This window comes from Streptomyces sp. P5F9, assembly GCF_057961495.1.
Window position 1 is genome coordinate 1 of record NZ_JBXVPZ010000031.1, and the last position, 41,064, is coordinate 41,064.

39 protein-coding genes and 1 pseudogene are annotated in these 41,064 nt (G+C 69.8%); 6 read left to right on the forward strand and 34 right to left on the reverse strand.

Features of this window, described 5'->3' with window-relative positions; all coding sequences use genetic code 11:
• From AC31A1_RS08450 to AC31A1_RS08465, 4 genes and pseudogenes are all read left to right on the forward strand, one after another.
• Window positions 1-613, forward strand: a pseudogene (locus AC31A1_RS08450) (hypothetical protein); the annotation flags it as partial.
• Between the two features lie 64 nt (window positions 614-677).
• Window positions 678-1,085, forward strand: a complete 408-nt coding sequence (locus AC31A1_RS08455) for a VOC family protein (RefSeq protein ID WP_489652639.1) — start codon at window positions 678-680, stop codon at window positions 1,083-1,085.
• Window positions 1,086-1,110: 25 nt separating this feature from the next.
• On the forward strand, window positions 1,111-2,232 hold the full coding sequence (locus tag AC31A1_RS08460; protein WP_489652640.1) for an LOG family protein: 1,122 nt from the start codon (window positions 1,111-1,113) through the stop codon (window positions 2,230-2,232).
• Window positions 2,233-2,392: 160 nt separating this feature from the next.
• Window positions 2,393-3,073, forward strand: coding sequence for an LAETG motif-containing sortase-dependent surface protein (locus AC31A1_RS08465; RefSeq protein WP_489652641.1), 681 nt, complete (start codon window positions 2,393-2,395; stop codon window positions 3,071-3,073).
• A 71-nt stretch (window positions 3,074-3,144) separates the two neighbouring features.
• On the opposite strand, the gene AC31A1_RS08470 is transcribed toward AC31A1_RS08465, so the two are convergent.
• The 10 genes from AC31A1_RS08470 to rpsB all read right to left on the reverse strand — a co-directional run bounded on the left by AC31A1_RS08470 (window position 3,145) and on the right by rpsB (window position 13,911).
• Window positions 3,145-3,945, reverse strand: a complete 801-nt coding sequence (locus AC31A1_RS08470) for a maleylpyruvate isomerase family mycothiol-dependent enzyme (RefSeq protein WP_489652642.1) — start codon at window positions 3,943-3,945, stop codon at window positions 3,145-3,147.
• 10 nt (window positions 3,946-3,955) lie between these two features.
• A complete protein-coding gene (locus AC31A1_RS08475; RefSeq protein ID WP_489652666.1) occupies window positions 3,956-4,993 on the reverse strand; it encodes an ABC transporter ATP-binding protein in 1,038 nt (345 codons plus the stop codon).
• Window positions 4,994-5,041: 48 nt separating this feature from the next.
• Entirely contained in the window at window positions 5,042-6,643 is a 1,602-nt protein-coding gene (locus AC31A1_RS08480; RefSeq protein ID WP_489652643.1) for an ABC transporter permease, read from the reverse strand.
• A 62-nt stretch (window positions 6,644-6,705) separates the two neighbouring features.
• A complete protein-coding gene (locus AC31A1_RS08485) occupies window positions 6,706-7,782 on the reverse strand; it encodes a thiamine ABC transporter substrate-binding protein (protein ID WP_489652644.1) in 1,077 nt (358 codons plus the stop codon).
• Window positions 7,783-7,907: 125 nt separating this feature from the next.
• Window positions 7,908-9,014, reverse strand: a complete 1,107-nt coding sequence (gene rlmN, locus AC31A1_RS08490; protein ID WP_489652645.1) for a dual-specificity RNA methyltransferase RlmN — start codon at window positions 9,012-9,014, stop codon at window positions 7,908-7,910.
• 92 nt (window positions 9,015-9,106) lie between these two features.
• Window positions 9,107-10,297 carry a phosphatidate cytidylyltransferase gene (locus AC31A1_RS08495; RefSeq protein WP_489652646.1) on the reverse strand — a complete coding sequence of 397 codons (1,191 nt, stop codon included), beginning with the start codon at window positions 10,295-10,297 and terminating at the stop codon, window positions 9,107-9,109.
• On the reverse strand, window positions 10,297-10,854 hold the full coding sequence (gene frr, locus AC31A1_RS08500; RefSeq protein ID WP_327401013.1) for a ribosome recycling factor: 558 nt from the start codon (window positions 10,852-10,854) through the stop codon (window positions 10,297-10,299). The genes AC31A1_RS08495 and frr overlap by 1 nt, the downstream gene beginning before the upstream one ends.
• A 130-nt stretch (window positions 10,855-10,984) precedes the next feature.
• Window positions 10,985-11,743, reverse strand: a complete 759-nt coding sequence (gene pyrH / locus AC31A1_RS08505; RefSeq protein ID WP_355919272.1) for a UMP kinase — start codon at window positions 11,741-11,743, stop codon at window positions 10,985-10,987.
• 204 nt (window positions 11,744-11,947) lie between these two features.
• The gene (gene tsf, locus AC31A1_RS08510; RefSeq protein WP_393759453.1) at window positions 11,948-12,784 is read right to left on the reverse strand and encodes a translation elongation factor Ts; all 837 of its coding nucleotides are present in this window, start codon (window positions 12,782-12,784) and stop codon (window positions 11,948-11,950) included.
• Window positions 12,785-12,957: 173 nt separating this feature from the next.
• On the reverse strand, window positions 12,958-13,911 hold the full coding sequence (rpsB, locus tag AC31A1_RS08515; RefSeq protein ID WP_489652647.1) for a 30S ribosomal protein S2: 954 nt from the start codon (window positions 13,909-13,911) through the stop codon (window positions 12,958-12,960).
• Window positions 13,912-14,196: 285 nt separating this feature from the next.
• Between rpsB and AC31A1_RS08520 the strand changes: the two genes are divergently transcribed.
• Window positions 14,197-14,775, forward strand: coding sequence for a murein hydrolase activator EnvC family protein (locus tag AC31A1_RS08520; RefSeq protein WP_489652667.1), 579 nt, complete (start codon window positions 14,197-14,199; stop codon window positions 14,773-14,775).
• A gap of 55 nt (window positions 14,776-14,830) precedes the next feature.
• On the opposite strand, the gene AC31A1_RS08525 is transcribed toward AC31A1_RS08520, so the two are convergent.
• The 18 genes from AC31A1_RS08525 to proS form a co-directional block, all read right to left on the reverse strand.
• Window positions 14,831-15,388, reverse strand: a complete 558-nt coding sequence (locus tag AC31A1_RS08525) for a TetR/AcrR family transcriptional regulator (RefSeq protein WP_489652648.1) — start codon at window positions 15,386-15,388, stop codon at window positions 14,831-14,833.
• Between the two features lie 118 nt (window positions 15,389-15,506).
• Entirely contained in the window at window positions 15,507-16,349 is an 843-nt protein-coding gene (whiG, locus tag AC31A1_RS08530) for an RNA polymerase sigma factor WhiG (protein ID WP_019058710.1), read from the reverse strand.
• Between the two features lie 271 nt (window positions 16,350-16,620).
• On the reverse strand, window positions 16,621-17,817 hold the full coding sequence (gene dprA, locus AC31A1_RS08535) for a DNA-processing protein DprA (RefSeq protein ID WP_489652649.1): 1,197 nt from the start codon (window positions 17,815-17,817) through the stop codon (window positions 16,621-16,623).
• Window positions 17,814-19,439, reverse strand: a complete 1,626-nt coding sequence (locus tag AC31A1_RS08540; RefSeq protein WP_489652650.1) for a YifB family Mg chelatase-like AAA ATPase — start codon at window positions 19,437-19,439, stop codon at window positions 17,814-17,816. Before AC31A1_RS08540 ends, dprA begins: the two co-directional genes overlap by 4 nt.
• A 1-nt stretch (window position 19,440) precedes the next feature.
• Entirely contained in the window at window positions 19,441-19,803 is a 363-nt protein-coding gene (locus tag AC31A1_RS08545; protein ID WP_489652651.1) for a YraN family protein, read from the reverse strand.
• Between the two features lie 128 nt (window positions 19,804-19,931).
• Window positions 19,932-20,240, reverse strand: a complete 309-nt coding sequence (locus tag AC31A1_RS08550) for a DUF2469 domain-containing protein (RefSeq protein WP_003965949.1) — start codon at window positions 20,238-20,240, stop codon at window positions 19,932-19,934.
• Between the two features lie 56 nt (window positions 20,241-20,296).
• The gene (locus AC31A1_RS08555; protein ID WP_489652652.1) at window positions 20,297-20,836 is read right to left on the reverse strand and encodes an NUDIX hydrolase; all 540 of its coding nucleotides are present in this window, start codon (window positions 20,834-20,836) and stop codon (window positions 20,297-20,299) included.
• Window positions 20,826-21,605, reverse strand: coding sequence for a signal peptidase I (gene lepB, locus AC31A1_RS08560; RefSeq protein ID WP_489652653.1), 780 nt, complete (start codon window positions 21,603-21,605; stop codon window positions 20,826-20,828). Before lepB (AC31A1_RS08560) ends, AC31A1_RS08555 begins: the two co-directional genes overlap by 11 nt.
• A gap of 78 nt (window positions 21,606-21,683) precedes the next feature.
• Entirely contained in the window at window positions 21,684-22,658 is a 975-nt protein-coding gene (lepB, locus tag AC31A1_RS08565) for a signal peptidase I (protein ID WP_489652654.1), read from the reverse strand.
• Window positions 22,546-23,661 carry a signal peptidase I gene (gene lepB, locus AC31A1_RS08570; RefSeq protein ID WP_489652655.1) on the reverse strand — a complete coding sequence of 372 codons (1,116 nt, stop codon included), beginning with the start codon at window positions 23,659-23,661 and terminating at the stop codon, window positions 22,546-22,548. The genes lepB (AC31A1_RS08565) and lepB (AC31A1_RS08570) overlap by 113 nt, the downstream gene beginning before the upstream one ends.
• On the reverse strand, window positions 23,654-24,370 hold the full coding sequence (gene lepB / locus AC31A1_RS08575) for a signal peptidase I (RefSeq protein ID WP_489652656.1): 717 nt from the start codon (window positions 24,368-24,370) through the stop codon (window positions 23,654-23,656). Before lepB (AC31A1_RS08575) ends, lepB (AC31A1_RS08570) begins: the two co-directional genes overlap by 8 nt.
• Window positions 24,371-24,415: 45 nt before the next feature.
• A complete protein-coding gene (gene rplS / locus AC31A1_RS08580; RefSeq protein ID WP_019058701.1) occupies window positions 24,416-24,766 on the reverse strand; it encodes a 50S ribosomal protein L19 in 351 nt (116 codons plus the stop codon).
• 133 nt (window positions 24,767-24,899) lie between these two features.
• A complete protein-coding gene (gene trmD / locus AC31A1_RS08585) occupies window positions 24,900-25,733 on the reverse strand; it encodes a tRNA (guanosine(37)-N1)-methyltransferase TrmD (RefSeq protein ID WP_489652657.1) in 834 nt (277 codons plus the stop codon).
• On the reverse strand, window positions 25,730-26,290 hold the full coding sequence (rimM, locus tag AC31A1_RS08590; protein ID WP_489652658.1) for a ribosome maturation factor RimM: 561 nt from the start codon (window positions 26,288-26,290) through the stop codon (window positions 25,730-25,732). Before rimM ends, trmD begins: the two co-directional genes overlap by 4 nt.
• Before the next feature lie 82 nt (window positions 26,291-26,372).
• On the reverse strand, window positions 26,373-26,612 hold the full coding sequence (locus tag AC31A1_RS08595; RefSeq protein ID WP_005479813.1) for an RNA-binding protein: 240 nt from the start codon (window positions 26,610-26,612) through the stop codon (window positions 26,373-26,375).
• 2 nt (window positions 26,613-26,614) lie between these two features.
• The gene (rpsP, locus tag AC31A1_RS08600; protein ID WP_393759428.1) at window positions 26,615-27,034 is read right to left on the reverse strand and encodes a 30S ribosomal protein S16; all 420 of its coding nucleotides are present in this window, start codon (window positions 27,032-27,034) and stop codon (window positions 26,615-26,617) included.
• 289 nt (window positions 27,035-27,323) lie between these two features.
• The gene (locus AC31A1_RS08605) at window positions 27,324-27,920 is read right to left on the reverse strand and encodes a hypothetical protein (RefSeq protein WP_019058697.1); all 597 of its coding nucleotides are present in this window, start codon (window positions 27,918-27,920) and stop codon (window positions 27,324-27,326) included.
• A gap of 260 nt (window positions 27,921-28,180) precedes the next feature.
• Entirely contained in the window at window positions 28,181-29,596 is a 1,416-nt protein-coding gene (proS, locus tag AC31A1_RS08610) for a proline--tRNA ligase (RefSeq protein WP_489652659.1), read from the reverse strand.
• A gap of 201 nt (window positions 29,597-29,797) precedes the next feature.
• On the opposite strand from proS, the gene AC31A1_RS08615 reads away from it, so the two are divergent.
• Complete coding sequence (locus AC31A1_RS08615) at window positions 29,798-30,655, forward strand: class I SAM-dependent methyltransferase (protein ID WP_489652660.1); 858 nt, start codon at window positions 29,798-29,800, stop codon at window positions 30,653-30,655.
• A gap of 33 nt (window positions 30,656-30,688) precedes the next feature.
• On the opposite strand, the gene ftsH is transcribed toward AC31A1_RS08615, so the two are convergent.
• The 6 genes from ftsH to nsdA form a co-directional block, all read right to left on the reverse strand.
• Window positions 30,689-32,626, reverse strand: a complete 1,938-nt coding sequence (gene ftsH / locus AC31A1_RS08620; RefSeq protein WP_489652661.1) for an ATP-dependent zinc metalloprotease FtsH — start codon at window positions 32,624-32,626, stop codon at window positions 30,689-30,691.
• A 99-nt stretch (window positions 32,627-32,725) separates the two neighbouring features.
• Window positions 32,726-34,279, reverse strand: coding sequence for a signal recognition particle protein (gene ffh / locus AC31A1_RS08625; RefSeq protein WP_489652662.1), 1,554 nt, complete (start codon window positions 34,277-34,279; stop codon window positions 32,726-32,728).
• Window positions 34,280-34,384: 105 nt separating this feature from the next.
• Window positions 34,385-36,835, reverse strand: coding sequence for a [protein-PII] uridylyltransferase (locus AC31A1_RS08630; RefSeq protein WP_489652663.1), 2,451 nt, complete (start codon window positions 36,833-36,835; stop codon window positions 34,385-34,387).
• Between the two features lie 24 nt (window positions 36,836-36,859).
• Window positions 36,860-37,198, reverse strand: a complete 339-nt coding sequence (locus tag AC31A1_RS08635; RefSeq protein ID WP_003997576.1) for a P-II family nitrogen regulator — start codon at window positions 37,196-37,198, stop codon at window positions 36,860-36,862.
• A complete protein-coding gene (locus AC31A1_RS08640; protein ID WP_489652664.1) occupies window positions 37,195-38,526 on the reverse strand; it encodes an ammonium transporter in 1,332 nt (443 codons plus the stop codon). The genes AC31A1_RS08635 and AC31A1_RS08640 overlap by 4 nt, the downstream gene beginning before the upstream one ends.
• Window positions 38,527-39,066: 540 nt before the next feature.
• Window positions 39,067-40,551, reverse strand: a complete 1,485-nt coding sequence (gene nsdA / locus AC31A1_RS08645) for a transcriptional repressor NsdA (protein ID WP_489652665.1) — start codon at window positions 40,549-40,551, stop codon at window positions 39,067-39,069.
• Window positions 40,552-41,064: the final 513 nt, after the last annotated feature.

Below are 41,064 nucleotides of genomic sequence, written 5' to 3' on the forward strand. Positions count from 1 at the left end.
CCCCCGCGAGGTCCCCAAGGGCCTCCCCTGGGGCGTGGCCGTCCTCGCCGCCGGTCTCGCCGTCGAGGCGTACGCGAACCGGACGGCGGACACCGACGGGCTGTCGATGCCCGGTGGTCACGCGGGCGGCCCCGCGGGGGTGCTGGCCGGCTGGGTCCTGACCGCGCTCGGTCTCGCCCTGGCGGGCCCCGGCCTCACCCACCTGTGCGGACGGCTTCTCCAGGCCGTGCGCCCGGGCGCCCTCCGGCTCCTCGCGGGCCGGGTCCTCATGGAGGAGGCGACCCGCATCGGCCGCCCGCTGGGCGTGGTCTGCGCGGTGGCGTCGGGCGCGTACGCGATGACGGCGCTGTACGACACGGACGCGTCCGTCGGCCCGCTGACCACCCTCGGCACGCTCCTGGTGGCCGGCTGCACGGTGGCGACCCTGCTCACCGCCGCCGTCGAGGCCCGGCAGGCCCGCGCCGACACCACGGCCGCGCTGGTACGGCTCGGCGCCCCGGCCACCGTGCTGCGCAGCGCGGCAGCCCTGCGCGCGGGCGCGCTGCTCGCCCTGTTCGTGCCGCTGACCGTCGTGATCGCCGAACTCGCGGCACTTCCGCTCGCCCACCGATGAGTTTCGCGCGGGGCGCCGGTCTACCCACCGATCAGCACGCACGCCCGATGGGAGAGGCCCCAGCATGTACCAGCAGATGATCTTCGTGAACCTGGCCGTGAACGACGCCGCCGCGTCGAAGAAGTTCTTCACCGAGCTCGGTTTCTCGACCAACCCGCAGTTCAGCACCGACGACACCACCTGTGTCGTGATCAGCGAGACGATCATCGCGATGCTCCTGGAGAAGAAGCGCTACAGCGACTTCACGAAGAAGGAGATCGCCGACTCGGCCAAGACCAGCGAGGTGCTGCTGTGCCTGAGCGCCGAGAGCCGCGAGAAGGTCGACGAGCTGATCAACAAGGCGGTGGCGGCGGGCGGCACCGCCAACGACGACATCAACGACCAGGGATTCATGTACGGCCGCTCCTTCGAGGACCTCGACAGCCACTCCTGGGAGATCGTGTGGATGGACCCGGCGGCCGTCCAGGGCTGACCCATCGGGTGCCTAGCATGGGCGCGTGCAGACGAGCCCGGCCCATGCGGCCCACCACGACGAACGCGAGATCGAGACGGTCGAGGACTTCGACGCGACCGTCTCGTCCCGCGGCACCCTCGCCGGACACCGCGTCCAGGGCGTCGATCTGACGGACCGTACGCGGGAGTTGCTCACCACGGACACCTCGGGCGCCGTCTTCCTCGGATGCCCGATGCGCGACGAGGCGGCCGCGAAGATCCGTGCCGAAGGCGCCCTGGTCTTCCCGCCCGTCCCGCACCTCCCCTTCGACCCCTACCGCGGTCATCTCTACACGCCCGCCGAGCTGTTCGACTCGCTCGACAAGGGGTACGAGCAGACCCCGGACGCGCTCGCGTACGCCTGGTTCCAGCGGACCAAGGCCGACGGCGACATATACGCGTCGATGCTGCGCGCCGTCCACGACGACTCCATCTCCGACGCCCTCGACGAACTCCTGCGCGGCGCACGGGTGGTGGGCGTGATGGGCGGCCACGCGATGGCGCGCGGCACGGAGGCCTACGGCGGTGCCGCGCGCCTGGGCCGTGAGCTGAGCCGCGCCGGCTTCACGGTGGCGACCGGCGGCGGACCCGGTGCGATGGAGGCGGCGAACCTGGGCGCGTACGCGGCGCCGTACGAGGACGCCATGCTGGAGGAGGCGTGCGAACTCCTCGCCGGATCACCGTCGTTCAGCCCCTCGATCACCGACTGGGCCCAGGGCGCCTTCGAGGTCCGCACCCGCTGGCCCAAGGGCAACCACTCGATCGGCATCCCGACGTGGTTCTACGGCCACGAGCCGCCGAACGCCTTCGCCTCGCACATCGCCAAGTACTTCGCCAACGCCACCCGCGAGGACGGCCTGTTGGCCCGCTCGAACGCGGGTGTGGTGTTTCTGCCGGGTGCGGCCGGGACCGTACAGGAGATCTTCGACAACGCGACGCCGAACTACTACGAGTCGCGCGGCGAGCCCACGCCGATGGTCCTGGTGGACCGGGAGCACTGGACGGAGCGGCTGCCGACCTGGCCGCTGCTGCGTGCACTTGCCCGGGAACGGCCAATGGAGGCCCGTATCGCCCTCGTTGACCGGATCGAGGAGGCTCCGGAGGCACTGAAACGTCTCGCTGATTAAAGTACAGGTAAAGGCAACTGCTGTACATCGCATATGCATTGACACTGCTTACGCAGCACTTATAGACCAGTGAGACTCCTGGGGGCAGTGGTGCCTCACCTCGTTGCCGCTCCATCTCCCCCTAAACCCCCCGCAGTTGCACATCCCGTGAAGGGCAAACGTGTCCATATCTCGACGTTCCGTACGCATCCTCGGTGTCGCGTCCGCCTCGGCCGCACTCGCACTCGGATTCGCGGGCAACGCGCTCGCCTGCAACATCAGCGAGTTCTCCGCCGAAGCCACGTGTGACGGCGCCAACGGTGTCATCACCGTCACCGACCAGGACGCCTCGGCCACCGAGGCGACCATCACGGTGTTCCTGGAGAACAACGGTTCCGACGCCAAGCAGATCGGCGAGGCGCAGACCGTCAAGGGCTCGGCCAAGGGCGAAACCGTGTCCTTCGCCGAGGACTGGCTGCCGAACGCCACGTACCGCATCCACGTCAAGGCGGGCAACCAGGTCGACAAGGACATCACGCCGAACCTGACCACCCCGTCCAAGGCCTGCGCCACGGAGTCGCCCAGCCCGACCCCGACGGAGGCTTCCCCGACGCCGTCGGAGACCGCCTCGACCCCGGCCGAGTCCGACACCCCGACCCCGTCGGCCTCGGAGAGCGGCAGCACCGCTCCCGCGACGACGGACAACGTGCCGTCCCCGGCGGCCGGTTCCTCGAACCTCGCCGAGACCGGTGCCAACTCCAACACCGGCATGATCGCCGGTATCGCGGGCGCCCTCGTCGTCGTGGGCGGCGGAGCCGTGTACTTCGGCATGCGCCGTCGCGGTGCGAGCAACGGCAGCTGATCCAACGGCCGACGAACAACCCGCTGTTGTGGCCCGTCCGGTTCGTGGGGACGGGCCACACACATGTCACGTCACCCGAAGGACGCCTTCTCCAGCCAGAACTCCAGCAGCGCCCGGTCGCCGAAGATCTCCAACTCCTCGCTGTCCAGCGGCAGTCGGCGGTAGAAGGCGAGCAGGACGTCGGTGAGCGTGCCGCGCAGGGCGACGGTCGCCTTCTCGTGGCCCCGGCGCCAGGCGAGGCCGCTCTCGGTGAGCTCGATCAGCCACTCGGCGTCCAACTCGGCAGGCGCGTCGGTGGCGTGCAGGTGGATGCTGCGGCGCCCCGGACCGCGCAGTTCCATCGCGTCCTTGTCGCCCTCCACCCGCTGTGCGAAGACGAGGATCTCCAGCCACTCGTCGATCGCGTCGGCGGCCACCTCGGGCGCGACGCCGTAGGACACCCCGGCGGCGAGCGAGGCGTCCGCGCGGTGAACGGTGATCTCGTGGGTCATACGGCGGGCCCAGAAGCCCGAGTTGAGGGTTCCGGCCCACGCCCACACCTTGGTGTCGGGCCCGGCCTCCCGGAGTGTGTCGACGACCATCCGGCCGGTCTCGGCGAGCCAGGCGCCCAGCGCACCCGCGTCCCCCTCGGCCTCGGGACCACCGTGGAGCGGGATCTCCTCGTCCGGGATGTTCTCCTGCGCCCGTGTGCGCACCAGCAGCTCCACCCAGCGCAGGGCGCCACCCGTGTGCCGTACGAGCTGTTCCAGCGTCCAGTCCGGGCAGGTCGGTACGGTGGCCGTCAGATCCGCTCCGGAGGCCATCACGGCCCTCAACTGCCCCACCTGATGGGCGATCTCGTCGCAGTAGCGGTCGTGCGCGAGTGACGTCATGCCCCGCACCCTAGTGAGGGAGCGGTCGGCCGAGCACGACAATTTCGGCCGCGTCCAACGCCACCCCGACCGTGCCCCCGACCTCAGGCGCCTCCCTCAGCGCACACGCCGCCTCCAGCCGTGGCGCGTCCTCCGGCTGGAGCTGTACGGCGACATGCGTGCCCTTGAAGGTGCGGGCGGCGACCGTGCAGCGCAGGCCCTCGTCGGCGGGCAACAGGCGTACGCCCGCGGGGCGTACGAGGAGTGTGCGGGTGCCCTGGGGGGCGTCCTCGGGGACCGGGACCTTCCCCCAGGGGGTGTCGGCGGCTTCCCCTACGACCGTGGCCTCGACGACGTTGTCGAAGCCCAGGAAGCGGGCCACGAACTCGTCGGCGGGGTGCTGCCAGACCTCAAGTGGCGTACCGGACTGGGCGATCCGCCCGTCCCGCATCACCACCACCCGGTCGGCCAGCGCGAACGCCTCGCCCTGGTCGTGCGTGACCGCGAGTACGGTCGTGCCCAACGTGCCGAAGAGTTCCCGGAGTTCGACGACCAGCCGCTCCCGCAGTGACCGGTCGAGCTGGCCGAGCGGTTCGTCGAGCATCAGGAGACGGGGGCGGGGCGCCAACGCCCGGGCGAGCGCCACCCGTTGCTGCTCTCCGCCGGACAGCCCTGCCACGGCACGGCGGGCGGCACCCGGCAGTCCGACGAGGTCGAGCAACTCGCCCACCCGGTCGTCCTGTTGCCTCTTCGACGCCCCGTGCATGCGCAGCCCGAAGGCGACGTTGCCGGCCACGTCCCGCTGCGGGAACAGCTGGTGGTCCTGGAACATCAGACCCACCCCGCGCTTGTGCGCGGGCACGCCCGACTGGTCCCGGCCGTCCAGCAACACCCGCCCGGAGTCCAGAGGTTGGAGCCCGGCGACCGCCCGCAGCAACGTGGACTTACCGCTGCCGCTGGGCCCGAGCACACACACGATCTCGTGCTCGACGACCCCGAGGTCGACGGCGTCCAGCACCGGGCGCCCGCCGAACCGTACGGTCGCGCCCTCAAGGCTCAGGAGCGACATGTTCTGCGGCACGCTCGGCGGCGTGTTCGGCGGCATGTTCGGTGGCATCTAGAACTCCCCCGTCCGGTCGGTGCGCAGCCGCTCAAGGACCAGCAGGGCCACCGCGCACACCACCATCAGAATCGTCGAAAGGGCCATCGCCTGGCCGTAGTTGAGATCGCCGGGCCGGGACAGCAGCCGGGCCACCGCGACCGGCAGCGTCGGGTTGTCGGGCCGCGCGATGAACACGGTCGCCCCGAACTCGCCCAGCGACACCGCGAACGCGAACCCGGCGGCGATCAGCAACGCCCGCCGTACGAGCGGCAGATCGACCTCCCGCCACACCCGCCACGGCGACGCCCCGAGCACGGCCGCCGCCTCCCGCAGCCGCCCGTCCACCGCCCGCAGCACGGGCAGCATCGTCCGTACGACGAAGGGAACGCCGACCAGCGCCTGCGCGAGCGGCACCAGGATCCATGAACTCCGCAGATCCACCGGGGGCTTGTCGAGCGAGATCAGGAACCCGAAGCCGACCGTCACCGCCGACACCCCGAGCGGCAGCATCAGCAGCGCGTCGAAGCCCCGAACCAGCCGCCCGGCATCGCGCCGGGTGAGGGCAGCGGCGGCGAGACCACCGATCACCACGGCTATGGCGGTGGCGGCGACGGCGTACTCCAGCGAGTTGCCGATCGCGGCGATCGGCGCGACGAGGAAGGTGCCGCCGTCGTCGTGGGTCAGCGCGCGGTAGTAGCCGAAGTCCGGTGTGTCGAGGGACCGTTGGACCAGCACCGCGAGCGGCAGCAGAAGCAGCACGGCGATGGACGCGACGACTCCGGCGAGCAGGGTCCACTGACCGGCCCCGCGCGGGCGCCGTGCGGTCACCGACGGGTCCACGAGCCGTAGGGCGCCCTCCCGTCGCCGTACCGTCCAGGCATGGACGGCGAGGATCGCGCCCACCGCCACGAACTGGACGATCGTGAGGACGGCCGCCGTGGACAGGTCGAAGACCTCCGAAGTCTGCCGGTAGATCTCGACTTCGAGGGTCGAGAAGGTCGGGCCGCCGAGGATCTGGACCACGCCGAAGGAGGTGAAGGTGAAGAGGAAGACCATCAGCGCGGCGGCGGCCACGGCGGGCCCGAGCGCGGGCAGCGTCACCGTCCGCCAGGCCCGGAGCTGGGAGGCGCCGAGCATCCGCGCGGCCTCCTCCTGACGCGGGTCGAGCTGGGCCCAGAGGCCGCCCACCGTCCGTACGACGACCGCGTAGTTGAAGAAGACGTGCGCGAGCAGGATGGCCCACACGGTGGTGTCCAGCCGTACGCCCCACAGGTCGTCGAGGAGCCCGCCCCGGCCGACCAGCGCGAGGAACGCCGTACCGACGACGACCGTCGGCAGCACAAAGGGGACCGTCACGACGGCCCGCAGGACGTGCCGGCCCGGGAAGTCGAAGCGCGCGAAGACATACGCGCCGGGGAGCGCGATCAGCAGCGTGAGCGCGGTGGAGGCGAGCGCCTGCCAGGTGGTGAACCACAGGACGTGCCGGATGTCGGACTGCGCGAGCACGTCCCAAATACGGCCCAACTGCCAGGCGCCGTCCACCTTGAGGCCGCGCGCGACGATCGCGGCGACGGGGTAGGCGAAGAACACCGCGAAGAACGCGACGGGCAGGGCCATGAGACCGAGCCGCGTCGCGTTCCCCTTATGGGTCCGCCGCGGGGCTGCTTCGCCTACTTCGGCTACTTCAGTACGAGCGAGGTCCACGACTTGACCCACTGGTCCCGGTCGGCGGCGATCTTCGCGGGCGCCATGGTCTCGGGGTCCGGGGCCTGGCGGCCGTACTTCACGAACTCCTGGGGCACCTGGGCGCCTTGGATCACCGGGTAGACGAACATGTTGAGCGGCATGTCCTGCTGGAACTCCTTGGTGAGCAGGAAGTCGAGGAACGCCTTGCCGCCCTTGGTGTTCCGAGCGTTACTGAGCAGGCCCGCGTACTCGGTCTGCCGGAAGCAGGTGCCGTACGACACCCCGGTGGGCGCGGTGCTCGGCTTCGGGTCGGCGTAGATGACCTCGGCGGGCGGCGAGGAGGCGTACGAGACGACGAGGGGCCGGTCGCCGCCCGCCTTCTTGCCGCCGGCGGACCCGGAGAACTCCTGGTCGTAGGCCTGCTCCCAGCCGTCGACGACCTTGACGCCGTTGGCCTTGAGCTTCTTCCAGTAGCTCTGCCAGCCGTCGTCGCCGTACTGCGCGGCGCTGCCGAGCAGGAAGCCGAGGCCGGGCGAGGAGGTGGCCGCGTTCTCGGTGACGAGGAGGTTCTTGTACTCGGGCTTGATCAGATCCGCGAAGGAGGTCGGCGGGGTCAGCTTGTGCTTGCTGAAGTACGCCTTGTCGTAGTTGACGCAGATGTCGCCGGTGTCGATGGGCGTGACCCGGTGCTTCGTCTGATCGACGCGGTACTCGGGCTCGACGAGGCCGGAGCCCTTCGCGTCGTAGGACTGGAAGAGGCCGTTGTCGAGCGCGCGGGAGAGCAGGGTGTTGTCGACGCCGAAGAAGACGTCGCCCTGGGGGTTGTCCTTGGTCAGGATCGCCTTGTTGACGGCCTGGCCGGCGTCGCCGTCCTTGAGGACCTTGACCGTGTAGCCGGACTGCTTCTCGAAGTCCTTGAGGACGCTCTTCGAGACGGCCCACGAGTCGTGGCTGACGAGGGTGACGGTCTTGGAGTCCGAGCCGCCGCCCTGGTCCGATCCCGACCCGCACGCGGAGAGTGCGAGCAGGCCGAGGCCGACGAGGACAGCACAGTACTTCTTGGTGTTCACGGTGATGACCGAACTTCCTACCCAGAATGACCTGGGCGAGGTTCAGAGGGTCTGCGGCCCGATTGCCGCACTCTCAGCGCTGCGCGCTCCCCTGTCGGATATGAAAATGTACGTACGGGCAGAGATTACCTCTCGGTGGCCGCGAGCTGGCCGCACGCTCCGTCGATCTCCTGGCCCCGGGTGTCCCGGACGGTGACCGGCACCCCGTGGGCCGCGATGGCCTCGACGAACGCCTTCTCGTCCTCGGGGCGGGAGGCGGTCCACTTCGAGCCCGGCGTCGGGTTCAGCGGGATCAGGTTCACGTGCACGAGCTTGCCCTTGAGGAGGCGGCCGAGCCGGTCTCCGCGCCATGCCTGGTCGTTGATGTCACGGATCAGCGCGTACTCGATGGACAGCCGGCGCCCCGACTTCGCCGCGTACTCCCAGCCGGCGTCGAGGACCTCGCGCACCTTCCACCGCGTGTTCACGGGGACCAGGGTGTCGCGCAGGTCGTCGTCGGGCGCGTGCAGCGAGATCGCGAGCCGGCACTTGAAGCCCTCGTCCGCGAAGCGGTGGATCGCCGGGACCAGTCCGACCGTCGAGACGGTGATCCCGCGCTGCGAGAGACCGAGGCCGTCCGGCTCGGGGTCCGTGAGGGCGCGGATCGACTGGACGACCCGCTTGTAGTTGGCGAGGGGCTCGCCCATGCCCATGAAGACGATGTTGGAGAGCCGCGCGGGCCCGCCGGGAATCTCGCCGTCCCTCAACGCCCGCATGCCGTCGACGATCTGGTGCACGATCTCGCCGGTCGACAGATTGCGGTCGAGGCCCGCCTGTCCGGTCGCGCAGAACGGGCAGTTCATGCCGCACCCCGCCTGCGAGCTGATGCACATGGTGACCCGGTCCGGGTACCGCATCAGCACCGACTCGACGAGCGTCCCGTCGAACAGCCGCCACAGGGTCTTGCGGGTGGTGTCCTGGTCGGTCGACAGATGCCGTACGACGGTCATCAGCTCAGGAAGCAGCGCCTCCTGCAGCTTGGCGCGCGAACCGGCGGGGATGTCGGTCCACTCCGCCGGGTCGTGCGCGAACCGCGCGAAGTAGTGCTGCGAGAGCTGCTTGGCGCGAAACGGCTTCTCCCCGATCGCGGCGACGGCTTCCTTGCGCTCGGCGGGCGTGAGATCGGCAAGGTGCCGCGGCGGCTTCTGGGCTCCGCGGGGGGCGACGAATGTGAGTTCTCCGGGCTTAGGCATGGCTGTACCAGTGTCGCAGACATACGAAGAGGGACTCACCGCCCTGTGGACAACGAGCCCCTCACGTACAGAACAGCAGGTCAAGCCGTGTTTCAGCCGGAGCCGACGAACAGCACCAGCAACAGCCACACCACCGGAGCGGTCGGCAGCAGGGAGTCCAGCCGGTCCATGATGCCGCCATGGCCCGGCAGCAGCGTGCCCATGTCCTTGATGCCCAGGTCGCGCTTGATCATGGACTCGCCGAGGTCGCCCAGCGTGGCACTGGCCGCGACCGCGAGGCCCAGGATCAGGCCCTGCCACCAGCTGCCGTCGTCGATCAGGAACTGCATGCACAGCGCGCCCGCCACCATCGCGAAGGAGACCGCCCCGAACAGGCCCTCGCGGGTCTTTCCGGGACTGATGCGCGGAGCGAGCTTGTGCGTGCCGAAGCGCCAGCCGATGGCGTACGCCCCGGTGTCGCTGACCACGGTCAGCAGCAGGAACGTCAGGACCCGCCAGGCGCCGTCGTCGGCGGTGAGCATCATGGCGACGAACGTGGCCAGGAACGGCACGTAGAACGCCGCGAAGACGCCCGCCGTGACGTCCTTGAGGTAGCCCTCCGGCGGCTCCGTCATCCGCCAGACGAGGACGGCGAGCGCCGTGAGCGCCATGGCGATCCAGGCGCCCTCGGCGCCCCGCACGTACCCGGCGACGACCATCGCCGCACCGCCGACCGCGAGGGGCACGAGGGGCGCCTTGATGCCCTTGCGCTCCTGCAGCCGCGAGGTGAGCTCCCACAGGCCGACCACGACGGCGACCGCTATCACTCCGACGAACGCGGCCTTCACCACGAAGAGGGACGCGACGATCACCACGGCGAGCCCGACGCCGACCCCTATGGCCGCACCCAGGTCCCGGCCCGCGCTCTTCTTCTGCGGGGCGGGCGCCGGTGGCGGGACGTCGGGCATGGGCTCCGGATTCTGCGGCACCGCCCCGTAGGGCTGCGCCGGCGGCATGTCGGTCGGCTGCGTCCGCGGCTCGTACGGCTGCGGCTGCCGTACGTCGTACGGCGGTTGCTGCGTCTCGTCGCGGAACAAGGGACCGCTCAGCCGAGCGGCCCCCCGGTCGTCGTCCTGGTGTCCGCCGTATGCGGGCTCGTCGGGCACGATGGGCATGGGGCGAGTCTGCTGCGCCTCAGGCGCATCGTACGTGGGACCCGCCGGGGCAGCCCCCTGGACAGGCCCCTGGTCGGACGGCCCCCAGTACCCGGCTTGTGGCGGCGCCCCCCAGGAAGAGTCGTTCATCAGACCTCTAGCAGCTCCGCTTCCTTGTGCTTGAGGAGTTCGTCCACCTGGGCGACGTACTTCGCCGTGGTGTCGTCGAGCTCCTTCTCCGCACGACGGACCTCGTCCTCGCCGGACTCCTTGTCCTTGACGAGCTTGTCCAGGGCGTCCTTCGCCTTGCGGCGGACGGCGCGGATGGACACCTTCGAGTCCTCGGCCTTGGCCCGGGCGACCTTGATGTAGTCCTTGCGGCGCTCCTCGGTCAGCTCGGGGAACGTCACCCGGATGATGTTGCCGTCGTTGCTGGGATTGACGCCCAGGTCCGAGTCGCGGATCGCCTGCTCGATGTTCCGCATCGCGGTCTTGTCGAACGGGGTCACCACGGCCATCCGCGGCTCCGGTACGGAGAACGAGGCCAGCTGGTTGATCGGCGTCAGCGCGCCGTAGTAGTCGGCCACGATCTTGTTGAACATCGCCGGGTGCGCACGGCCGGTGCGGATCGCGGCGAAGTCCTCCTTGGCGACCACGACGGCCTTCTCCATCTTCTCCTCGGCTTCAAGGAGGGTCTCTTCGATCACCACTTGCTCCTGCGTGTCTTGAGTAGGCCCGGCTGCTGTGCTGTGTCGGCGTCGGCGGCCGGCTGCGTCGCGTCTTCTTCCTGCACGGTTCCCGACCGGCAGGACATTGTCCATCCCCCGGTCAGGGTCATCAGCCCTGGCTGCCTTGGTCACCCACAAGCGTGCCGATCTTCTCACCCTTGACGGCGCGGGCGATATTGCCCTCCGCCAGCAGCTCGAAGACCAGGATCGGAAGCTTGTTGTCGCGGCACAGCGTGATGGCGGTCATGTCGGCGACCTTGAGGTCCTGGGTGATGACCTCGCCGTAGCTGAGCGCATCGAACTTGACGGCCTCGGAGTTCGTCTTCGGGTCGGAGTCGTAGACCCCGTCCACGCCGTTCTTGCCCATCAGCAGCGCCTCGGCGTTGATCTCCAGGGCGCGCTGTGCGGCGGTGGTGTCGGTCGAGAAGTACGGCATGCCCATACCGGCGCCGAAGATGACCACGCGGCCCTTCTCCAGGTGGCGCACGGCGCGCAGCGGGATGTACGGCTCGGCGACCTGGCCCATGGTGATGGCGGTCTGGACGCGGCTGTCGATGCCCTCCTTCTCCAGGAAGTCCTGGAGGGCGAGGCAGTTCATCACCGTGCCGAGCATGCCCATGTAGTCGGAACGGGCCCGGTCCATGCCGCGCTGCTGGAGTTCGGCGCCGCGGAAGAAGTTGCCGCCGCCGATGACGACGGCGACCTCCGCGCCGTCCCGCACGACGGCCGCGATCTCACGGGCGATCTTGTGCACCACGTCGGGATCCACGCCCAGGCCGCCGCCTCCGGAGAAGGCCTCTCCGGACAGCTTCAGCATGAACCGGCCGCGTACCTTGCCGTCGTCGCTCTTCTGGGGCTTGGTGGTCATGGAGTTCTCGCCTCTTCAACGTGGTCGCACATACGAAGAAGGCCACTGCCGGTGGGGTGTCTGTCGCATCCCATGCTCGGCAATGGCCTCCTCGTCAGATCTGCTGTCGTCCGCCACACGCGCGTGCGCGACGGCGTACCGGGCCGACTTGTGACGACCCTAGCGGGATACCGCCGGGCGCCGCGCGTCGATCGCGGTACGGACTCAGATGCCGACCTTGATGCGCGTGAAGCGCTTCAGGGTGACACCCGCCTCGTCCAGAACCTTCTGGACGGACTTCTTGGGGTCGAGCGCGTACGGCTGACCGAGCAGCGTCGCGTCCTTGAAGAAGCCGCCCACGCGACCCTCGACGATCTTGGCGATCGCGGCCTCGGGCTTGCCCTCGGCGCGGGTGGTCTCCTCGGCGATACGGCGCTCGGACTCGACGACCTCGGCCGGCACGTCGTCCTTGGCCAGGTACTTCGGCGCGAAGGCGGCGATGTGCTGGGCGACACCGCGGGCGACCTCGGCGTTCGGCTTGTCCAGCTCGACGAGGACACCGATCTGCGGGGGCAGGTCGGGCATCGTGCGGTGCATGTACGCGGAGACATAGCCGTCGGCGTACTGGGCGAAGCGGTCCAGGACGATCTTCTCGCCCAGGTTCGCGTTGGCCTCGTCCACGAACGCCTGAACCGTCTTGCCGGGCTCGATCTCGGAGGCCAGGAGCGCCTCGATGTCGGCCGGGGCACTCGCGGCGACGTGCTGGGCGATCTGGTTGGCGACGGCCTGGAACTTCTCGCCCTTGGCGACGAAGTCCGTCTCGCACTTCAGCTCGACCAGGACACCGGAGGTGTTGTCGTCGGCGATGACGGAGACCACGGCGCCGTTCTCGGCGGAGCGGCCCTCGCGCTTGGCGACGCCCTTCTGGCCCTTGATACGGAGCGCCTCGACGGCCTTCTCGACGTTGCCGTCGGCCTCGTCCAGCGCCTTCTTGCAGTCCATCATGCCGGCGCCGGTGAGCTCGCGGAGCTTCTTGACGTCGGCGGCGGTGTAGTTCGCCATGATCTGTGAATCTCTTCTCGGAGTTCGAAGTCTCGAAGTCGGCGGCGGCCGCGGATAGCGCGGGCTTCCGCCAAGGATCTACGGGCTACGAAGATCTAGGGGCTGTGGATGAACGGCGGGTGGCGCGGTCCGCACCACCCGCCGTCCTCCTGTCAGCCCTTTGGCCCGGAAGGTCAGGCCTGCTCGGCCTCGGCGGCCGGAGCGGCCTCGACCTCGGCGGCGGGGGCCTCGACGACCTCGGCAGCGGCCTCGGCGGCAACCGGAGCCTCGTCGGCCTGCTCGGCGTCGGCGACCTTCTCCGTCTCGGCGGAGGTCTGCACCTCGGCCTCGGCGGCGGGGGCCTCGTCGGCCTTCTTCTCACCTTCGAGCAGGTCGCGCTCCCACGCGGCGAGCGGCTCGCCGGCGGCCTTGTCACCCTTGGCCTCGGCGGCGACACCGGAGCGGCTGATGAGGCCCTCGGCGACGGCGTCGGCGATCACGCGGGTGAGCAGGGTGACGGAGCGGATCGCGTCGTCGTTGCCCGGGATCTTGTAGTCGACCTCGTCGGGGTCGCAGTTCGTGTCGAGGATGGCGACGACCGGGATGTTGAGCTTCCGGGCCTCACCGACCGCGATGTGCTCCTTCTTGGTGTCCACGATCCAGACGGCGCTGGGAACCTTGGACATCTCGCGGATACCACCGAGGGTCTTCTCCAGCTTGGCCTTCTCGCGCGAGAGCACGAGAAGCTCCTTCTTGGTGAGACCGGACGCGGCGACGTCCTCGAAGTCGATCTGCTCCAGCTCCTTGAGGCGCTGCAGACGCTTGTAGACGGTGGAGAAGTTGGTGAGCATGCCGCCCAGCCAGCGCTGGTTGACGTAGGGCATGCCGACGCGGGTGGCCTGCTCGGCGATGGCCTCCTGCGCCTGCTTCTTCGTACCGACGAACATGACCGTGCCGCCGTGGGCGACGGTCTCCTTGACGAACTCGTAGGCGCGGTCGATGTACGACAGCGACTGGAGCAGGTCGATGATGTAGATGCCGTTGCGCTCCGTGAAGATGAAGCGCTTCATCTTCGGGTTCCAACGACGGGTCTGGTGACCGAAGTGGACGCCGCTTTCCAGCAGCTCCCGCATCGTGACGACGGCCATGGCCGTTCTCCTTGATTTACTCGGTTGTGCCGCGAGCACCGGACGGCACTCGCGCCTGACGCCCACGTGCGCGTGCCCAGAGGACCGAGGAGCGCTGACACCGGTTTCGTCTTGCGACGGAGGACCAGATGCCGGGGCGTGCGAAGTCGACCCGGTGACCCGGATCGCCAAAGGAAGTGTACGGGACCCGCGAGGCACCGGGTGACGCCGTTGTCCACAACCCCGCAGCGGTCCACAGGTCCCGGCCGTGATCGGCACGGGTACGGCACGGTTTGTGCCATGCGGATGCGACGAGATGACCGACCTGTGCGTATTGGCCTCGCCTTACTACTGGCCCTCCTCCTGACCCTGCTGACCTGCACGGCCCGGGCGAACGACAGCCCGCCACCCGTACCCGGAGTCCCGGGCCCCTCGGTACCGGCCATCGCCCGCGCCTGGCCCGTCGGTTCCCACCCGTTGGTCCTACGAGGCTGGGAGCCCCCGGCGACGGTCTACACCCGGGGCCACCGAGGCGTGGACCTGGCAACCCCGGCGGGCGCTCAGGTACGAGCGGTGGCGGCGGGCCGGGTGTCCTTCGCGGGTCGGGTGGCGGGAAGAGGGGTGGTCGCGATCGAACTGACCGGCACGGACTTACGCACGACGTACGAGCCGGTGAGCGCGACCGTGAAGAAAGGCGATGAGGTGGAGGCGGGCGAGGTGGTGGGGACGGTGGAGATCACCGGCTCCCACTGCGCAACGACGTGCATGCACTGGGGCTTGTTGAGAGGGGAAACGTACTTGGACCCGCTGGCGCTACTGCCCCCATGGCTACTGAGCAGGGGCCCATCCCGCTTGCTACCGGTCCTGACGACGCCCTTCTTCTAGGGGCGCGGGGAACTGCGCGACCAGCCCCCACCGGCCTGCAGACGACAAACGACACTCATCCCCGCACACCCCTCAAAGCCATACTCACCGCAGCCTCAGTAATCGCCGAAGGATCTTCCGCCGCCCCAAGCTCAATCCTGCGGACCGCCGCATCGACAACCCCCTGAACCAACATCGCCGCCAGCCGAGGCTCCGCATGCCCCATATCCCCGAGCGCCGAGACGATCATCGCCACCAACCCCCCATGCGCGGCACGGATCTTCTCCCGAGCCCCCGCATCCAACTCACTCGCGGAGATGGCAACAACAGCCCGATGCCGCCGATCCCCGACCAACGCAAGCTGCTGCCGCACATACGCCTCGACCTTGCCCTCGGCGGAGCCGGCCCCCTCCATCGCCGCCGACACATCCGCCGCCCACACGGGAAAGTCGACCTCGCACAGCTCCTCGACGACAGCGGCCCGAGAGCGGAAGTACTCGTACACGGACGACCGCGCGAGCCCCGTCCGCTCGGCCAGGGCCGGGAACGTCAGCGCCTCCGTCCCACCCTCGGACAGCAGGGAACGAGCCGCGTCCAGCAGGGCGGCTCGCTGCATCGACCGGTGCTCGGCCACGGAGGCCGCTCGAATCCTTGGCACGTCAACCACTCTACGGACGGCGCACCCCCGGCGGGAGTGACCCCGGCCATGCAGGCACGATTCTGCGAGGTCAAGAAGGCCGTACGGCTTTCACTCAACGGCCGAAACTCGCCAGCTTGGCGCGCAGCTGCAGCACGGACTTGGTGTGGATCTGGCTGACCCGGCTCTCGGTCACCCCGAGCACGTTGCCGATCTCGGCCAGGGTGAGGCCCTCGTAGTAGTAGAGCGTGACGACGGTCTTCTCTCGCTCGGGCAGCGTGTTGATCGCCCGCGCCAGGAACCGTCGCAGCTCCCGCCCCTCGGCCACCTCCACCGGGTTGTCGGCGGCGGTGTCCTCCAGGGTGTCCATCAGGCTGAGCCGGTCGCCGCCCTCGCCGCCGGCGTGCAGCAGCTCCTCCAGGGCGACCACGTTCGCGAGCGACAACTGACTGAAGACGGCGTGGAGTTCCTCCACCGCGATGCCCATCTCGGCGGCCACCTCGCCCTCGCTGGGCGTGCGCCTCAGCCGCGCCTCCAGCGTGGCGTACGCCCGCTCCACGTTCCGCGCCTTCTGCCGTACCGAGCGCGGGATCCAGTCCAGCGCGCGCAGTTCGTCGATCATCGCGCCCCGGATGCGGGTGATCGCGTACGTCTCGAACTTGATCTCCCGCTCGATGTCGAACTTCTCGATCGCGTCGATCAGTCCGAACACCCCCGACGACACGAAGTCCGCCTGTTCCACATTGGGCGGCAGCCCGACGCTCACCCGTCCCGCGACGTACTTCACGAGCGGCGAGTAGTGCAGGATCAGCTGCTCGCGCAGCCGCTCGTCGCCCGTCGTCTTGTACGACCGCCACAGCTCGTCGAGCGTCGAGGGAGCGGGCGGCCGGACGCTGCCACCGTCGCGGGCGGCTGGGGGGATCGCCGCCCGGTCGGACCCGGAGGTGTGCTGGGGCATTCGTCGCCTTGTGCCGTTCTGCCGTGAAGTGGGGGTGCCTGGGTGAGCTGTCGGAGTGATGGGGAGATGCCGGTCTGTGCCGGAATCCCCGTGAGCGTAGCGTGACTGGAGTGTCGCGGTGTGCGAAGGGCGAGCCTCGGACCGGGCACGGACGCGTTCGACAGGGTGCCGGAACGGGTCGCTCCGATTGCTCTGCGTGATCACCGGACTCCGCCAACTGCGGGAATTCCCAAGGGTGTCGGGGTTCCCCCGGACGGCCGAACACGCTCGGTCAGCGGCGCCCCCGATCGGGCCGGACCGAGATCATCGCCTGGCGTGTCAACTTCCAGCCGTCGCCGTGTCGTTCGACGTAACCAAGTGCTCGGAGTTCGTACAGTCTCGCGATCGCGTCGTCCTCCGTGGTCTGCGCACCGCGCGCGATCTCCCGCGGCGGCGCGGCCCTGTTGCCGGGCAGTGCGGCGAGGATGCGCCGGGCGGCCGGCTCCAACAGGTCGCGCGGGAGCACCGGTCCGCGTCGGTCCGGGGCCAGTTCGCCCATGCCGCCGACCAGTTCGACGATCTCCTCCGCGTCGGTGACCAGCACCGCGTCCCCGCGCAGGAGTTCGTGCACACCGGCGGACAGCGCGCTCGTGGCCGGGCCGGGCACCCCTATCGTGTGGCGTCCCAACCGCTGCGCGGCCCGCGCCGTGACGAGCGACCCGCTCCGGTACGCGGCCTCGACCACCACGGTGCCCCGTGTGAGCGCGGCGATCACCCTGTTCCGGAGGATGAACCTGCTCGGCGTCGGATGCTCGCCGGGCGGCAACTCGCCCACCACGAGCCCCTGTTCGGCGATCCTGCGGATCAACTCGGTGTGCCCGCGCGGGTAGGGCTGGTCGACGCCGCACGCGAGGACGGCGAGGGTGACGCCGGTCGCGCCGAGGGCGCCGCGATGGGCGGCACCGTCGACTCCGTAGGCACCGCCGGACACGACCACCCACCCGCGTTCGGCCAGTCCGGCGGCGAGGGTGGCCGCCATGTGCGCGCCGTACTCGGTGCAGGCGCGGGCGCCGACGACAGCAACCGACTTGAGTGCCCACATCCGCAGGTTGGGCTGCCCGCGCACCCACAGTCCGATGGGCCGCGCGTCCCCGAGGTCGTCGAGCTGGGCCGGCCACTCGACGTCTCCGGGACACACGAACCGGACTCCCGTGTCCTGCGCGACGGCCAAGTCCCGGTCGGGCTCGACCAGTCCGGCCCGTGCGCAGAGCCCGGCCCACCGCTTGTCGGTCACCCCGGTGAGCTGTGGCCCTCCGTTCCGCAGCCGCCGGGCCACTTCCACTGCCCCCAGCTCCCGGATCCACCGGCCGGCGACCTCGTCACCGGGTTCGACGACCCGGGCGAGGAAGACGCGGGCGAGGAACTCGTCGCCCGCGCCATGGGTTCCGGTCAGGTCATGAGCCCCAGTCGTGTCATCGGTCCCGGTCATGTCATCGCCCCGATGGCCATCGGCACGCCTCGCGGTACGCCCGTGCGCAGTTGGAGGGCGAGGGCGACATCGGTCGCCCCGGGTCGGTCGTGGCCGACCAGATCCGCGACCGTCCAGGCGACGCGCAGCACCCGGTCGAGACCGCGTGCGGTGAGCGCACCGCGCTCCAGACTGCGCTCGGCCTCGTCCATCGCCCCGCGCTCGGCGTGCCAGCGGCTGCGCAGTTCGCGGCCGGGCACCTCGCTGTTGGTGCGCCAGGGAGTGTCCGCGAGCCGCGCCGCCGCCCGCTCCCTGGCCGTCCGCACCCGGTCCGCGACCGTCGCCGTGGACTCGCCCCGCGAGCCGCGCCCGGTGAGCTGGTCACGCGTGACCCGGTCCACCTCCACCCGCAGGTCCACCCGGTCGAGCAGCGGCCCGGAGAGCCTGGCCTGGTACCTCCGGATCGACATCGGCGCGCACTCGCACAGGTCGTCGGTCTGCGAGAAGCGCCCGCACGGACAGGGGTTGGCCGCCAGCACCATCAGGAACCTCGCCGGGAACCGGACGACCCCCGCGCTGCGCGCGATCACCACATGCCCGGCCTCCAGCGGCTGCCGTAGCGCGTCGAGGGCCTGACCGCTGAATTCGGGTGTTTCATCGAGAAAGAGAACACCTCGATGGGACAGCGACACCGCCCCGGGCCGTGCGATCCCCTGCCCGCCCCCGACGAGGGCCTGCATCGTCGCCGAGTGGTGCGGGGCGCAGTAGGGGGCGACGTCGATCAGGGGTTTGCCCGGGGGCAGCAGGCCTGCCACCGAGTGGACCGCCGTGACCTCCAGCGACTCCTGCCGGTCGAGCCGGGGCAGGACGGCGGGCAGCCGCTCCGCGAGCATCGTCTTCCCTGCCCCGGGTGGGCCTTCGAGGAACAGGTGATGGCCGCCGGCCGCCGAGACCTCCACCGCCGTCCGCGCCGAGAACTGGCCGACGACATCGGCGAGATCGTGCCCCGGGTCGTGCTGGGACGCGCCCACGCTGTGCATCCCGGTGGCAGCGCCCGTGCCGGGCATGCGCAGTCCGGCGAGCAGCGGGTCCGGGCGTCCCAGCTCGTCGGGATCCTCGTCGGGTACGGGTTCGTCGGCGAGTACGGCGATCAGCTGCCGCAGTGTGCGCACGCCCAGGACGGACACCCCGGGCACGAGGGACGCCTCGGCGGCGGCGCACTCCGGGACGACGACCTGTTCGTATCCGGAGTCCGCTGCGGCCAATACGGCGGGCAGGATGCCCCGGACCGGCCGGACCCGTCCGTCCAGGCCGAGCTCGCCGATCATGACGATGTCGGCGAGCACACGTGGATCGATCCGCTCGGCCGCGCCGAGGACGGCCGCCGCTACGGCGAGGTCGAACCCGCTGCCGCTCTTCGGCACCGACGCCGGACTGAGCCCGACGGTCAGTTTCTTCTGCGGCCAGGGCGCGCCGGAGTTGACGACCGCGGCCCGCACCCGGTCCTTGCTCTCCGTCAGGCTCTTGTCGGGCAGCCCGACCAGCGTGAACGCGGCGACGCCCGGTTCGAGGTCGGCCTGGACCTCGACCACCACACCCTCGACGCCCACCAGCGCCACCGAACACGTTCGAGCGAACCCCATCTCAGGCCACCCCCCGAGCGTGCTCGACCACGGCCGCGCCGCGCTGGGGCACGACGACGCCCACCAGGTCGATGCGGACCCCTCCCGGCGGGGCTCCGCCGTGTGCGTGGATCCAGCGCTCGGCGAGGCCTCGTAGGCGCTCCACCTTCTCGGGTGTGACGGCGGCCATCGGGTGCTCGAAGGCACCGGCCCGCCGTGTCTTGACCTCGCAGACGACGAGGGTGTCCCCGTCCCGTGCCACGATGTCGATCTCGCCGGTCCTGCCACAGCGCCAGTTGCGCTCCAGGACCGTCATGCCGGCCGCGGTCAGCCGTCGTGCGGCCACCGTCTCGCCGAACTTGCCGAGTGCACTGCGTGCGTTCATGTCGGCACCACCTCCGGCACCAACCGTCACGCGGAACGGTCCACCAAGTGGATCTTGGTGGACCGTTCAGTGATTGTGGAGAACTCCGTCACCCGCACGGGTGAAATCCACCCCGCGGGTACCCGCCGTCACCCGCCCGGCAGTTCCAGGTCGCTCTTGTTCAGCTCCTCGATGTTCACGTCCTTGAACGTGAGCACGCGGACCTGTTTGACGAAGCGAGCCGGTCGATACATGTCCCACACCCAGGCATCCGCCATGGACACCTCGAAGAACACCTCGCCCTGGACCGAGTGCACCTGCATCTCGTAGTCGTTGGTGAGGTAGAAGCGCCGTTCGGTCTCGATCACATATTTGAACAGACCGACGACATCTCGGTACTCCCGGTAGAGCTTCAGCTCCATCTCGGTCTCGTACTTTTCGAGGTCCTCGGCGCTCATGGCATGTTCCCCTTCACCCGTGCGATCCCACCATTGTGCGCCAGTCCCGTAAGCCCCTAGACGATTTCGGTGTCGAGGGTCACGGGCCCGGCCGGGGGACCTTCGTCAAGCAGCCTGCGGAGCAGCTCGGCGAGTCTGGTCGGATACACCGTCTCATGCGCCCGGTCCAGTTCCCGGTACGTCCACCAACGCGCTCCGGAGACGCTGCGTCGCTCCAGCTCGGTGAGGGCCGTGGCGCCGGGCACGCCCTCGGCCGTGGCGGACGTCCTGGCCAGGTAGTACCACTCGTCCTGGTCCCAGCGGCGGCCCGCGAACGGGAAGGAACACGTCCGCGTCCACAGCACCGGGCCGAGTTCGACCTGGGTGATGCCGGTCTCCTCCGCGAGTTCCCGTAGGGCGGCCTCCTCGTGGGTCTCGTCGCCCTCCAGGCCGCCGCCCGGTGTGAACCACCAGTCGTCGGCCGGATCGTCCGGCTCATGGCCGTGGAGCAGCAGGATGCGGTCCTGCGGGTCGAGCAGGACGACCCGGGCGACCTTGCGCAGGCCGCCCTCGTACGCGTCGCCGTTCGCGCCCTCCTCGGTGGCCTCAGCGGGCACCGGCGGGCTCCGTCCGGGTACGGGCGCGGCGGCCGGCCGCCAGCTTGGCGACCGGGCCGTAGGCGCCGCCGCCGAGGACGAGGACCGCGCCCGCGACGATGACGGCGAGGATCGTGCCCAGCGGGCCGGGGTGGGAGAGGCTGCCGAGCGGCTCGAAGGCGGTAGGGCGCTCCAGCATGCCCTTCATGGGCCAGACGACGGCGTCCACGCGGGCGCTCACGGCGCTGCTCGCGACGGTGCCGCCGGCGACGTCCGTGAGGTGCGCGCTGGAGTCCAGGGAGCCCTGGCGTTCGTCACCGAGGAGGAAGAGACGGCCCTTGGGGACCTTCACCGCGGGGATCGTCTTGTCCTCGGCCGCGCCGCCCTTGAGATAGTCCTCGGCGATCTGCTTGCCATTGACGACCAGCTTGCCGTTCGTGCAGCAGGAGACGGTGTCCCCGCCGACGGCGACCACACGCTTGACCACGGGCGCGTTCGTCACCCAGGTCTTGTCCGTGAAGACCACGACGTCGCCGCGGTGCACCTCGTCGCCGTCGACCCGCTGGGCCAGCACCCGGTCGCCCGCGTCGATCGTCGGCGTCATCGAACTGGTCGGCACCGTGTACGGCCGGTAGACCACCGCTCCCCAGCCGAATCCTCCGAGGAACAGCACAAGGCCCAACGCGACGGCCAGTCCGGACAACCGCTGTCCGGTCCGGCTGCCCACCGGGCCCTTGCCTGTGCCACCGCCGGTACGCGGGGCCGTACGTGTTGCGCTCTCGCCACCCATGGGTCCGCACCCTACCCGGCGGTACCGAGGGTGGTCAGCCCTTCCTCCGGGACCAAGGTCACAAGCTCTACAAGGCCTTTACTCGTCCTTGCCCGACCGCTTGCGGCGCCACAGGACCAACGGCAGCACACCGACGAGGGCGAGGCCCTCCGGAGCGGCTGTCAGGAGGCGGGAGGCCGAGGCCTGGGTGTTGATGCCCGTCTGGTCGAAGGTGTCCGGGATCGGCAGTGTGCCCCAGCGGTTGATGGGCCAGGCCTTGACGATCGCGCGGCCGACGACCTCCTTCACCGGGACCATGCCGTGGTGCTTGTCGGACTGGTTGTAGCGCGAGTCCCGCGAGTTCTGCCGGTGGTCGCCCATCACCCAGATGTCGCCCTTGGGGACCTTGACGGTGAACTGGCCGCCCTGGTCGTCGTTGGTGCACGGGGTGTTGCCGGGGTAGACGTACGGCTCGTTCAGCGCCTTGCCGTTGACCATCAGCGGGCCGGTGCCGCTGCAGGAGACGGTGTCGCCGCCGACGCCGATGACCCGCTTGATGAGGTCCTTCTCCTGGGCGGACGGCATCAGACCGATCCAACTGAGCACGGTCTGCAGGGCGTTGGGGTTCGCCGCCGGCTCGCCCGCCAGCCAGTCGTCCGGGTCGTGGAAGACGACGACCTCGCCGCGCTCCGGCTCGGAGCCGAACCACGGGGTGAGCTTGTCGACCAGGACGCGGTCACCCTGCTGGAGGGTGTTCTGCATCGAGTCCGAGGGGATGGAGAACGCCTGCACCAGGAACGTCTTGATCAGCAGCGCGAGGACGAGCGCGATGACGACCAGGATCGGCAGCTCCTTCCAGAAGGAGCGCGGCTTCCTCGGCCGGGCGGTCGGATCGCCCGGCCCCTGCTCCTCGGTGCGGGTCGCGTCACCCGGCGCCGTACCGTCCTCGTCCGGGCCGGAGTCACTCCCTGAGGTCACGGCGCTGTCCGCGGCCGGGGCGGGTGCTCCCACGGGACGTCCGTGGTGCTCCTCGCCGTCGTGTCCGGACCGTGCGCCAACCGCCACATCCCCCACGCCAACTCCTTACTCTGTGCCGCCGCCTGCCCCATCCTCGGCGCAGGCCCACCACTCCCATAACGAGCGGGAGTTCCGCAGGGCTCGGGAGTTGGACCGATCCGTTCGGATCGACCGGGGCAACCCTATGCGACAGTTCGGGACCGGCGGTCGTCCCCGACACGGAGTTGGAAACCGATGCGAAGGTTTTAGGTTCGTTCAGGCTGGTCCAGTGGCCCATGGGCCAGGCGATCACCTTCGCCCGCCCCACCACCGAACTGAGCGCGACCGTGCCTCCGTAACTGGTGTTCTGGTGCGCGCGGGAGTCCGCCGAGTTGCCGCGGTGGTCGCCCATCACCCACAACCGCCCCTTGGGGACGGTGATGTCGAACGCCGTTTCGGACGGTGCGTTCCCGGGATACAGGTAGTCGCCCTCGGTCAGGGGGACGCCGTTGACGGTCACCCGCCCCTGCGCGTCACAGCACTTGACGTGGTCGCCGCCGACGCCGATCACCCGCTTGATGAGGTCCTTCTCGTTGTCGGACGGCAGCAGCCCGATGAACTGGAGGCCTTCCTTGAGCTGCTTGACCACGATCGGGTCGTTCTTCTTGGTGGTCTGCTCGTCCGCGAGCCAGCCGCCCGGGTCGTGGAAGACGACGACGTCGCCGCGCTTGGGCTCGGAGCCGAACCACGGGGTGAACTTGTCGACCAGGACACGGTCCCCGATGCGGATCGTCTGCTCCATGGAGCCCGACGGGATCACGAACGCCTGGAGGAGGAAGGTCTTCAGGACGAGGGCTATGAGGACCGCGACACCGACCAGGAGGGGTATCTCCCGGACCGCGGAGCGCCGTCGGCGCCGCTTGACCTTGCGCTGGAGCTTGCGCCGCTCGGCCCGGCTGCGGCCGGCACCCCCGGCCGGCGCCAGCGCGCCCGCGCGCCGGAAACCGGTCGGCAGCAGGTTCTCGTTCCCGAAGGAGCCGCCGGGCGGCGTCGCGCCGCGCGGCCTGCCGCGGTTACCCATGGGCGCCGTCCCCGGCGGGTACGCGCGCGTAGGCGCCGGGTCGGACGAGGTGGGTCCAGTGCCCGGCGGGCCAGACGATCCAGTCGGCTCGCCCGATGACGTCACCAACAGGAATCATGCCTCCGCCCGGGTCGCCCAGGTGGTCCCGGGAGTCACTTGAGTCGCCGCGGTGGTCACCGAGGACGAACAGCGTGCCGTCGGGCACGACCACGTCGAAAGCCACGGTGGACGGAGCGTCCCCGGGGTACAGGAACGCCGTCTCGTCGACCGACCGCCCGTTCACCTGGAGCCTCCCCTTCTCGTCGCAGCAGACCACGCGGTCTCCCCCCACACCCACAACGCGCTTGATGTAGTCGGCGTCCCCGAAATAGCCGGTTCCATCGAACACGACGATGTCGCCGCGCCGCGGATGAGCACCGAAACGGTACGCCAACTTATTTACGAGAACGCGGTCGCCGATCCTCAATCCGGATTCCATGGATCCGCTGGGAATCTGGAAGGGCTGCAGCAAGAAGGTGTTCAGCAGCAGCAGAAACACCAGACAGACCAGGGCAGTCAGGGTGATCCGGCCGCCGGGCAGCCACTCGGCGACCCGCGACACCAACGCGAAGCGCGACCGGTCCTCCGGCCCTCCGGTGTCCGAGGTGTGCTCGGAGTCGGAAGGGCGGGAGGAGCGGTCGCGCTCCGTGTGCTGTGCTTCGGTGTCCATCGGAGCCAGATGTTATCCGGCCCCGATATGAACCCCGTATCAAGCTCAGTTGTCGCGCTTCTCCTTGATCTTCGCGGCCTTGCCGCGCAGGTCACGGAGGTAGTACAGCTTCGCGCGACGGACGTCACCACGGGTCACGAGCTCGATCTTCTCGACGATCGGGGTGTGCACCGGGAAGGTGCGCTCGACGCCGACGGAGAACGAGACCTTGCGGACCGTGAAGGTCTCGCGGACACCGGCGCCCTGGCGACGGATGACTACGCCCTTGAACTGCTGCACACGGGAGCGGTTGCCCTCGATGACGCGGACGTGGACGTTGACGGTGTCACCCGGGCGGAAGGCCGGGATGTCGGTGCGCAACGAGGCGCCGTCGACGATGTCGAGCAGGTGGGACATTTCGTCTGCTTTCTTCATCGATGCCACAGGTCACCGACGGGAGATAGGTGAGGTGAAGGATGCTGTCCGTGTCGGGGCGGGCGTCGTGTCCCCCTGTGGCAGGGGCGCACGCCGGACGACGCACAACAGCGACCTATTCTTCCACGCCGTCCGGCCTGCGCCAAAATCGGCCGTACGGCTCCCCCGCCGGGTCCGGTGACCAGCCCAGGATCGAGAGCATCTCGCGGTCCTTCTTGTCGAAGGTCTTGGGCTCGCAGCGCTCGATCAGATCGGGCCGGTGGGCGGCCGTGCGCTTCAGCGCCTCGTCGCGCCGCCAGCGGGCGATCTTGCCGTGATGGCCGCTGAGCAACACGTCCGGGATCCCCCGGCCGCGCCACTGGGGCGGCTTGGTGTAGATCGGCCCCTCCAGGAGGTTGGCCATGGCGCCGGGCGCGAAGGAGTCGTCGCGGTGGGACTCGGCGTTGCCCAGGACACCCGGCAGCAGCCGTGCCACGGCCTCCGTGACGACCAGGACGGCCGCCTCGCCGCCGGCGAGCACGTAGTCGCCGATGGACACCTCGTAGACGGGCATCCGCGTCGCGTACTCGTCGATCACCCGCCGGTCGATGCCTTCGTAGCGGGCGGGCGTGAAGACCAGCCAGGGCCGCTCGGAGAGTTCTACGGCGAGTTCCTGGGTGAAGGGCCGGCCGCTGGGCGTGGGCACGACGAGCGCGGGGGCACCGGAGCCTGTCTCGTAGCCGTCGGCCAGGACGGAGTCCAGGGCGTCGCCCCAGGGCTCGGTCTTCATGACCATGCCGGGGCCGCCGCCGTAGGGGGTGTCGTCGACCGTGTTGTGGCGGTCGTACGTCCAGGAACGCAGATCATGCACGTGCACATTCAGCTGTCCACGCGCGCGTGCCTTGCCGACGAGGGAGACGTTCAGCGGTTCGAGGTACTCGGGGAAGATCGTGACGACGTCGAGCCTCATGCGTCGGCGTCCTCGGAAGAGTCGTCCTTGGAGGACACGATCTCCGCCCGGTCGTCGATCAGTCCGGGCGGCGGGTCGATGACCGCGCGCTGCTCCTCCAGGTCGATCTCGACGACGATCGACTCGACGAACGGAATCATCACCTCGCTGCCGTCGGAACGCTCCACGATGAAGAGGTCCTGGGAGGGCAGGTGCGAGATCTCGGTGATCCGGCCGACCTCCTCGCCGTCCTTGGTGACGACGTCGAGGTCCATCAGCTGGTGGTCGTAGTACTCGTCCTCCTCCTCGGGCAGCTCCTCGGGATCGATCTCGGCGATCAGGAGGGTGTTGCGCAGGGCCTCGGCGCCGGTGCGGTCGCTGACGCCCTCGAAGCGCAGGAGGAGACGGCCACTGTGGACGCGGCCCGTCTCGATGGTCAGGGGGCCGGTGGAGGCGGGTTCGGTGGCCAGGACGGCGCCGGGCGCGAGCCTGAGCTCCGGCTCGTCGGTGCGTACCTCGACGGTGACCTCGCCCTTGATGCCGTGGGCGCGGCCGATACGAGCGACTACCAGCTGCACTGTGCTTGATCTCCTGTAGTACGACGACGGGCCGGGGACGGCCCGCAGGCCCTCCCCGGCCCGAGCCGGTGTGCGATAAACGTCAGCGGACGTGGTCCACGTCGACAAGGTCGACGCGGACACCTCGGCCGCCGATGGCACCCACGACGGTGCGCAGAGCGCGAGCGGTGCGGCCGTTGCGACCGATCACCTTGCCGAGGTCGTCGGGGTGCACCCGGACCTCCAGCACGCGCCCGCGACGCAGGTCGCGCGAGGCGACCTGCACATCGTCAGGGTTGTCGACGATGCCCTTCACGAGGTGCTCAAGAGCCTCCTCGAGCATGCTCAGGCCTCGGTCGACTCGGACTCGGCCGCAGCCTCGTCCTTCTTCTCAGCCTTCTTCTTCTGGGTGATCGCCTCACCCTTGCTCGCGTCGTCGCCACCGAGGGCGTCGAACACCGGACGCGCGGCCTTCGGCTCGGCCACGAGCAGCGGAGCCGGGGCCGGCAGGCCCTTGAACTTCTGCCAGTCGCCGGTGAGCTTCAGGATGGCGAGCACGGGCTCGGTCGGCTGCGCGCCGACACTCAGCCAGTACTGCGCACGGTCCGTGTCGACCTCGATGCGCGAGGGGTTCTGCACCGGGTGGTACAGACCGATCTCCTCGATGGCCCGGCCATCACGGCGGGTACGGGAGTCGGCGACGACGATGCGGTAGTGAGGCGAACGGATCTTGCCCAGACGCTTCAGCTTGATCTTGACTGCCACGGGAGTGGGTTCTCCTGGTTTTGACGTGGTTGGGCACGGCGAGACGGCCGCGTGGGGTTGCGGTACCCGAGTGCCCGATGGACGCGTCAGCCGGAGGCGAGAGGGTTCCTGTGCGGCTGTCGAGTACAGCTAGCCATTGTGCCACACCCCGGCGGCACGTCCGACCGGGGAGCATGCCCCCGACATGCTCCCGCACATGCGGAAGCGACACCCGGCGCCGGGAGGTGACCGGCGCGGGTGTGCGCAACCCGCGGCCTGCGGGATGCGGCTGCCACGAGCAGCCGCGTCCTCAGGCCGCGCCCACGACCTCCGGGATGCGGAAGGGCTTGCCGCAGCCCCCGCACACGATCGGCGCCTGGGCCAGCACCGACGGGACGACCCGTACGTTACGACCGCAGTCGCACACCGCCTTGACGCGGACGCCGCCACCGGACGAGCCGTGACGGGCGGCCGGGCCGCGGAAGGTACGGGAGGTGTCGGCCGAGGTGGCGACGGTGTGGGCCTTGAGCGCGCGCTGGAGGCGCTCGATCGTCGGCCGGTAGCGCCGCTTCGCCTCGGGGTTGAGCTGGACCAGCGAGAAACCGCTGCTGGGATGCGGCTCGTCGGGGTGGTCCAGGCCCAGCTCCTCGGCGATCGCAAGGAATCTGCGGTTGTGGTAGCGGCCGGCGCGGGACGTGTCACGCACGCCGCGCGAAGCGGCGATGCCATGGACTGCCTCATGGAGCAGTCGCTCGAAGGAGAGCTCGTGTCCGCAGGCGGACGACGACTCTCCGATCAGGGACTCGGGCGCGGCCAGATCGGGCAGTTCGGGGTGGTACCGCTGAATATCGGCCCACGCCTCTGCCAGCTCTGCGGCGAGAACAGGTGGTGTCTGTGTCGTGCTCACGTAATGACAACGAGCCGGAGTGCCCCTGTGTTCCGATTCCGGGGCATCCCAAATAATTTGCACGTACCCGTCAGTTGCCGCTGATGCGTCCGGAGGAGGGCGGGTGCGCTGATCTGCGGAGAAGCCTCACAGCTCATACCAAGCTGGTGCGTAGTCCTCCGTACGACCCGGCGCGTAGACGGTGTCCGCGCGCCGGGTGAGCTGATGTCCGCCGTTGCGCAAGGGGCGTTTCGGTCGCTCTCCCGCCCGAGCCCGCCGCTTCAGTAAGCGCGCGCGACGACCGCGACGTTACCGGGTGCCTTGTCGTCGTCCGGCACCGACCCGTCCTCCGCGACCAGACACCGTACGGTCACCGCGTGCTCGGCCAGTTCGGCCTCGCCTTCTTCGCCGAGCGTGGCCCACGGGATGCGCGCCCAGCCGCCGGCGGTCACGGCTTCGACGGCCTCCGCGATCGTCGACACCTCGGAGGTGCGGGACTCGCGCCGCTCGCGGGACTGCCTCAGCAGCAGCGCCTGATCCTCCTCCAGGACTACGGGAAGCAGCTCTACGAGGGAGTCGATCGCCACCGGCACCTTGCCTCCGGGGATGCGGCGGGCCAGCATCGCCGTGCCGTTCTCCAGGTCACGGGGGCCGACCTCGATCCGTACAGGCACGCCTTTCAGCTCCCAGTCGACGGCCCGGCGGCCGAAGGGGATGTCCGTGCGGTCGTCGACCCGGACGCGGACGCCCGCCGCCTTCAGCCGGGCCCCGATCTCGCGGACCTTGGCCAGAACCGCCTCGTCGCCCTTGATCGCGAGGACGACCACCTGGATCTGCGCCAGCCGCGGCGGTACCCGGAGTCCGTCGTCGTCGCCGTGCATCATCACCAGGGCGCCGATCATGCGCGTGGTGGAGCCCCAGGAGGTCTGCCAGACCAGCTCCTGCCTGCCTTCCTTGGACAGGTACTGCGTGTTGAAGGCCTTGGCGAAGTTCTGGCCCAGTTCGTGACTGGTCGCCATCTGCAGCGCCTTGCCGTCGCCCATCATCCCTTCCAGGGTGAGGGTGTTGATCGCGCCCGCGAACCGTTCCTTGACCGTCTTGCGGCCCGGTACGACGTCCATCGCGAGGACGTTGACCATGAAGTCCTCGTAGACCTGACGGTGGATGTGCGCGGCGAAGTCGCGCGCCTCCTCGTAGGTCGCGTGCGCCGTGTGGCCCTCCTGCCAGAGGAACTCGCTGGTGCGCAGGAACAGGCGGGGGCGCAGCTCCCAACGGACCACGTTCGCCCACTGGTTGATCAGCAGGGGCAGGTCGCGGTAGCTCTGCACCCACTTCGAGAAGTACTCGTTGATGATCATCTCGGAGGTGGGCCGGACGACCGCGGGCTCCTCCAGCTCCTTGCCGCCGCCGTGCGTGACCACCGCCAACTCGGGCGCGAAGCCCTCGACATGGTCCGCCTCGCGGGCGAGGTAGGACTGCGGGATCAGCAGCGGGAAGTAGGCGTTCTCGGTGCCCGTCTCCTTGATGCGGGCGTCCATCTCGGCCTGCATCCGCTCCCAGATGCCGTACCCGTACGGTCGGATGACCATGGAGCCGCGCACCGGGCCGTTGTCGGCCAGCTCGGCCTTGCTGATCAGATCCTGGTACCAGCGGGGGAAATCGTCCGCCCGCGGCGTGAGTACGGGTGCCTTGGCCATGGCGAGATCGTACGGGCGGCCCACATTGCCGTCATGTGAATTCTCGCCACTCCCACAGGCAAGCCACAAGCCGGGGCCCACAACCCCTGGACGCCGTAGCGCGTGCGGAGTTTGCTGGCATACGGGGGAAGTGCGGGCGCACATCACGGGGGCCTCGGAAACGGGCACGGCCACAACTCTCGGCGGATTGGGGCGCTTTCCATGACACCTACGCTCGTGCGGCAGTACCTGCCTCATGCGGGGCCGACGCCCCGCGTGGACCTGGGTGCACGCGCGCGTGACTGGTCCGAGATCCAGGAGCGGATGCTGGTGCCGCTCTACGAAGCGGTCTACGAGCGACTGGAAGTGGGATCCGGCACCCGGCTGCTCGGCCTCGGCTGCGGTTCCGGGCTCGCCCTGCTGATGGCGGCCTCCAGAGGCGCGACGGTCACCGGTGTCGAGCGCTTCTCCCCCGAACGCCTGGCTCTCGCCCGCGAGCGGCTGCTGCCGACCAACTGGTCCCCACGCGCGCGTGCGCACCTCCGGCTGGTCCACGGCTCGCCTCGGGACGCGGCCGGCCCGGAGACGCCCGCGTACACCCTGGTGACCGCCTTCGAGCCCATCGGGTGTCTCGCGGGCGACTCGGAGGGGCTCGGCGACACGCTCGCCGCCGCGACACCGCTCGCCGCGCGCGGGACGCCCGTGGTGCTGGCGGGCTGGGGTCCGCCGGAGCGCTGCGCGACCGCGTCGGTGCTGCGGGTGGCCACCAGGCTCGCGGACCCGCTGCGCGGCACGGGCAGCCCGCGCCCGGTCCTGCGCGACGACCTGGAGGAGGTCGCCCACCGCGCGGGCCTCAGGCCGGACGGCTCGGGGAGGGTGGCCTGCCCCTTCGGGTACGCCGACGTCGAGAGCGCCGTACGGGGGCTGCTGTCGACGGGACTCTTCGACGCGGCGATCGTCGCGACGGATCAGGCGCAGGTCGACAAGGAATTGGCGGAGGCGTTGCATCCGTATCGTCGGCAGGACGGCACGGTGTGGATGCCGAACGTCTTCCGATACCTGATCGCGCGTACGACCTGAGGATGACTCAGCGCGCCTACGACCTGAGGATGACTACGGCTCTTCCTTGAAGAGGCGCGTGACGCCCGCGATCCGATACGCGTCCGTCTCCTCCAGGGTCTCGTTCTCCAGGAGGGCCGTCGCGAGCGCGTCCAACTGGTCGCGGTGATCGCGGAGTTTGCGGCAGGCCTCGTCGTAGCACTCGTCGACGATGCGGCGCATCTCGTGGTCGATCACGTCGAGGGTCCCCGGGGCCGCTGCGAGGCCGTAGGCCTGCTGAGCGTCGTTCGGGAGGGCGGAGAGGCGGCCGACGCGCTCGCTCATGCCCCAGCGGGCAACCATCCCGCGCGCGATGTTGGTGACCTGTTCGAGGTCGTTCTCGGCCCCGGTGGTGATCACCCCGTAGACGACCTGTTCCGCGGCCATGCCGCCGAGGGCGCCGATGATGCGGCCGCGCAGGTACTCCTCGGTGTACGCGTACCTGTCCGCGTCCGGCGTCGAGAGGGTGACGCCGAGGGCCCTCCCGCGCGGGACGATGGTGATCTTGCGGACCGGGTCGGCGCCGGGCTGGAGCATGCCGAGGAGGGCGTGGCCGCTCTCGTGGTAGGCGGTGCGGCGGCGTTCCTCCTCGGGCATCACCAGCGGGCGTTCGGCGCCCAGTTGGACCTTCTCCAGGGCTTCGGAGAGGTCGGACTGGGTGACCTCGCTCTGCTTGCGCTTGACCGCGAGGAGGGCTGCTTCGTTGGCGAGGTTGGCGAGTTCGGCGCCGGTCATGCCCGGGGTCGTGCGGGCGACCTGGGCGAGGTTCACGTCCTTCGCGAGCGGGATCTCGCGGGTGTGGATCTCCAGGATCGCCTCGCGTCCGCCCCGGTCCGGCGGCGAGACCACGACCACCCGGTCGAAGCGGCCGGGGCGGGTCAGCGCCGGGTCCAGGACGTCGGCGCGGTTGGTGGCCGCGATGACGATGACGCCCTCGGAGCCGGAGAAGCCGTCCATCTCGGTGAGGATCTGGTTCAGGGTCTGCTCGCGCTCGTCGTGACCGCCCATGCCGCTGCCGCCGCCGCGGGCCCGGCCGATGGTGTCGATCTCGTCGATGAAGATGATCGAGGGGGCCACCTTGCGGGCCTCCGCGAACAGTTCACGCACGCGTGAGGCACCGACACCGACGATCATCTCGATGAACTCGGAAGCCGAGGCCGAGAAGAACGGCACCCCCGCCTCCCCCGCGACCGCCCGCGCGAGCAGCGTCTTGCCGGTGCCGGGCGGACCCGCGAGGAGCACGCCCCGGGGCATCTTCGCGCCCATCTTCCGGTACTCGTCGGGGTTCTTGAGGAAGTCGACGACGTCGTTCAGCTCGCCCTCGACCTCGTCGATGCCGGCCACGTCCTCGAACGTCGTGCGCTGCTTGCCGGGCTCCAGCTCGACCGGCTTGGGCGGGGCCTTGCGGCCGAGCATGCCGCCCGCGCCGCCGAGCCCCGAGCTCATCCGGCGCGCGATGAAGAGCCACAGGACGACCAGGAGCAGCATCGGGGCGAGCGAGATCAGCAGATTGGCCAGAAAGCTGCGGTGCTGGACGACGGGTTCCGCCGTGACGGTGACGTTGTGCTTGGTCAGGTCCTCCCAGAGCTGGTCGTCCGCGAAGGTCGGCCGCTCCGTGTCGAACTTGGTGTACTTGCCGTCGCCGCCCGGGTTCTTCTGCTCCTTCTTGAGCTGGCCCTGGATCGCGTTGCCCTTGGCGTAGATCTTGGTGACGTTGCCCGCGTCGACCTGCTTGCTGAACTCCGTGTACGAGATCGTCGGTTCGTTGCCCTCGTTGAAGAACGACAGGATGAGGTTGGCGACCAGGTACACGACCAGCGCGGTGAGAATCAGGCTCCACCAGCCGCCGCGCATCTTCTTCCCGCCCGGCGACGGCTTCGGGGGCTCGTCCGGGGTGCCCTCGGTACGCCAGGGCTGGTCGGGAGACTTGCGCGGCGGCGCGGGGTTGGTCATATCGGCAAGTTACGACACGGGCCAGGCGTCGGCACGCCCAGCATGCGCCGAGGGCACCCTTCAAAGAAGGGCGCCCTCGGCGACGTAGAAGACGGGCTGTCAGCCCATGAACTTCTTGAACTCGTCCGGCAGCTCGAAGTCCTGGCCGCCCTGTTCGGGCAGTCCGAACGCGTTGCCGCCCGGAGCCGCGCCGGCCTCACGGCGCCTGGCCTCTTCCAGCTCCTGCTGCTTGCGCTTCATCGGGTTGCCGGAGCGCTGCTTGCCCTTGGCCTGCTTGGGCTGCTTCTTGGTGCGGCCGGGGCCGCCGCCCATGCCCGGCATCCCCGGCATGCCGGGCATCCCGCCGCCCTGCGCCATGCGGGACATCATCTTGCGGGCCTCGAAGAACCGCTCGACCAGGCCCTTCACGGCGCTGACCTCGACGCCGGAGCCCTTGGCGATACGGGCGCGGCGCGAGCCGTTGATGATGGTCGGCTCGGCGCGCTCGGCCGGGGTCATCGACTTGATGATCGCGGCCGTACGGTCGACGTCCCGCTCGTCCAGGTTGTTGATCTGGTCCTTGATCTGGCCCATGCCGGGGAGCATGCCGAGCAGCTTGCTGATGCTGCCCATCTTCCTGACCTGTTCCATCTGGGACAGGAAGTCGTCGAGGGTGAAGTCCTGGCCCTTCTTGGACGCCAGCTTCGAGGCCATCTTCTCGGCCTCTTCTTGGCTGAACGTCTTCTCCGCCTGCTCGATCAGGGTGAGCAGGTCACCCATGTCGAGGATGCGGGAGGCCATCCGATCCGGGTGGAAGGCGTCGAAGTCGTCGAGCTTCTCGCCGTTCGACGCGAACATGATCGGCTTGCCGGTGACCGAGGCGATCGACAGCGCCGCACCACCGCGGGCGTCACCGTCGAGCTTGGAGAGCACCACACCGTCGAAGCCGACGCCGTCGCGGAAGGACTCGGCGGTGTTGACCGCGTCCTGACCGATCATCGCGTCGACGACGAAGAGGATCTCGTCCGGCGAGACAGCGTCACGGATGTCCGCGGCCTGCCGCATCAGCTCCTGGTCGATGCCGAGGCGCCCCGCGGTGTCCACGATCACGATGTCGTGGACCTTGGACTTCGCGAACTCGATGGAGTCCTTGGCGACCTTGACCGGGTCGCCCACACCGTTGCCCGGCTCGGGCGCGTAGACCGCGACACCGGCGCGCTCGGCGACGACGCTCAGCTGGTTCACCGCGTTCGGGCGCTGGAGGTCGGCGGCGACGAGCAGCGGTGAGTGCCCCTGATCCTTGAGCCACTTGCCGAGCTTGCCCGCGAGGGTCGTCTTACCGGCACCCTGCAGACCCGCGAGCATGATCACGGTCGGCGGGTTCTTGGCGAAGCGCAGGCGCCGGGTCTCGCCGCCGAGGATCGTGACGAGTTCGTCGTTGACGATCTTCAGGACCTGCTGGGCCGGGTTCAGCGCCTTGTTGACGTCGGCGCCGAGGGCGCGCTCCTTGACGTTCTTGATGAACGTCCGTACGACCGGAAGCGCCACGTCCGCTTCGAGGAGGGCGATCCGGATCTCGCGCGCGGTGGCGTCGATGTCCGCCTCGCTCAGACGCCCCTTGCCACGCAAATTCTTGAAGGTCGCTGAGAGGCGGTCGGAGAGAGTATCGAACACGGCGGCGTCGGTCCTCGGAGTCGGGGGCAGTGTGAGCGTCTTCCAGGGTATCCGGCCGCGCAAGCGAATCGTCCCCGCCCGCCGGGTCGGAAACCCCGGGCGGGCTCACGCCCGCAACGTCTCCTCCAGTTTCCGCGCGATCGCCGTGGCCTCCTCGCCCGGCAGCGGCATGCCCTCCCCGCCGGTGACGTAGAAGGCGTCCACCGCGTTCGAGCCCAGGGTGCTGACGTGCATGCTCCGCACCCGGACCTTCGCCTCGTCCAGCGCCCGTCCGATGCGATGCAGCAGCCCGGGGGCGTCGTGCGCGCGCACCTCGATGACCGTCGCGTGCCGGGAGGCGGCCGGGGCGACCGTCACGCGGGCCGGCGGGGCCACGACACCCCGGCGGCGCGGATACGCGGCGTCGCGCTCGGCGAGACGGCCGGCGATGTCCAGCGAACCGTCCAGCGCGCGTACGAGATCGGCGCGCAGCCGGGCGGCCTGGGGCAGGGAGCCGTACTCGGCGGCGACCCGCCAGTTCAGCAGGAGCACCGAGCCCTCCACGCCGTCCGGCAGGTCCAGCGCGCGCAGTTCCGCCGTGCGGACCGTCAGGCGGTGCATCGCCAGGACGCCGGCCACCGCGGGGAGGACGCCCGGCTGGTCGGGTACGGCGATCAGGAGTTCCACGCCGAGCGGTTCGGGATCGCCGGCGGGCTCGTCCTCGGTCGGGGGTTCGGTCTGGGCGCGCAGGGCCAGCACCGGGCCGCCGGTGGCGACCGCCTCGATCGCGAGCCGTTCCTGTTCCGCCGTGGCCGCGCCCGCCTCGGGCTCCTCGGGGGCGTCCCCGGAGAGGACCGCGGCGACCCGCTTCACCAGGTCGGTGACGAGGCCGGCCCGCCAGGACGACCAGGCGGCCGGTCCGGTGGCCAGCGCGTCCGCCTCCGTCAGCGCGTGCAGCAGCTCCAGGGTGCTCGTGGTGCCGACGGCCTCGGCGACCGAGCGAACCGTCGCCGGGTCCTCCAGGTCGCGCCGGGTGGCCGTCTCGATGAGCAGCAGGTGATGGCGTACGAGGGTCGCGAGTACGGCGACTTCCGCGCGGTCGAAGCCGATACGGGCGGCCACGTCCTTGGCGATGATCTCGCCGGCCACGGAGTGGTCGCCGGGCCAGCCCTTGCCGATGTCGTGCAGCAGCGCGGCGACCAGGAGGAGGTCGGGGCGGCTGACGCGGCGGGCGAACTCCGAGGCGCGGACGGCGGTTTCGATGAGGTGCCGGTCCACGGTCCAGATGTGCACGGCGTTGCGCTGCGGCCGGCAGCGCACCCGCTCCCAGTCGGGGAGGAGACGGGTGATCAGGCCTTCCGCCTCCAGTGCCTCCCACACGTCCACCGTCGGCTGCCCGGAACCGAGCAGCGTCACGAGCTGCTCGCGCGCCTCGGCGGGCCAGGGCGTGGGCAACGGTCGCACGGTGGCCGCGAGGCGCCGTACGGCGTGCAGCGAGAGCGGAAGTCCGGCCTGCGCGGCGGCAGCGGCGGCGCGCAGCGGAAGGACGGGGTCGCGTTCGGGGCGTGCGGCGCGGGCGAGTACCACCTCGCCGTCCTGCTCCACGACGCCCTCGGCGAGCGGGGAGCGCTCGGCGGTGGGTTTCGCGCCCCCGCCGAGCATGGCGCGCAGCCTCGGCCGCACGGCGCGCGACCGCAGCACGCGCCCCACTTCACGCCAGGTGACATCACTGGCGTACGACACGACGCGTGCCGCTTCGTAGACCTGCCGCAGCAGGGTGTCCGCGTCGAGGAGGCCCAGCTCGGCGGCGACCTGGTCCTGTTCCTGGAGTGCGAGCCGGTCGGTCGCGCGGCCGGTGGTGAGGTGCAGGGCGTCGCGCACGTCGAGGAGCCGGCGGCGGGCGTCGGCGAGGCCTTCGCGCGGGGCGTCGGCGAGCCAGGAGGCGGCTACGGCGCGCAGGGCGGTGGCGTCGCGGAGGCCGCCGCGGGCCTCCTTGAGGTCGGGTTCGAGGAGGTACTGCAACTCGCCCTGGCGCTCGGCGCGTTCGGCGCAGAGTTCCTGGAGTTCGGGGAGGCGCTTGGGCGCCTGGTTGCGCCAGTCGGCGAGGACGGCCGTGCGCAGGGAGGCGGTCAGGCCGAGGTCGCCGGCGATGTGGCGGGCGTCGAGGAGGCCGAGCTGGACCTTGAGGTCCTCGCCGGCGGTCTTGCGGGCCTCCGCGGGCGTCCGGACGGAGTGGTCGAGGGCGAGGCCGAGGTCCCAGACCGGGTACCAGATGCGGTCGGCCAGCGCGGCGACCGCGCCGGAGTCGCCGCCGTCGTGCAGGAGGAGCAGGTCGAGGTCGCTGCGCGGGGAGAGTTCGCCTCGGCCGTAGCCGCCGACGGCGACCAGGGAGACTCCCTTGAGCGCTTCGTTGCCGGCGGTGAAGAGGCCGGTCAGCCAGTCGTCGGTCAGTTCGGCGAGGGCGGCACGGCGCGGCGGCCCGGACCGCACCCCCTCAGTGAGGAGGCGCAGCCGGGCCGCCGCGTAGCCGCTGGGTCCGGAGTCTTCTGCATCCTTGCGCACGTCCGTACTCGTCACCCAGCGACTCCTGTTCGTTTCTTTTTAGAGCGCGTCCGGACCGCGCTCGCCGGTCCTGACCCGGACGGCCGTTTCGACCGGGAGGGACCAGACCTTGCCGTCACCGATCTTGCCGGTGCGGGCGGCCTTGACGATGACGTCGATCAGCTGCTCGGCGTCGTCGTCCTCGGCCAGCACCTCGATGCGGATCTTGGGGACCAGGTCGACCGTGTACTCGGCGCCCCGGTAGACCTCGGTGTGTCCCCGCTGACGACCGTAGCCGCTCGCTTCGGTGACCGTCAGACCGTGGACCCCGAAGGCCTGGAGGGCTTCCTTGATCTCGTCGAGCCGGTGGGGCTTCACGACGGCGGTGATGAGCTTCATGCGTCCACCTTCTTCGTCTCCGGGGCGGCCAGGGCGGAGCTGCCGATGCCACCGCCGGCGCCGCTGAAGTCGTATGCGGTCTCGGCGTGCTCGGCCTGGTCGATGCCGGCGACCTCTTCGTCCTCGGTGACCCGCATACCGATGGTCTTGTCGATGAGGAAGGCGAGGATCGCGGAGGCGACCAGGGAGTAGCCGAGGACCGCGCCGACACCGGCGAACTGCTTCCACAGCTGGGTGAAGGAGTGGTCGCCGTAGAAGACGCCGGTCGCGGCGGACTGGCCCTTGCCGGTGGCGAAGAAGCCGATGAGCAGGGAGCCGAGGATACCGCCGACCATGTGGACGCCGACGACGTCGAGGGAGTCGTCGATGTTGAACCGGTACTTCAGGCCGACGGCCGCGGCGCAGCCGACACCGGCGATGGCACCGACGGCGATCGCACCGAGCGGGGAGACCGCACCACCGGACGGGGTGATGGCGACCAGACCGGCGACGGCACCCGAGGCCGCGCCCAGCGTGGTGAACGCGCCGTGCCGGATCTTCTCGTAGGCGAGCCAGGCGAGCATGGCGGCGGCGGTGGCGACCTGGGTGTTGACGAACATCAGCGCGCCGACGCCGTCGTCGTTGCCGAGCCACGAACCGGCGTTGAAGCCGAACCAGCCGAACCACAGCAGACCGCAGCCGAGCATGACCAGCGGAAGGCTGTGCGGACGCATGGGGTCACGCTTGAAGCCGACCCGCTTGCCGATGACCAGGATGACGCCGAGGGCGCCGGCACCGGCGTTGATGTGGACCGCCGTACCACCGGCGAAGTCGATCACACCGAGCTTGTAGGCCCAGCCGTCGGCGCCCCATACCCAGTGGGCGACCGGGACGTAGACGACCGTGAGCCACAGGGCGACGAAGAGCGCCCAGGCCGAGAACTTGACGCGGTCGGCGATGGCACCGCTTATCAGGGCGGGCGTGATGACGGCGAACATCATCTGGAAGACCATGAACACGAAGATCGGGATGGTGTAGCCGTCCCAGAGCTCCGTCAGTCCGACATTGCTCATCCCCAGCCAGTCGGAGTTGTAGCCGATGAAGCCGTTACTCGAACCGAAGGCGAGGGAGAAGCCGTAGAGCACCCACAGGATGGTGACGATCCCGATGCTGATGAAGCTCATCATCAGCATGTTCAGGGTGCTCTTGACGCGGACCATGCCTCCGTAGAAGAAGGCGAGTCCCGGTGTCATGATCAGCACCAGGGCAGAACAGATCAGCATGAAGCCTGTGTTCGCGGAGGACAGTTTGGGTGCCTCAGCGGCAAGCGTGATGGCGGCTGATGCCATCGGCGTCTCCTCGTCGGTTGTACGGCCCCGTGCGGGCGAAGCCTGGATGCGGTCCGGTCAAGGCGGGGGGTCCGGTTATGCGCCATGAGATTGGCGCAGCGCGGTTTCCGTCGACGCCCCTCGATGTTTCAGCGGGGTGACGAAGGCGCCGTACGTGTTACGCGTCGATGAACCGCCGGATCTCCGGCCGCGCGATCGTTATCGTGGCGCAACCTTTTCCGGCGGCTGGAAACCGGCCGCGCCCGGCCCTCCGCCGACCTGGCACGGGGGCGCCGGGGCACGGGGCCCAGACCCCTCCGGCGCTCTCCTGCGGCCCGGTCGGGAGTCTCCCGGCGAGGCCGACGATTCCGGCCGGACCGCCGCCCCCGCAGACCATGGCGTGGCCGGTCTTTCGAATACGAGTGGTGACGCGCCCGGGCCGCTCGGACCGCTCGGCGGCCGGAGACAGGACCGGCCGCGGTCGGCCTTCCGATGACCTGGCATGGGGGAGCCGAGTCGGGCGGTTCGGGAGGGCCGGCCGCGGCCGGGGCTTTGGGGTGGTCAGACCGCTTCGGCGGTCTCCGGCAGCTCGATCGCGAGCCGGTCGGTGAGGTCGACGACTTCGGCCAGATCCCCGAAGTCGCGGACCGCCGTGTCGACGGTCTTTCGAATACGAGTGTTGACGCGCTCGGAGCGCACTTTCTTGGCGACGGTCATCGCCTCCGTCGCCAGCACCGCGCTCTGCTCGGGCTCCCGCCGCAGCAGGTGCACGGTGGCCATGCCGATGAGATTGAGTGCGTACGACCGCTGGTGCACCTCGTCCTTGGCGAAGAGGTCCACCGCCCGTTGCATGACGGGCTCGGCCAGCGAGGCGTAGGCGGGGCTGCGGCCGGCGACGTAGGCGAGGTCGCGATAGGAGTGCGAGTTCTCGCCGTACAGCTCGGCCTCGGAGAAGAAACGGATCCAGTCCGGGTCCGGGTCGTCCCAGTCGTGTACGTCCCCGAAGGTGTCCTCGGCCATCCGGACGGCCCGCTTGCACTTGCCGGGCTGCCCCATGTTGGCGTAGGCGCGGGCCTCCATCGCATACAGCATCGACTGGGTGCGCGGGCTCGCGCAGTCCCGGCTGCCGTACTGCGCGAGGTGGATCAGCTCCAGCGCGTCGTCGGGCCGCCCGAGGTGGATCATCTGCCGGCTCATGCTGGACAGGACGTACGACCCGAGCGGCTTGTCGCCCGCCTCCTTGGCGGCGTGCAGGGCGAGGACGAAGTACTTCTGGGCGGTGGGCTGGAGCCCCACGTCGTACGACATCCACCCGGCCAGCTCGGCGAGTTCGGCGGCCACCTTGAACAACGTGCGGTTGGTGGCCTCGGGTTGGGGCTCCTGGAGCAGGTCGGTCACCTCGTGCAGCTGTCCTACGACCGCCTTGCGGCGCAGGCCGCCGCCGCACTGGGCGTCCCACTTGCGGAACATCGCCGTGGTGGACTCCAGCAGCTCCAACTCGGGCCGGGAGAGCCGCCCTTGATGCCGGGAGGCGCTCGCGGGCTCGGGCTCCGGCTGGTGGGCCGACGGGCCGGGGACCAGCCAGCGCTGCATGGGCTCGATGAGGGTCGGTCCCGCGGACAGGGCCAGCGAGGCCCCGAGGAAGCCGCGGCGGGCCAGCATGAGGTCGCTGCGGGAGAACTCGCTGAGCAGGGCCACCGTCTGCGGGGCCGTCCACGGCAGGTCGACGCCGGACACGGAGGGTGCCTGGCGGGCCGCGCGCAGGCCCAGGTCCTCGACCGAGACGACACAGCCGAAGCGCTCGGAGAACAGCTCCGAGAGGATCCTCGGGATCGGCTCGCGCGGGTTCTCGCCGTCCAGCCAGCGGCGCACCCGCGAGGTGTCCGTGGAGATGTGGTTGGCCCCCAACTGCCGCGCCCGGCGGTTCACTTGACGCGCCAGCTCACCCTTGGACCAGCCGCTGCGCACGAACCACGAGCCGAGCAGCTCATTGGGGCGCTTGTCCGCACTGGCCGCGGTTGTCCCGCTTCCGCCGTTGCCGCCCACTGGAACGCCCCCATCCCTGGAACCACTTGTCGCCGCTGTGCGCCAAGCCCTATCAGAATGCCGGTAAATACGGCTTCCCGTCCCGCACTTGTCACCCTTCGAACGAGATGACGAGTTGCCTCCGGCATACCCACAAGCGCATGTGCCCCGAGGACTTGTGCACTCAAAGTAATCCTACGATCACCCGTCCAGCCACGGCGATCCCGGAAACGCCACCATTCGCCACCCCTTCGAATGAACCTACGGTTGCCCGCGCACGATTCACTTGACATAGGACGGCCGAAGGTGGGCGTAGCGGTGCACGCAGGGGCGCACACCGACAAGCACACCACCCGAGGCACTCCCGGACGCCGCCTGAACCACGCGGCACGGGGCAGGCGTGAACACAGAGTGACGACACGCATCCGTCTCGTAACCACCGGTGCGTTGGACCCGTTGGAGGGGGCATGGGCTTCACGATCGGCAGCAGCCGGGGTATCCGCGACATCCGGTCCGGCACGCGCCGCCGCGGCC

Bases quoted from the DNA above. Each gene is read 5' to 3' on its own strand.
- AC31A1_RS08455 (WP_489652639.1), top strand. From the start codon at position 678: ATGTACCAGCAGATGATCTTCGTGAACCTGGCCGTGAACGACGCCGCC.
- AC31A1_RS08470 (WP_489652642.1), bottom strand. From the start codon at position 3,945: ATGACGTCACTCGCGCACGACCGCTACTGCGACGAGATCGCCCATCAG.
- AC31A1_RS08475 (WP_489652666.1), bottom strand. From the start codon at position 4,993: ATGTCGCTCCTGAGCCTTGAGGGCGCGACCGTACGGTTCGGCGGGCGC.
- AC31A1_RS08480 (WP_489652643.1), bottom strand. From the start codon at position 6,643: ATGGCCCTGCCCGTCGCGTTCTTCGCGGTGTTCTTCGCCTACCCCGTC.
- rlmN (WP_489652645.1), bottom strand. From the start codon at position 9,014: ATGCCTAAGCCCGGAGAACTCACATTCGTCGCCCCCCGCGGAGCCCAG.
- AC31A1_RS08495 (WP_489652646.1), bottom strand. From the start codon at position 10,297: ATGAACGACTCTTCCTGGGGGGCGCCGCCACAAGCCGGGTACTGGGGG.
- pyrH (WP_355919272.1), bottom strand. From the start codon at position 11,743: ATGACCACCAAGCCCCAGAAGAGCGACGACGGCAAGGTACGCGGCCGG.
- tsf (WP_393759453.1), bottom strand. From the start codon at position 12,784: ATGGCGAACTACACCGCCGCCGACGTCAAGAAGCTCCGCGAGCTCACC.
- rpsB (WP_489652647.1), bottom strand. From the start codon at position 13,911: ATGGCCGTCGTCACGATGCGGGAGCTGCTGGAAAGCGGCGTCCACTTC.
- AC31A1_RS08520 (WP_489652667.1), top strand. From the start codon at position 14,197: ATGCGACGAGATGACCGACCTGTGCGTATTGGCCTCGCCTTACTACTG.
- whiG (WP_019058710.1), bottom strand. From the start codon at position 16,349: ATGCCCCAGCACACCTCCGGGTCCGACCGGGCGGCGATCCCCCCAGCC.
- dprA (WP_489652649.1), bottom strand. From the start codon at position 17,817: ATGACCGGGACCGATGACACGACTGGGGCTCATGACCTGACCGGAACC.
- AC31A1_RS08540 (WP_489652650.1), bottom strand. From the start codon at position 19,439: ATGGGGTTCGCTCGAACGTGTTCGGTGGCGCTGGTGGGCGTCGAGGGT.
- AC31A1_RS08545 (WP_489652651.1), bottom strand. From the start codon at position 19,803: ATGAACGCACGCAGTGCACTCGGCAAGTTCGGCGAGACGGTGGCCGCA.
- AC31A1_RS08550 (WP_003965949.1), bottom strand. From the start codon at position 20,240: ATGAGCGCCGAGGACCTCGAAAAGTACGAGACCGAGATGGAGCTGAAG.
- lepB (WP_489652653.1), bottom strand. From the start codon at position 21,605: ATGGGTGGCGAGAGCGCAACACGTACGGCCCCGCGTACCGGCGGTGGC.
- lepB (WP_489652655.1), bottom strand. From the start codon at position 23,661: ATGGGTAACCGCGGCAGGCCGCGCGGCGCGACGCCGCCCGGCGGCTCC.
- lepB (WP_489652656.1), bottom strand. From the start codon at position 24,370: ATGGACACCGAAGCACAGCACACGGAGCGCGACCGCTCCTCCCGCCCT.
- rplS (WP_019058701.1), bottom strand. From the start codon at position 24,766: ATGTCCCACCTGCTCGACATCGTCGACGGCGCCTCGTTGCGCACCGAC.
- trmD (WP_489652657.1), bottom strand. From the start codon at position 25,733: ATGAGGCTCGACGTCGTCACGATCTTCCCCGAGTACCTCGAACCGCTG.
- AC31A1_RS08595 (WP_005479813.1), bottom strand. From the start codon at position 26,612: ATGCTCGAGGAGGCTCTTGAGCACCTCGTGAAGGGCATCGTCGACAAC.
- proS (WP_489652659.1), bottom strand. From the start codon at position 29,596: ATGGCCAAGGCACCCGTACTCACGCCGCGGGCGGACGATTTCCCCCGC.
- AC31A1_RS08615 (WP_489652660.1), top strand. From the start codon at position 29,798: ATGACACCTACGCTCGTGCGGCAGTACCTGCCTCATGCGGGGCCGACG.
- ftsH (WP_489652661.1), bottom strand. From the start codon at position 32,626: ATGACCAACCCCGCGCCGCCGCGCAAGTCTCCCGACCAGCCCTGGCGT.
- AC31A1_RS08635 (WP_003997576.1), bottom strand. From the start codon at position 37,198: ATGAAGCTCATCACCGCCGTCGTGAAGCCCCACCGGCTCGACGAGATC.
- AC31A1_RS08640 (WP_489652664.1), bottom strand. From the start codon at position 38,526: ATGGCATCAGCCGCCATCACGCTTGCCGCTGAGGCACCCAAACTGTCC.